The organism is Streptomyces sp. NPDC001678 (assembly GCF_042892945.1).
In the GTDB taxonomy this organism is placed as follows: domain Bacteria; phylum Actinomycetota; class Actinomycetes; order Streptomycetales; family Streptomycetaceae; genus Streptomyces.
This window is the reverse complement of sequence record NZ_JBIAUP010000013.1, coordinates 168,176-225,846: the sequence shown is the minus strand read 5'-3', so window position 1 is coordinate 225,846 and position 57,671 is coordinate 168,176. Positions and strand designations below refer to the sequence as shown.

The 57,671-nt window shown below is 71.4% G+C and carries 45 protein-coding genes and 2 pseudogenes (2 of these 47 running past the window's edge); 20 read left to right on the top strand and 27 right to left on the bottom strand.

The features are described from left to right. From ACFYZR_RS25700 to ACFYZR_RS25685, 4 genes are all read left to right on the top strand, one after another. Positions 1-349, top strand: the 3' portion of a protein-coding gene (locus tag ACFYZR_RS25700; protein ID WP_391914159.1) for a DUF3592 domain-containing protein. The gene continues 74 nt to the left of window position 1, outside the view; only the last 349 of its 423 coding nucleotides appear in the window; its start codon lies off the left edge, out of view; its stop codon occupies positions 347-349. 498 nt (positions 350-847) lie between these two features. Beyond that, the gene (locus ACFYZR_RS25695; RefSeq protein WP_391914157.1) at positions 848-1,753 is read left to right on the top strand and encodes a Dyp-type peroxidase; all 906 of its coding nucleotides are present in this window, start codon (positions 848-850) and stop codon (positions 1,751-1,753) included. 151 nt (positions 1,754-1,904) lie between these two features. Next, on the top strand, positions 1,905-8,891 hold the full coding sequence (locus ACFYZR_RS25690) for an RHS repeat-associated core domain-containing protein (RefSeq protein WP_391914181.1): 6,987 nt from the start codon (positions 1,905-1,907) through the stop codon (positions 8,889-8,891). Then, a complete protein-coding gene (locus tag ACFYZR_RS25685) occupies positions 8,860-9,348 on the top strand; it encodes a hypothetical protein (RefSeq protein ID WP_391914155.1) in 489 nt (162 codons plus the stop codon). The genes ACFYZR_RS25690 and ACFYZR_RS25685 overlap by 32 nt, the downstream gene beginning before the upstream one ends. Positions 9,349-9,434: 86 nt before the next feature. Here the strand turns inward: ACFYZR_RS25685 and ACFYZR_RS25680 are convergent. From ACFYZR_RS25680 to ACFYZR_RS25655, 6 genes and pseudogenes are all read right to left on the bottom strand, one after another. After that, positions 9,435-9,710: pseudogene (locus tag ACFYZR_RS25680) on the bottom strand (tyrosine-type recombinase/integrase); the annotation flags it as partial. 65 nt (positions 9,711-9,775) lie between these two features. Beyond that, a complete protein-coding gene (locus ACFYZR_RS25675) occupies positions 9,776-10,207 on the bottom strand; it encodes a hypothetical protein (protein WP_391914153.1) in 432 nt (143 codons plus the stop codon). A gap of 615 nt (positions 10,208-10,822) precedes the next feature. After that, positions 10,823-11,923: an alpha/beta hydrolase gene (locus tag ACFYZR_RS25670; RefSeq protein ID WP_391914151.1), complete on the bottom strand. Its 1,101-nt coding sequence runs from the start codon at positions 11,921-11,923 to the stop codon at positions 10,823-10,825. Between the two features lie 298 nt (positions 11,924-12,221). After that, the gene (locus ACFYZR_RS25665) at positions 12,222-12,737 is read right to left on the bottom strand and encodes a GNAT family N-acetyltransferase (RefSeq protein WP_391914149.1); all 516 of its coding nucleotides are present in this window, start codon (positions 12,735-12,737) and stop codon (positions 12,222-12,224) included. Positions 12,738-12,975: 238 nt separating this feature from the next. Beyond that, positions 12,976-14,277: a class I SAM-dependent methyltransferase gene (locus ACFYZR_RS25660; protein WP_391914147.1), complete on the bottom strand. Its 1,302-nt coding sequence runs from the start codon at positions 14,275-14,277 to the stop codon at positions 12,976-12,978. 118 nt (positions 14,278-14,395) lie between these two features. Continuing rightward, a complete protein-coding gene (locus ACFYZR_RS25655) occupies positions 14,396-15,547 on the bottom strand; it encodes a DUF3443 family protein (protein ID WP_391914145.1) in 1,152 nt (383 codons plus the stop codon). A gap of 217 nt (positions 15,548-15,764) precedes the next feature. Here ACFYZR_RS25655 and ACFYZR_RS25650 point away from each other — a divergent pair, with 217 nt between their 5' ends. Further along, entirely contained in the window at positions 15,765-17,111 is a 1,347-nt protein-coding gene (locus ACFYZR_RS25650) for a cytochrome P450 (RefSeq protein WP_391914143.1), read from the top strand. On the opposite strand, the gene ACFYZR_RS25645 is transcribed toward ACFYZR_RS25650, so the two are convergent. After that, positions 17,098-18,132, bottom strand: a complete 1,035-nt coding sequence (locus tag ACFYZR_RS25645) for a zinc-binding dehydrogenase (RefSeq protein WP_391914141.1) — start codon at positions 18,130-18,132, stop codon at positions 17,098-17,100. The two genes, ACFYZR_RS25650 and ACFYZR_RS25645, sit on opposite strands and share 14 nt — an antisense overlap. Before the next feature lie 205 nt (positions 18,133-18,337). Between ACFYZR_RS25645 and ACFYZR_RS25640 the strand changes: the two genes are divergently transcribed. Together ACFYZR_RS25640 and ACFYZR_RS25635 are read left to right on the top strand one after the other, a co-directional pair. Then, positions 18,338-19,255 (top strand): NAD(P)H-binding protein, encoded by a 918-nt coding sequence (locus ACFYZR_RS25640; RefSeq protein WP_391914139.1) that lies wholly within the window; start codon positions 18,338-18,340, stop codon positions 19,253-19,255. A 189-nt stretch (positions 19,256-19,444) separates the two neighbouring features. Further along, positions 19,445-20,452: a pentalenene synthase gene (locus ACFYZR_RS25635; protein ID WP_391914137.1), complete on the top strand. Its 1,008-nt coding sequence runs from the start codon at positions 19,445-19,447 to the stop codon at positions 20,450-20,452. A 61-nt stretch (positions 20,453-20,513) separates the two neighbouring features. On the opposite strand, the gene ACFYZR_RS25630 is transcribed toward ACFYZR_RS25635, so the two are convergent. Continuing rightward, positions 20,514-21,089 (bottom strand): HAD family acid phosphatase, encoded by a 576-nt coding sequence (locus tag ACFYZR_RS25630; protein WP_391914135.1) that lies wholly within the window; start codon positions 21,087-21,089, stop codon positions 20,514-20,516. A 127-nt stretch (positions 21,090-21,216) separates the two neighbouring features. Continuing rightward, complete coding sequence (locus tag ACFYZR_RS25625; protein ID WP_391914133.1) at positions 21,217-21,717, bottom strand: peptidylprolyl isomerase; 501 nt, start codon at positions 21,715-21,717, stop codon at positions 21,217-21,219. A 175-nt stretch (positions 21,718-21,892) separates the two neighbouring features. Between ACFYZR_RS25625 and ACFYZR_RS25620 the strand changes: the two genes are divergently transcribed. Further along, the gene (locus ACFYZR_RS25620) at positions 21,893-23,008 is read left to right on the top strand and encodes a DUF5954 family protein (protein WP_391914131.1); all 1,116 of its coding nucleotides are present in this window, start codon (positions 21,893-21,895) and stop codon (positions 23,006-23,008) included. Here the strand turns inward: ACFYZR_RS25620 and ACFYZR_RS25615 are convergent. Genes ACFYZR_RS25615 through ACFYZR_RS25590 form a run of 6 tightly spaced genes read right to left on the bottom strand, consistent with a single transcriptional unit; the run spans position 23,005 to position 29,097 of the window. Then, entirely contained in the window at positions 23,005-23,331 is a 327-nt protein-coding gene (locus tag ACFYZR_RS25615) for a DMT family transporter (RefSeq protein WP_391914129.1), read from the bottom strand. The genes ACFYZR_RS25620 and ACFYZR_RS25615 overlap by 4 nt on opposite strands. Further along, positions 23,328-25,124, bottom strand: coding sequence for an HAD-IA family hydrolase (locus ACFYZR_RS25610; protein ID WP_391914127.1), 1,797 nt, complete (start codon positions 25,122-25,124; stop codon positions 23,328-23,330). Before ACFYZR_RS25610 ends, ACFYZR_RS25615 begins: the two co-directional genes overlap by 4 nt. Positions 25,125-25,146: 22 nt before the next feature. Then, the gene (locus ACFYZR_RS25605; RefSeq protein WP_391914179.1) at positions 25,147-26,214 is read right to left on the bottom strand and encodes an ABC transporter ATP-binding protein; all 1,068 of its coding nucleotides are present in this window, start codon (positions 26,212-26,214) and stop codon (positions 25,147-25,149) included. A gap of 5 nt (positions 26,215-26,219) precedes the next feature. Then, on the bottom strand, positions 26,220-27,056 hold the full coding sequence (locus ACFYZR_RS25600) for an ABC transporter permease (protein WP_391914125.1): 837 nt from the start codon (positions 27,054-27,056) through the stop codon (positions 26,220-26,222). After that, entirely contained in the window at positions 27,044-27,955 is a 912-nt protein-coding gene (locus ACFYZR_RS25595; protein ID WP_391914123.1) for an ABC transporter permease, read from the bottom strand. The genes ACFYZR_RS25600 and ACFYZR_RS25595 overlap by 13 nt, the downstream gene beginning before the upstream one ends. Positions 27,956-27,963: 8 nt before the next feature. Then, a complete protein-coding gene (locus ACFYZR_RS25590) occupies positions 27,964-29,097 on the bottom strand; it encodes an ABC transporter substrate-binding protein (RefSeq protein ID WP_391914177.1) in 1,134 nt (377 codons plus the stop codon). 305 nt (positions 29,098-29,402) lie between these two features. Here ACFYZR_RS25590 and ACFYZR_RS25585 point away from each other — a divergent pair, with 305 nt between their 5' ends. Both ACFYZR_RS25585 and ACFYZR_RS25580 read left to right on the top strand, forming a co-directional pair. Further along, the gene (locus ACFYZR_RS25585; RefSeq protein WP_391914121.1) at positions 29,403-30,158 is read left to right on the top strand and encodes a GntR family transcriptional regulator; all 756 of its coding nucleotides are present in this window, start codon (positions 29,403-29,405) and stop codon (positions 30,156-30,158) included. Positions 30,159-30,301: 143 nt separating this feature from the next. Further along, a complete protein-coding gene (locus ACFYZR_RS25580; protein WP_391914119.1) occupies positions 30,302-31,183 on the top strand; it encodes an alkaline phosphatase family protein in 882 nt (293 codons plus the stop codon). 31 nt (positions 31,184-31,214) lie between these two features. Here ACFYZR_RS25580 and ACFYZR_RS25575 read toward each other — a convergent pair whose 3' ends face one another. Then, the gene (locus ACFYZR_RS25575; protein WP_391914117.1) at positions 31,215-32,252 is read right to left on the bottom strand and encodes a cytochrome c oxidase assembly protein; all 1,038 of its coding nucleotides are present in this window, start codon (positions 32,250-32,252) and stop codon (positions 31,215-31,217) included. Positions 32,253-32,597: 345 nt separating this feature from the next. Between ACFYZR_RS25575 and ACFYZR_RS25570 the strand changes: the two genes are divergently transcribed. Continuing rightward, entirely contained in the window at positions 32,598-33,176 is a 579-nt protein-coding gene (locus tag ACFYZR_RS25570; protein ID WP_391914115.1) for a 50S ribosomal protein L25/general stress protein Ctc, read from the top strand. A 59-nt stretch (positions 33,177-33,235) separates the two neighbouring features. Here the strand turns inward: ACFYZR_RS25570 and ACFYZR_RS25565 are convergent, their stop codons facing one another. Next, positions 33,236-35,128, bottom strand: coding sequence for an ABC transporter ATP-binding protein (locus ACFYZR_RS25565; protein ID WP_391914113.1), 1,893 nt, complete (start codon positions 35,126-35,128; stop codon positions 33,236-33,238). 253 nt (positions 35,129-35,381) lie between these two features. On the opposite strand from ACFYZR_RS25565, the gene ACFYZR_RS25560 reads away from it, so the two are divergent. Next, positions 35,382-36,218 carry an alpha/beta fold hydrolase gene (locus ACFYZR_RS25560; RefSeq protein WP_391914111.1) on the top strand — a complete coding sequence of 279 codons (837 nt, stop codon included), beginning with the start codon at positions 35,382-35,384 and terminating at the stop codon, positions 36,216-36,218. A gap of 43 nt (positions 36,219-36,261) precedes the next feature. Here ACFYZR_RS25560 and ACFYZR_RS25555 read toward each other — a convergent pair whose 3' ends face one another. From ACFYZR_RS25555 to ACFYZR_RS25530, 6 genes are all read right to left on the bottom strand, one after another. Then, positions 36,262-36,597 (bottom strand): hypothetical protein, encoded by a 336-nt coding sequence (locus tag ACFYZR_RS25555; RefSeq protein ID WP_391914109.1) that lies wholly within the window; start codon positions 36,595-36,597, stop codon positions 36,262-36,264. Positions 36,598-36,630: 33 nt separating this feature from the next. Next, positions 36,631-37,179 (bottom strand): LppP/LprE family lipoprotein, encoded by a 549-nt coding sequence (locus tag ACFYZR_RS25550; protein ID WP_391914107.1) that lies wholly within the window; start codon positions 37,177-37,179, stop codon positions 36,631-36,633. Then, positions 37,164-41,393 (bottom strand): hypothetical protein, encoded by a 4,230-nt coding sequence (locus tag ACFYZR_RS25545; protein ID WP_391914105.1) that lies wholly within the window; start codon positions 41,391-41,393, stop codon positions 37,164-37,166. The genes ACFYZR_RS25550 and ACFYZR_RS25545 overlap by 16 nt, the downstream gene beginning before the upstream one ends. 28 nt (positions 41,394-41,421) lie before the next feature. Beyond that, complete coding sequence (locus ACFYZR_RS25540) at positions 41,422-41,841, bottom strand: CU044_2847 family protein (protein ID WP_391914103.1); 420 nt, start codon at positions 41,839-41,841, stop codon at positions 41,422-41,424. A 107-nt stretch (positions 41,842-41,948) separates the two neighbouring features. After that, positions 41,949-45,140: a patatin-like protein gene (locus ACFYZR_RS25535; RefSeq protein WP_391914101.1), complete on the bottom strand. Its 3,192-nt coding sequence runs from the start codon at positions 45,138-45,140 to the stop codon at positions 41,949-41,951. A 118-nt stretch (positions 45,141-45,258) separates the two neighbouring features. Further along, a complete protein-coding gene (locus ACFYZR_RS25530) occupies positions 45,259-46,623 on the bottom strand; it encodes an isocitrate lyase/phosphoenolpyruvate mutase family protein (protein ID WP_391914099.1) in 1,365 nt (454 codons plus the stop codon). Positions 46,624-46,688: 65 nt separating this feature from the next. Here ACFYZR_RS25530 and ACFYZR_RS25525 point away from each other — a divergent pair, with 65 nt between their 5' ends. Beyond that, entirely contained in the window at positions 46,689-47,381 is a 693-nt protein-coding gene (locus ACFYZR_RS25525; protein WP_391914097.1) for an ArsR/SmtB family transcription factor, read from the top strand. A 20-nt stretch (positions 47,382-47,401) separates the two neighbouring features. On the opposite strand, the gene ACFYZR_RS25520 is transcribed toward ACFYZR_RS25525, so the two are convergent. Next, the gene (locus ACFYZR_RS25520) at positions 47,402-48,172 is read right to left on the bottom strand and encodes a class I SAM-dependent methyltransferase (RefSeq protein WP_391914095.1); all 771 of its coding nucleotides are present in this window, start codon (positions 48,170-48,172) and stop codon (positions 47,402-47,404) included. Between the two features lie 123 nt (positions 48,173-48,295). Here ACFYZR_RS25520 and ACFYZR_RS25515 point away from each other — a divergent pair, with 123 nt between their 5' ends. Next, positions 48,296-48,892, top strand: coding sequence for a TetR/AcrR family transcriptional regulator (locus tag ACFYZR_RS25515; RefSeq protein ID WP_391914093.1), 597 nt, complete (start codon positions 48,296-48,298; stop codon positions 48,890-48,892). 69 nt (positions 48,893-48,961) lie between these two features. Here the strand turns inward: ACFYZR_RS25515 and ACFYZR_RS25510 are convergent, their stop codons facing one another. Beyond that, the gene (locus ACFYZR_RS25510) at positions 48,962-49,612 is read right to left on the bottom strand and encodes a DUF5701 family protein (RefSeq protein ID WP_391914091.1); all 651 of its coding nucleotides are present in this window, start codon (positions 49,610-49,612) and stop codon (positions 48,962-48,964) included. 87 nt (positions 49,613-49,699) lie between these two features. Next, positions 49,700-50,539: a class I SAM-dependent methyltransferase gene (locus ACFYZR_RS25505; RefSeq protein ID WP_391914089.1), complete on the bottom strand. Its 840-nt coding sequence runs from the start codon at positions 50,537-50,539 to the stop codon at positions 49,700-49,702. A gap of 320 nt (positions 50,540-50,859) precedes the next feature. Between ACFYZR_RS25505 and ACFYZR_RS25500 the strand changes: the two genes are divergently transcribed. Further along, positions 50,860-52,233, top strand: a complete 1,374-nt coding sequence (locus ACFYZR_RS25500) for an erythromycin esterase family protein (RefSeq protein WP_391914087.1) — start codon at positions 50,860-50,862, stop codon at positions 52,231-52,233. A gap of 91 nt (positions 52,234-52,324) precedes the next feature. Here the strand turns inward: ACFYZR_RS25500 and ACFYZR_RS25495 are convergent, their stop codons facing one another. Next, positions 52,325-53,269, bottom strand: a complete 945-nt coding sequence (locus tag ACFYZR_RS25495; RefSeq protein WP_391914085.1) for an oxidoreductase — start codon at positions 53,267-53,269, stop codon at positions 52,325-52,327. A gap of 57 nt (positions 53,270-53,326) precedes the next feature. Between ACFYZR_RS25495 and ACFYZR_RS25490 the strand changes: the two genes are divergently transcribed. From ACFYZR_RS25490 to ACFYZR_RS25470, 5 genes and pseudogenes are all read left to right on the top strand, one after another. Further along, positions 53,327-53,971: a TetR family transcriptional regulator gene (locus ACFYZR_RS25490; protein ID WP_391914083.1), complete on the top strand. Its 645-nt coding sequence runs from the start codon at positions 53,327-53,329 to the stop codon at positions 53,969-53,971. A gap of 96 nt (positions 53,972-54,067) precedes the next feature. Continuing rightward, the gene (locus tag ACFYZR_RS25485) at positions 54,068-54,736 is read left to right on the top strand and encodes an ArsR/SmtB family transcription factor (RefSeq protein ID WP_391914081.1); all 669 of its coding nucleotides are present in this window, start codon (positions 54,068-54,070) and stop codon (positions 54,734-54,736) included. Next, positions 54,733-56,034: an MFS transporter gene (locus ACFYZR_RS25480; RefSeq protein ID WP_391914079.1), complete on the top strand. Its 1,302-nt coding sequence runs from the start codon at positions 54,733-54,735 to the stop codon at positions 56,032-56,034. The genes ACFYZR_RS25485 and ACFYZR_RS25480 overlap by 4 nt, the downstream gene beginning before the upstream one ends. Before the next feature lie 127 nt (positions 56,035-56,161). Continuing rightward, entirely contained in the window at positions 56,162-56,785 is a 624-nt protein-coding gene (locus ACFYZR_RS25475; protein WP_391914077.1) for a GPP34 family phosphoprotein, read from the top strand. Between the two features lie 104 nt (positions 56,786-56,889). Next, positions 56,890-57,671: pseudogene (locus ACFYZR_RS25470) on the top strand (alcohol dehydrogenase catalytic domain-containing protein); it runs 24 nt beyond the window's last position.

Genomic DNA, 57,671 nt, shown 5'->3' with positions numbered 1-57,671 from the left:
GCTGGTCAGCCGCCTACGCTCCCTGGCCAGCGGTATAGCGGCGGAGGGCCGCTGCGTACGTTGCTACTCGACCGAGAACACCGATAGAGAAACGGTGTGGCATCACGTCTACGGCTTTACGACGCGGGAGGGGCAGTACGTGGAGTTCGAAGAGGACGCCATGCTCATGGAAGTAGGCCAAGTCGTGACCATCCACTATCGGTCCGCGAATCCTGCGAGTTCAGCCACGACCGTTGGGATCGAAGGAACCTGGTCACCGCTGATTATCAACATCTTTTCCATCCTCATTCTGGGATTTTTCGCTCTGATGGGCGTGATGATGGTCTGGGATGGGATCTCCAACCTGTAGTTGGTGGTCAGATGAGGCCGCCGAAACCGGCCGGCGCTACGGGGCTGGGATCGGCGCGGCGGCCCGCATTCGCGCTATGAATGCCACGGGCGGTGAGGAAGCGGCATGGCTGGCGTTCCGCTGGTATGGCTCATTCCTCGGGTTATCCCGGCCACATTCACTTGTGACGCCGCAGCAGATGCCAGGTGCTCTTGCCTGTTCGGCTGCGCGGGTGGCAGCGCCAGGGTCATGGACCTGCTGGATGTGAGGAGACTCCAACGCCCGCAAGACCCGCGCACGCCGCTGGCGGGCGGCGGCTCCGGTACGGAGGTGGCGGAGGTGAAAGCGGTGGAACGAAGAACCGTGCTGGGCATCGGGGGTGCCGTGGTCATCGGAGGATCCCTCACGCGTTCGCAATCGGGCGTGTCCGGTACCGCTGGCAGCTGTGCAGGGGGAGCTCCGGCGATGGTGCCTCCGGCCCAGCTGCGCGGGGAGCTGCCCGGACCGTATGCACGGGTTGTGGCACTGGACCTCGCTGCTACGCGAAGCCAGCAATGGTCGCATATCCGGCAGTTGGCGCTGATGGCTGCATCGCAGAACGAACATGGCACAACGGCTGGCATAGCCCTGGGAGTGGGGCTGTTCGACCGGGCAGAACTCAGGCCTCGGCAGCTGCGGGTGATGCCGGTGTTCCCCGGCGACCTCCTGGACGCCCATACCTCGAACGGTGAGGTTCTCGTTCAGATCGCGGGACGTTCCCGGGAGGCCGTGGCCCAAGCGGCCGGGCGCCTGCTGGAGGGGGCTTCGGCCTGGCGGAAGCGCTGGCAGATCGACGGGTTCCGCGCCGGCAACCGAGTGGTAGGAAACAGGGGGCTGGCGCGCAATCCTTTCCACTTCACCGAAGGGTTCGGCAACCCGGCGGGTGAGAGGGAAACGCTGGATCGCGCACTGGTCCGGGCCGGGCAGGGCGAGCCCGACTGGGCCGTGGGCGGGAGCTACCAGGTGCTGCGCATCGTCCGTTGCGCCACGGACCTGTGGGACGCCGAGGCGCCGGAGGAACAGGAGCGCGTCATCGGCCGCCGGAAGGACGGCCAGTGGCTGGACGGATCACCGGCCGGCGAGGAGCCGGGCTTCGCTGCCGACCCCCGGGGGAAGATCACCCCGTTGGACTCCCACGTGCGGCTGGCCGCTCCCGACCGGCGTCGGCCGCCGCCGCTGGTGCGGCGCAGCTACAGCTACGACCGCGGTGACGGCGACACCGGGCTGATCTTCTCCTGCTTCCAGAGAGACCTCGCTCAAGGCTTCGAGGCGGTGCAGCGGCGGCTGGCGGGCGACGCCTTGGCCAAGTACGTCCTCACCGTGGGCGGGGGCTACTTCTTCGTGCCACCCAACGGCCACGCATGGACCGATGTGCTGGCACGGTGAACCGCGGCTGCGCGCGGTAGAGCGTGATTGCGGCTGGATCAGGCCCTGTACGTGCGTCCTGTGGCCGGTAGCTTGTGTCCAGTCTGTATGAGGTGCATGAGGCGCACGAGCGGCCCAGCCCGGTTGGGGTGCGGGAGAGGGCGTGGTGCACATGTCCGGCAAACACCTGCGTTTACGGTTCTCCGCGCGCTGGCGGGTCTGGGCCGTGGGCATCGCGGCTCTTCCCCTGACGGTCAGCCTGGCGCCCCCGCCGCCGGTTCACGTGCTGTCGGCACCCAATCCCCCCGCCACCTCCTCGCACCCGCGGCCCGAGGCTCCTCAGCCCAAATCCGCTTCCGCTCGGCCGGCTTCAGCTTCGGCGACCGACTCAGCGGTCTACGCCTATGACGCGGCCGGCCGGCTGGTCGGGATCACCGACCCCAAGGGGGAGACCGCACGGTACCGCTACGACGCGGCAGGTAACCGGCTGGGTATCGACCGCTACCCCTCGGCCAGGCTATCGGTGCTGTCGCTGGTCCCGGTGCGAGCGGCGGCCGGGGCGAAGGTGACCTTGTCCGGCACCGGCTTCGCCACGACGACCGCGGGGAATGCCGTGAGCTTCGGCGGCAGGACAGCGCAGGTTTTATCGGCCTCCCCGACCCGGCTGGTAGTGACCGTTCCCGAGGGCGCGCCGGGCGGCCGGATCTCGGTCGCGTCCGGCGGGACAAGTGCGGAGTCGCCGGAGAGCTTCACCCTTGCTTCCGGCGGGCCGAAGATCACGGGCATGAATCCGGCTGTCGGCCCGCCCGGTATCCAGGTGACGCTTGGGGGTGCGCAGTTCGCCACGGCGGTCACGGACAATGTGGTGCGCTTCAACGGCCTGGTCGCCGAGGTGGTCTCCCGTTCGGAATCATCACTCACCGTCAAGGTGCCGGACGGAGCGACGACGGGGCCGGTGGAGGTGGAGACGCCTGACGGGCGGAGAACGGCGCCAGGTGATTTCACTGTTCCGCTCAGCGACCAGGCGGGCTCCATTGAAACGACGGTGCGCACGTCCGTCACGGACACGAGTCCGCGCTCCGTCGCGGTGACCCAGCCGGGCAAGAGGGCTGTGGTCCTCTTCGATGCGGATCGGGGAAGATCTGTCAGCGCCAGGTTTACCGAGTCGACGTTCAAAGACGTTGTCAGGTTCAAGCTGATCAGTCCACAGGGGTTCCAGGTGGGCGACGAGGAAGGCTGGGCGGCCTGGGCGGGCCCGGATACCTGGCGCTCGGCGGAGTTACCGCTCTCGGGCACGTACATGCTGATCGTGGATCCGGGCAAGGACAACATCGGCGCGGCGAAGGTGCTCCTGTCCCAAGCCATTGAGCGGGAGCTGTCCTTCACCGGTGAGGCCGGGGTTGCCGAGATCACCCGGGCTGGGCAGAGCACTCGGTGGACGTTCTCTGCTCAGGCAGGCGAATCCCTGTCCCTTGGGATCGATGCCTCGCGCATGCCGGATTACGTGCATGGCGACCTGTACGGGCCCGACGGCAAGAAGCTGGACTTTTTCGGCATTCCGAACAGCGTCGACGGAGTCACCTCGATCGACAAACTTCCGCAGAGCGGCCGCTACCTCTTCATCGTCGATCCGACGAGCGAGGGCACCGGAACGGTGCGGGTCATCGTCTCGCACTATCTGAACTTCGGCACGCTGGACGACTCCGCCCCGGGAACGGACCTGGCGATCAACCGGATCGGCCAGAGAGCTGTGGGCACGTTCCGGGCAGCCAGAGGCGACCGGGTGAGCCTGGGCTTCCCCGGCTTCACCTTTGACCCGTTCATCAATATGAAGATCTTCGCCCCGAGCGGTGCCGAGACCGTCTCCAAGGCGGTGAGCCAGACCTGGGACAGCGAGGCGTTACCCGAGGACGGCACCTACACCGTCCGCTTCGACCCGCTGAGCGGAAAGCCGGGCCGGACGGGAATCGTGTTGTCACGCCCGCTTGCTCTGCCCAGGCTCACCGCGGACGGCAGCCCGGTGAGCGTGGCCATCGGCCGGTTCGGACAGCGGGCCGAATCGTCCTTCACCGCCCAGTCCGGCCAGTCTTTGGCCCTGGGGTTCGTGAAGAACGCCTTTACCAAACTTCTGGAAGTGAGCGTCGTCGCGCCCTCCGGCGCAAAGATGCTGGACAAGGCATCGGTGTCAGCCGGGCAGGACGCTTCCCTGCCGATACCGAAGCTCTCCGAGTCCGGCACCTACCAAGTGACGATGGATGTGTGGCAAGGAGGGACAGGGTCCGTGGACCTCTTCCTCGCCCAAGCAGGATCAGCGCTGGCCCGGTCCCTGGCATCCAGCATGCATACGCCGTGCTACTCGGTCATCTGGCACATGGCCTGCCCACCATCCACCGGGACAGAACGCGCCCACCAGCCCGCGAGGCCATCCGCCGCAGCACCCGCCCCAGTTCATCGCGCGACGCCGTCACCCCCACCAGCGCAGCACAAACCGGACGTCCGGCCCGCGTCCGCGGAGGTGGGGATCGTCCCCAGCGGGCCTGATGCCTGGCAGCCGGATCCCTCGCATCTGGCTGGCCGGGACTGGACAACGCGGCGCGGCAGCGGCCCCAAGGCGCCCACTGGTGTGCGTGCGCTGCCCGGCACGACCGCTGTCACCGGGCATGTGCTGAAGCTGGACGGCACGCCCCTGGCGAAGGTGCGGGTCTCGGTCGGTAGGGCCAGTGCGCTGACCGATGACCGCGGCCGGTTCCTGCTGCCGGGCATTGATACGGGCGCCACCACTCTCCTCGTCGAGGGCGGCACTGCTGATGCCGGGGACCGGCACTACGGCGTCTTCCGCATCCGCATCCGTCCCAAGGCCGGTGAGACCACCGATCTGGGCTTCCCGGTCTGGATGACACCGCTGGACACCCGGCACACTCTGACGTTCGAGGCTCCGGCTCAGCAGGACATCGTGCTGACGACTCCCCAGATACCGGGGCTCGAGGTGCGGATCCCCAAGGGCTCCGTGGTCCGGGACGAGCGAGGCAATCCCGTCACGCGGCTCGGGATCACCGCGATCCCGATCGACCGCCCACCCTTCCCTCTGCCGAAGAACCGTGTGGTGCCGGTCTTCTTCACCGTGCAGCCGGGTGGCACGTATGTGTTCCCCAAGGGTGCCCAGATCGTCTACCCCAACTACACCCATGAACCGCCCGGCACGGTCGTGGAGTTCATGGACTACGACCCGAAGGGACGAGGCTGGTACGTCTATGGCCACGGCGCCGTCACCGCCGACGGGCGCCAGGTCGTACCGGATGCCAAGACGCGGATCTGGGCCTTCAACGGTGCGATGTTCAATGTGTCGGACCTGATCCCCTGGGACCTGTCCCGGATCAGCGATGTGATCGACTGGCTCTCCGGCGACCCGGTCGACCTCGGCACGGGCATGCTCACCGACTCCCGCACGGACCTGGCCGTCGCCGACCCCCTGGGCTCCGCCGAAGTCAACCGAACCTACTGGCAGGGCGATACACAGACTCGGGCGTTCGGCATCGGACGCGACCTGTCCTACAACGTCTTCCTGCATTCCCAGGAGCAGTACAAGGAAGTCGACCTGTACCTGCCCGGCGGCCAGCGTGTGCACTACGTGCGGACCTCACCCGGGAGCAGCTACTCCGATGCCGTCTTCGAGCCGGCCGGCACACCGGGCGGCTTCCGGGGCACGAAGATCGCCTGGAACAACAACGCCGGCTGGGACCTGACCTTCCGCGACGGCAGCGTATGGGTCTTCCCGCAGTACGCGCCCCTGAAGGAAATCCGGGACCGGCACGGCAACACAGTGCGGCTGACACGGCTGAACGACACCAAGGGCCAAGTCACCCGGATCACCACACCGGACGGACGATGGATCACCCTGTCCTACGACGGCCAGCACCGCGTGAGCACGGCGCGGGACAACACCGGCCGCACGACAACCTACAGCTACGACAGCGCAGGCCGCCTGCAGACCGTGACCGACCCGGCCGGCAAGACCAGTCGGTACACCTACGACGGCACCAGCAACCGCATCGCCAGTGCGCAGGACGCCCGCGGCATCGTCTACATGACGAACTCCTACGACGCGGACGGCCGTCTGAAGAAGCAGACGCTGGCGGAAGGCGCCACGTACTCCTTCGACTACGCCAAGAACCCTGCCGGGAAGATCACGGCAACCGACGTCAAGCAGCCCAGCGGCGCGGTGCGCCGCGTCACCTTCGACAGTGACGGCTTCGGCACCTCGGATACGGCAGCCTACGGCTCGCCTCTCGCGCGCAAGACGGTCTTCGAGCGCGGGCCCAACCATCGCGTCGATGCGGTCGTGGATCCCTTCGGGCGGCGCACGGAGCTGCACTACGACGCGGCCGGTCATGTGACGTCGTCCACCGAACTCGCGGGGACTCCGAAGGCCCGTGAGAGCGGCAAGGTCGCCTACGAAGGCCCGTACGACCAGATCTCCCAGGCCACGGACCGGCTGGGCAACACCACGATGTTCCGCTACGACACCGGCAACGATCTGCAGACCGTCGTTGACCCGGAAGGCCGCACGACCACGCTCACCCACACCAGCGAAGGGCTCGTTCGCTCCGTCACAGACGCGGCAGGGGCAGTAACCGAGTACACCTACCGTCACGGTGAGCGGGTAACGGTCAAGGACGCCGAAGGCCGCGTGTCCGCCCAGTTCACCGACGCCGCCGGCCGCCCCACCGCGCTGTCCGACACGGCCGGCGCGGTAAGCACCATCACCTACGACAGACTCAACCAAACCACGGGAACCTCCGACCGGTTGGGCAATACCGTCCGCTTCAGCTATGACGACAACGGCAACCTGACCTCGCTGAGTGACGCACGCGGCAAGATCTCCACGTGGGCCTACGACCAAGCCGACCGGCCCACGAGCGCCACCGACCCGGCAGGCGTTGCAGCCACCTTCACCTACGACGCCGCCGACCGCCTCACCCGGTCTATCAGCCGCTCCGGCCAGGTCGCGACGGCCGAATACGACCTGCTCGGACGGACCACGAAGACCATGTACGGGGTCGACACCGGGGGTAAGGCCGAATCCACGGCGTCCTACACCTACGACCGTGTGGATCTCCTCCAGCAGATCACGGACTCGGCCTCGGGGAACCAGTCGTTCACCTACGACGAGTACGACCGCACTACCGCAGTCACCGGCCCGACCGGCACAGTGTCGTACGGCTACGACGCAGCGGGCCGGCGCACGCAGATGAACGCGACCGGCGTCACCACCGGCTACAGCTACGACAAGTCCGGCGCCCTGACCTCACTGACCTCCGGTAAGGACACCATCACGTTCGCGCTCGACAAGGCGGGACGGGAGAAGACGGCGTCACTGCCGGGAGGCTGGAGCCGGACCACTGATCTGGACGCCACCGGACTGGTCAAGGCCATCACCTACTCCCGGTCAGGCGCAGCCGTCGGGGATCTGACCTACGCGCGCGATGAGCGGGGTCTCCAGACCGGGCTGACCGGGAAGCTGGTCAAGGTCGCGCTCCCCGCCGCGGAGAGCGGCGCAGCCTTCGACGACACCAACCGACTGACCCAGCTGGCCGGGCGTTCCTTCACCTACGACAAGGACGGCCGCCTCACATCCGATGGCGAACGAGGCTACTCCTGGAACGCGCGAGGCCAACTGACCGGCCTGACCCGGGGCGGCAACACCGCGACCTTCGGCTACGACCCACTGGGCGGACGGACATCGAAGCAGGCAGGCGGCACATCCACCCGCTTCCTGACCGACGGCACCAACCCGCTCGCCGAGCTCGACAGCTCCGGCAAGCCGACCGCGACGGTCGCCGCCTCCGGCCTGGACCGCTTCCTCACCCGCACCACAAGCGGGAAGACCCAGATCTACTTGACCGATGCACTCGGATCCGTGGTCGGCCTGGCCGACGACGACGGCACCATCGCCACCACCTACACCTACGACCCCAACGGCCGACCCATCCCCGACGGCGCACCAACCTCCAACCCCTACACCTTCACCGGCCGCGAAGACGACGGCACCGGCCTGCTCTACCTCCGCAACCGCTACTACGACCCGGCCACTGGCCGCTTCATCTCCCAGGACCCCATCGGCCACGCCGCTGGCCCCAACCTCTACCAGTACGCCCTGTCCTCACCCACCACCTACACCGACCCTTCCGGCAACAACCCCATGATCGCCGGATGCGTGGCCGGAGGACTGATGGACGGCGGCATCGACTGGCTCGGCCAACGCCTGTCCGGCCGCAAAGTCAACTGGGGCCAGGTCATCACCTCCGCAGCAAGCGGATGCGCAATGGGCATGCTCGGCAACGGACTCGGGGAATTCCTCGACGGATGGGGAGCCAGCCGCGCCGCACGCTGCCTGACCAACAGCTTCACCCCCGAGACCCCCGTACTGATGGCCGACGGCACACAGAAGCCAATCAAAGATGTCAAGATCGGCGATCAGGTCGTGGCCACCGACCCAGAGACCGGAGAAACCGCACCGCGCAAGGTCACCACCCTGATCCAAGGCGACGGGCAGAAACAACTCGTCGACCTCACCACCAAGAGCTCCACCGGCACCGGCCACCTCACCGCCACCGACGGCCACCCCTTCTGGGTCCCCGCACTCCACATCTGGACCCCGGCCGCGCAGTTGAAACCCGGACAGTGGCTGCAGACCAGCACCGGCACATGGGTCCAAGTCACCGCTGTGCAGCACCGCACCACAGCCGCGGTCGTACACAACCTCACCGTCGACGGCCTCCACACGTACTATGTGCTGGCGGGCGAGACCCCGGTACTCGTTCACAACAGCAACTGTGACCTTCCGGAGGGGTATACCTCTTCCCCTGCACTCAAGGGTGACCCCTACCACCCGGACTCGGTGGCTGAGCGCAGTCGGCAGAATCGAGAGCTATACGCCGGGACCGTGGCAGATCGGGCAGGCGCACTTGGGTACAGAACAAGAATTCCCACGCAGAAGGCACCGTTCAATTCGCATGGCCAGGTCGTCTTTTCCAACGGAAAGAACTACATTACGCCTGATGTTGATGGCCATAACGTGACGGACGGCTGGAAGATGTTCAACCGCAGAGGGCAACGGATCGGAACCTATGACCCAGATCTCAACTACCTCAAGGAATGATGGATTCTCAATCGAGGTGATCAACGATCCGGTTTCGGAGGGTGCGACCCCGTCATCCTCCGATGCTGTCGCCAGGATCAGAGTCGGCAGCTTCGCGGAGACGTTCCGGATGGATCTGAGCTTCTGGTCGGTGGATGAATACCGCCGAAGCTGGGAGAGTGCCCTGAGGGAAATTGAGTGCTCCGAGAAGGTGACCTCTTGTCTCATTGCTTCGATCACTGATCCGGAAGCAAGTAACTTCATCTCATGCTGGCCTATGTATCGAGACGGCGATGTGATCCACGTCCAGAATTCGCTCATCTTCCTGGATGAGCTCGACGAACCGTTCGACCCGCAAGAGCCGTGGCGGTACGTAGAGCCTCACCGTGAAGTCGACGAGGACGGGAATCGCATCTCCGAGTGGGTGACGAGCGCGTCCGAAGTGCGGCAGTTCCGCGAGTCTGCCTGGGGCTTGTGAGAGCACGCAACCGCAAATATGAAGCCCCGCCAGATCGTTTCTGGCGGGGCTTCTGCACGTCGTGACGGCAGTAGTTGACGGCAACGTCAGTGGACGGTGGCTCCGCACGGCGGCGGGTCATCGCCGTCGTCGCGGGTCGACTCGTCGTTGGCGGGGTCGTCAAGGGCGGTGCTGAGGGTGTTGATGGCGTCTCGCTGGAGGCGGAGTCGGACGTGGGCGTAGACGCCGGCGGTGACGCCGATGTGGGCGTGGCCGAGGAGTTCCTTGATCACGACGAGGTCGATGCCCTGTTCCAGGAGCAGGGTCGCGGTCGAGTGTCGAAGGTCGTGGAAGCGGATGCGGCGCAGCCCTGCGCGGTCGAGGTGCTGCCGTGCGCCGCTGTTCAGGTCGCGCAGGTGGACGCCGGAGATGCGCTCGGGTGTCCCGGTCAGGCCGTCGGCCACGTGGCGCTCGTGCACGATGATCGTGCGTGGCTGAGGACCCGGCGGCGGATGGCCGTCTCGACGAGGGGGCGGCTGGCGGTGCAGGAGCGCAGGCAGGAGGGAACGCGCGGAAGCCAGCCGGCGGGGGTGCGCAGGGCGATGTCGGCGGCGAAGTCCACGAGACCGGCGCCGTGCTGGAGTAGGTCGGTGGTGAAGCCAGGCACGAGGTGTTCGATGTCGCGCAGACCGCGGTCGAGGAGGCCGTGGACGTGCCGGGACTGAGGCACACCCGGGCGGTGGACGGGGGCATCGGGCAACAGGTCACGTTCGACGAGCACTACGTGGTCGTAGGCGCGGGTCAGGACGTGAGCGCACAGGAGTCCGGCGATCCCGGCGCCCTCGGCCAGCAGCCTCCAGCGGCGGCCAAGCTCCTGCACGGGTACATGGACCGGCTCATGCTCACCGCAACAGGGCGCGCCGCCACCTGTCAGGCTCTCTTCGACGTCCTGACTCTTTCCGCCTCCTTGACCAGGCTTGTCTCACCGACGATAGCCATTGGGGTGCTGCGCGGCCCCGGGAAACCGCCACTTGCGGAGCCTCCGCTCAGCGGCCGAGCACGGACCACCGCGTAGCCACTGAGACTCCCCCGTCCAGCAGCTGGTGATCAGAACTGCGGGCTAGGGCTACTACTCCCGCCGAAGGTAGTAAGCCAGGCTTCCAACTTGGCTGTCGAGGCCTCCGGGCTCTCGGCATGCGGCTTCGGCGGGGACGGGCCGAGCTCGGATCGCATTCCTATCCCAACCTCCCAAGTTGGTGATCCGAGCTCGGCCCTTTCTCATGCCCACGGGTGGGAAATGAGTGGGAAATGATCAAGGCAGGCCGCTGCATCGAGCTACGCGAATCCGCAAGAAAGTACGAGATCCATGCACAGTTCCGCATGATCGGCGCGGTCATCACTACTTCCCCGTTGAGGCCCCCACAGGGGGTATGACCTGTGCAAAGCGCCACTGCGCCTGGTCAGGGACCATGGACCTACGTCAGGAATGCGCCGGTCAGGTCGTGGGACCCTGCATGTGCTCGCTGATCCACTGGATCAGGCCGCCGGCTTCCATGTTGGGGACGTAGGAGGCCGCGTTGTGCTCGCCGCCGACGTTGATCCGGTACTTGGTCTTGATCGGGCCCTTGTTGCCGTACTTGGCGAGGAAGCGGTCGATCGGGGGCTTGACCGGTTCGTTGGAGCCGACCTGGAAGGCGAGGTAGACGTCGGGGCCCTTCTTGGCGATCAGGCGCTGGGCGAGGACGTCGGAGTTGTTGTCGGCCTTCTCCTTGTCGTGACCGGCCCACAGACGCGAGTCCGGGACGATGTCGGGGCCGGAGGCGATGACCGCCTTGAACTGGTCGGGCTTCTGGAGGACCGACTTCAGGCCCGCGGAGGCACCGGTGGAGGAGCCCATGAACGCCCAGCCGTCACGGGACTTGATGGTGCGGAAGTTCTCCTTGATGAGCTGGGGAACGTCCTCGGTGAGCCAGGTGCCCATCTTGGGCTGGCCGGGGATGTCGCTGCCGTCCCAGTAGAGCCCGGCCTTGGGGTCCTTGGGGTCCTTGTCGTGGTTCTCGGGGTTGAGGACCGGCATGGCGATGATGAAGGGGAGGCTCTTGCCTTCCGCGGCCCACTTGGAGATGGACGCCTCAAGTTTGAGGTCGGTGCCCATCCAGTAGTTGCTGGGGTATCCGGAGCCGCCGGGGAGGGCGATGAGGACGGGGAAGCCGCTCTTGGCGTACTTCGGGTCGTCGTACTCCTTGGGAGCCCAGACCCAGACCTTGCCTTCGAAGCCGGACTTCTTGCCCTTGTAGGTGGTGACAGCGATCTTGGTGCCGTCCTCGGGGACGGTGCCGGAGATCTTGAAGCCGGCGTTCGGGCCGAGGGGCATCTGGGCCTTGGAGCCCGCTGCCTGGTCACCGTTCTTGCCGTCGCCCGAGCCGCCGAAGGAGATCGCGTCGCCCTTGTCCGTGAACGGGGGTATCTCGTAGTAGGACATGACGGGCCAGGCGATGAGGCCGAGAGTCACGACCGATGCCGCGGCGATCACCCAGCGTTTGGCGCGGGAGGGGCGGCGCCGGGCCTGGTAGGTGGTGGGTGACTGGTACGACATCGGAAATCCTTACTGCGGTGACGACAGGGGCGCGGGTATTGCTGGTTTGCTGTGACGTCTATAAGACAGGGCCCGTCGGGCAGCGGGTTCCGGCTGTCACAGAATGATGATGTTTCCCCCGGCCCGACGCGTGGCGCGGGCCGCGTGGGGCGGCCGTCACAGGGGGCACGGGGGCTGCGAGCGGAACCGGCCCCTTCTTCGAGGGTAGACCGGGTGGACCGGCGGCTGTGCGGGGTGCCGGAGCACCCCGCACAGCCCTGCCGGGCCCTTGAGGCCCTTGGATTCCGAAGAGCGACCGCTAGATCCCGAAGGGCACCGCGTAGCGGACGGTGCCCGCGGGCAGCGGGTGGGTGTCGTCCAGGGCGAGGGCCATCAGCGCCTCGTCCGGGACGTCGATGGTCAGGCCGATACCGTGGGCGGAGGCCCGCCCGAAGCCGAAGCGCGGGTAGTACGCCGGATGCCCGAGGACGACGACGTAGCGCTCTCCCATGTCCCCGGCGGCCCGCAGCGCGGCGCGGACGGCCGCCGATCCGGCGCCGCTCCTCTGGAGCCCGGGCCGTACGGCGACGGGGGCCAGGCACAGAGCGGGGGTGTCGCCGATGTGGCAGCGCGTCAGCAGCGCGTGACCGACGGGTTCGCCGTCCTCGTCGGTGACGACGATGGACAGGCCGTCGATCCAGGAGGGATCGGCGCGCAGGGCGTCGACGAGGTCGGCCTCGTGCGGGGTGCCGAACGCGGTGAGGTTGATCTCGCGGATGGCGGGAATGTCGGCGCCGGTCTCGGCGCGGGTGTTCCACTGGTCGTGGGTACGCATGACGGAACGAGGATCCGTTTCGTGTGGGAGTTCGTACGGTCGGACGGCCTCGCGAGCTCACGCTCCCGGCGAGGCGGGTGGCCGGGTCAGGCCGTCGCCCGGGACGTGAGGGTGGTCCGGGCGCTGCGCTGCGCAGTGGCCGTGAGCACGGTCATCAACCCCACCTCCCTTTCATCCTCACACTTGATCAGCGGAAACGTTTCGAACCTAACATATGCCGCCGGATCCGTCCTTCGAATTAGCGAATGGTTCCGGCCGGGCGGACGCCCGTCGTGCGGACGGCCGTCGTGCGGACGGCCGTCGTATGGACGGCTCCGAGCCAGTTCCGGTCGCAGGCCATCGCTCCGCCGACCAGGTAGAGCCGCCAGGCGCGGGCGCGTTCCGGGCCGACGTCGGCCACCGCCCGGTCCCAGCCCGCTTCGAGGTTGGCCAGCCAGGCGCGGAAGGTGAGCGCGAAGTGGTGCCGCAGGTTCTCCACCTCCAGCACTTCGAGGCCGGCGGCCTCCAGGCACGCCACGCCCTCGCCGAGCGTGGGCACGTTCAGCCGGGGGAAGACGTAGCGGCGCAGGAACGGCTCGTGCTGCCAGGGCCCGGCCTGCGGCGTCATGTACAGGTCGTGGGCCAGCAGCCGCCCGCCGGGGGTCAGGAGGCGGTGCAGATGCCGGGCGTAGGAGCGCAGTTCACGGCGGGCGAGGTGCTGGGTGACCTCGATGCTGGAGACGGCGTCGTAAGGGCCGTCGGTGACCTCGCGGTAGTCGCACAGCCGTACGTCGATCCGGTCGCCGAGGCCGGAGCGGGCGATGCGCTGCCGGGCGTAGGCGGCCTGTTCCCGGGCGAGGGTCACCCCGACGCCGTGGACGCCGTGGTGCTCGGCCGCGTGGAGGAGCAGCGAGCCCCAGCCGCAGCCGACGTCCAGGAGCCTCATGCCCGGGCGCAGGCGCAGTTTGCGGCAGACGCGGTCGAGCTTCGCGCGCTGGGCCGTTTCCAGGCCCTCCCAGGCCTCCAGGTCCTTCGGGGCGGCCGTCGCTTCCGGCCAGTAGGCGCAGGAATACACCATGGAGGGGCCCAGGAGGGTCTCGTAGAGGCCGTTGCCCGCGTTGTAGTGGTGTTCCACGGCGCCGTTCCGTCCCGGCCGGGCGCGCAGTTCCGCGTGGGAGCGTGACGGAGTGGCCTTCAGCGCGCCCGAGCGCAGCGCGAAGTCCAGAAGGCCGAGGGTGCCCATCGTCGCCTCCGACGGGCGGTGGAGCTGGGCGCGCGGGGTGGCGGCCCGGGTCATGAGGACGATGCCGTCGAGGAGCTCCACCAGATCGCCCTCGACCCGTACCTCCCCGGCGATGAGCGCGCGGGCGAGTGCCAGGCGGCCCGGGCGGAGCAGGTAGCGGCGCAGGGCGCGGGGGGAGGTGATCTCGGCGAGTGGGGGCCGGTCCGGGCCCGCCGTGCTGCCGTCCCAGAGGCGGATGCCGAAGGGCAGGGTCTCGCCCGTCGCCCGCTCCAGCAGGGAGGCCAGCCGGGCCGCCGGCGTAGGTGACGCGGTGCTCATGCGGCGCCCTCCCCGCCTTGGGGTCATACCCTGTGGAGCAGCATCCGGGGTCACCGTGGTAATCACCGTCGACAGTCGGATAGTTCACTCAAAAAAGTGAATGTCTCCTGCCGGGTTCTCACCGGGGTGCCAGGCCGGTCCGGCCGCCGTGCAGGTCGTAGAACACGTCGACCTTGGTGAAGGCGGGCAGTCCGGCGATGATCACCGCCTGTGTCTGTCTGCCGTAGCTGAGCAGTGGGGTGCTCAGCGCGTTCATCGGCTGGGTGAGGGCCTCCCTGGAGGGCATCCGGTAGGTCCAGTTCCAGTCGGCCGACGCGACGGTGAGCGCGACCTGACGGCCGTAGGTGTCCACGACGCCGCCCGGGAGCAGCGCGCCGAGGGCGGGCCCGGCCGGGCCGGGGGCCTCCAGGGCGAGGGTGGGGGTGCCGGTGTCGAAGACGACGGGGGCGCACTCGTGGTCCAGGACGGCGGTCACGGTCAGACACGCCTCCATGGGGGCGGGGTCCCAGGAGGTCAGCGTGGTCGGGGTGGCACCGGGCCGGGCCGGCGCGGTGACCGTCCGTTTCAGGCTGACGGTCCTGAACCGTTCCACGGTCCTGGGCGGGGGGTTGAGCCGCAGCTGAGGGTGTTCCTCGTCGAAGTGGACGATGAAGGACCCGTCGCCGGTGAGACCGGACATGGGGTTGGCGCAGCAGCCCTTGACGCCCTCGTCCCGTTCGGCCATGCCGATGCCGAGGATGCCGTCGAAGACGCCGCCGAACTCCTCCGGTGTGCCGCCGTGCGCCGCCGCGCAGTCGCCGGCCCGGTCGACGCATCCGAGGGAGTCGACAAGCAGGATGGTCTGGTCGCCGGCGGTGGCGGCGCCGAGCCGGAGGGTGGCCCGGGCCTCCCGGCCGCTGATCTTCAGCCCGCTGAGGAAGCTGCTGCTGCCGGTGGCGCCGGTGGGGGTCGCGTCGTCCCCGACGGCGGAGGCGAGCACTTTCAGTCCGGTGGAGCCCGTGTCCACCAGCAGGTTCACCAGCCGTGAGCCGATGCGGACGGTGGCCTGGAGCCGGGGCGCGCTCAGTCTGCCGCCCGCGCTGCCCGCCGGCAGGTAGGTCAGGGGCACGCTCGCCGCCCGTGAGGTGCCGCCGCCCGCCGTCGACGCGCCCGGTTCGGGGCCAGTGCCGCAGGCCGTCAGCAGCAGTGCGGCGAGTGTTGCCGCTGCCGCTGCGGCCAGGTGACGGAACCGGCGGCGCGGTGGGCGGGGCGGATGCGGGGAGAGCGGCACGGCGGCTCCGGCTTCTGGCTGCGGCGGGGGCTCCTGCCGCAAGGATCAGCGGTGTCCCGGCCCGGCGCCCCGTGACGGCGTCCATTCAGGTGCGACGGAAGTGGAAGACCGACCCCCGCGGTCGGCGCCTGCGCCTCATGACCGGTCGTGGTCTTGCGGATTCCGCTCGATCCCCTGTGAATCGGTCTGATCGGCCTGTCGGACGAAAGGATTGGTCATGCGCATCCCTGGTCCCGAGCCCCGGGCGGACGGTGGCGTCGGCGCCGTGGCGGCAGCGGGCGGACTGCACACCTATCAGTTGCGGCTGCACGCCGAGTACGGGCCCGTCGTACGGTTCCAGCTCCCCGGCGCGGAGACGGCCGTGTCGGTCGCCGACCCCGTACTGCTGGAGGCCACGGCTCATCTGGACAAGCGTCCCGAGCGGTTGTTCGACTTCCTTGCCCCGTTGTGCGAGGCGGGGAATCTCCAGGTGATGCCGGCCGACGAGCACACGCCGTGGCGGCGTCTGCTGTTGTCGGTGCTGGCCGGGCGGCCTTCCCACGAGCGGCACTTCGCGCGGTTCACCGCGCTGACGACGGCGGTCGCCGACGACTGGGCCGAGCGGGCCGGCCATGAGCCCGTCGAGTTGCAGAGGGACCTCACCGCGCTGTCGCTGCGGATGATCTGCTCGTACGCGCTGGGCGGCGACGTCGAGGACCCCGACCGTGTCGTCACCGCCTTCGAGGAGGTGCTCACCGAGTATCTGGGGCGGCTCTACCGGGCACCGGCCGCGGAGGACGCGGAGGAGCGTGCCGGGCGGGCGGAGGAGGCTCTCGCCTACCTGCGCGCGGTCGTCGACCGGGTGGTCGCGGCGCATCGCGCGGACGGCCGCGCGGACCGGAGCGATCTGGTCGGGGCGCTCGTCGACGCCGGTGAGAGCCCCGCGCGGATCCGCGACACCGTCATGATGACGATGCTCGCGGCCCATCACACGACCGGGGTGGCCGTGTCGTGGACGCTGCATCTGCTGGGCCGGCACCCGGAGGCGGCCGAACGCGTCGCCGGGGAGCTCGATCGCGTCCTCGGCGACCGCGCGGCGCCCGGGTTCGCCGACCTGCGGCGGCTCACCTACCTGGAGATGGTCCTCAAGGAGGCGATGCGGCTCTATCCGCCGGGCCCGTACGGCGCGCGGGAGACCACCGAGGCCCTGGCCCTGGGCGAGTACGAGATCCCGGCCGGGGCGACGGTCTTCTATCCGTTCTGGGCCGTCCACATGAACGCCGACTACTGGCCGGAGCCCGGGAAGTTCGTGCCCGAGCGGTTCACGCCGGAGGAGGTGGCCAAGCGGCCGCGGCTCGCCTACATCCCGTTCGGGCTCGGGCCGCGCGGTTGCGAGGGCGCGGGCCTGGCCATGGTCGAGGCCGAGCTGGTCCTGGCCGTGCTGCTCAAGCGCTTCCGGTTCCGGCCGGTGCCGGGACACGAGGTGACCCCGGTCGAACGGTTCGTGCTCTGGGCGGCCGACGACATCCGTATGTTCGCGAGCCCACGGATTCCGGGGCAGACAGTCCGGTTCAGGGGGCGATGAGCACCTTCAGGGCCTGGCGGTCCGCCATGGCGCGGTAGCCGTCCGGGACGCCGTCCAGGTCCACGGTGCGGTCGAAGACCCTGCCCGGCTCGATCCTGCCGTCGAGGACGTCGGGGAGCAGTTCCTCGATGTAGGCGCGGGCGGGGGCGACACCGCCGGTGAGGGTGACGTTGCGGCTGAACATCTCGTGCCCGACCGGCCCCTCCTCGTACTGCGGTACGCCGACCCTGCTGACCACGCCGCCGTCGCGCACCACCGCGAGGGCCGTGGCCAGCGCGGGCTTGGTGCCGACGCACTCCAGCACGGCGCGGGTGCCCTCGCCGCCGGTCAACTCCCTTACGCGCGCGACGCCTTCGTCGCCGCGCTCGGGGATCACGTCGGTGGCCCCGAAGTCGCGCCCGAGGGCGGTGCGGTCCTCGTGACGTCCCATCAGCAGGATCCGCTCGGCACCGAGCCGTCCGGAGGCCAGCACCGCCGACAGCCCGACGGCGCCGTCGCCGATGACGGTCACCGTCGTACGGGCGTCGACCCCGGCCGTGACGGCGCAGTGGTGGCCGGTGCAGAAGACGTCGGAGAGGGTGAGCAGCGACGGCAGCAGGGCGGAGTCCTCGCCGACGGGCAGCTTCACCAGGGTGCCCTGTGCCCAGGGGCTGCGCACGGCTTCGCCCTGGCCGCCGTCCACGCCGTCCTGGCCCCAGTAACCACCGTGCGGACAGGAGGTGTGCAGGCCCTCGGCGCAGAACCGGCAGGTGTTGTCGGCGTAGGCGAAGGGCGCGACCACGAGGTCGCCGGCCTTCAGCCCGGTGGCCTCCGGGCCGGTCTCCTCCACCACGCCGAGGAATTCGTGGCCGATGCGCTCGCCCTCCTCCGTGGCCGGTCTCGATCCGTAGGGCCACAGATCGCTGCCGCAGATGCACGAGCGGACGACCCGCACCACGGCGTCCGTGGGGTCCTTGATACGGGGGTCGGGTACGTTCTCCACCCGGATGTCACCGGCGCCGTAGATCAATGTCGCTCGCATGGGTCTTCCCGATCATGTCGTTTCGCCGTGGGTCTCCTTTTCAGCGTGCGCCTGTCTTCGGTGGCTGTCGCGCCGGAAGCCCGGCCGGCCCGCACGCCTCCCAAGGACCATGTCATGTGGTGGGTGGCCGGCGCATGCGCTACGACTTCGTCTGGGCCACGGGAGTGGCATGACGTATCCGTGTCGGTGTGCAGGAGGCGATCCCATGAACGTCCAGCCCGTGCTGGTCACCGGTGTCGGCGGAGGAGTCGGAGGGGTCGGCGGAACGGTCGTCGACCGTCTGCGTGCCGCGGGAGTGCCGGTCCGGGCGCTGGTGCACCACGACGACGAACGGGCCGCGCCGCTGCGGGCCATGAAGGACGTGGACGTGATCGTCGGCGACCTCACCCGGGGCCCGGACGTCGTGAGGGCCCTGGAGGGGTGCCGTCGGGCGTATTTCGGGATGAGCGTGTCGCCCGCGTACCTGGAGGCGGCGACGACGGTCGCCGCGGCCGCCCGCCGCGAGGGCGGGCTGGAGCTCCTGGTGAACATGTCACAGATGACGGTCTCTCAGATGGACCTGACCGGTGAGGAGGAATCGCGCCAGCAGCGCATGCACTGGCTCGCCGAGCAGGTCCTCGACTGGTCGGGGGTCCCGGTCGTCCATGTCCGGCCCACGGTCTTCATGGAGAACCCGCTGTTCGCCCGGATCGCCGTCGCCTCGATCCTGCGGGACGGCACGATCCGCCTGCCGTTCGGCTCCGCCCGTACCTCCCCGGTCTCCGCGCGCGATGTGGCGGACGTCGTCGCCTGCCTCCTGCTCGACCCGGTCCCGCGCACGGGCCGGGTCTACGAGTTGACCGGGGAGCGCTCGCGCGACATGGCCGCCGTCGCGGCGGAGTTCTCCGCCGCGCTCGGCCGCCCGGTGACCTATGTCGACGTGCCGTACGAGGAGTGGCTGGAGCGCGACCTCAAGGGGCTGGACCTGCCGCCCCATGTGTTCGACCACATCGCCACGATGGCCCGGCTGCACGGCCGGAACCGGTACGACCGGGTCACCGACGATGTGGCCGGCCTGCTCGGGCGGCCCCCTCGGGGGTTCGACAGCCTCGTCGAGGACACCCCCGCCCTGCGGGCCGGGTGACGGCCCGGCTGAGGCGGCCGTCCTGACCAGGCCCTATATCACAGGCTGAGCCGACGGAACAGAAGACTTGTCACGTGGGCCCCGGCCTGGTGATCGTTGGATCTCCACAGGGGCGTGCGTCGCGCGTCGGCAGGCGGACGCCCCGGAATTCAGCGAAGAGGGGGATCAGGCATGCCACAGAATGTTCCGTTGGACATTCCCTTCGAGGTGCGGATCAGTCCGGATGTAGCCGCCGCGAACGCCCGCCATATGAAGTGGCTGAGGGCGGAAGGTTTCGTCACCACCTCGCCCAATGCCGAACGGTATCTGACATGGGCGGTGGGAGAGCTCGCCGGCCGTTTCCACCCCGACGCGTTCGGGGACGATCTGGAGCTGGGAATCCAGGGGCAGACGTTCTACTTCTTCTTCGACGACCTCTTCGACAGTCCCCTGGGCAGGGATCCGCTGGCCGCCTACGAGCTCTGCCAGGAGCTGGCCGCGCTCGCCCGGCAGAGCCCGGACTCCTCCCTGGTCAGACCGACGTTTCCGCTCGCCCGTCTGTGGCTCGACCACTGGGAGCGGCTGCGGCACGGCATGTCGAGGGCCTGGCGGGAGCGCGCGGCGCGCCATTGGGAGCAGTATTTCCTCACCTATGTCACCGAGGCGGTCAATCGCAGGGCCGGCCTCGTCCTGGACATGGACCGGTACATGGCGTTACGCCGGCTGGCGATCGGCGTGGAGGGCGTACTGGACACCGCCGAACGCTGTGGGGGTTTCGAAGCTCCCCCGGAGGTTCACGAGAGCACTCTTATCCAGGAGATCCGCGAGATCACCGCGGAGGTGGTCATCCTGACCAACGACCTCCACTCGCTGGAGAAGGACGAGGCCAACGGGGAAGCGGACAACGCGGTCCTGCTCCTCCGCCGCGAGCGCGACTGCTCGCAGGAGGACGCCATCGGCCTGTTACGGGACATGGTCCACCAGCGGATCGACCGCTTCCAGCGACTCACCGCCAGGACCCACGAGTTGTGCGCCGCCCTGGGGCTCTCCCCACGGCAACGGGAGAGCACGCACCGCTTCCTGGGCGCGAACCGGGCCCTGATGCGCGGGAACTACGACTGGAGCCGGGCCACCGACCGCTACAGCCGGATCGGGGTCGACTACGTCCAGCGGTCCCCGCGCATCGAGGACACCATCACCGCTCACACGGACGCGTAGAGCGGACTGTCCGCCCTTCGCCGCCGGGGTTCGGGCCCCGGTGGCGAAGGGCGCGGCGGGGTCAGGAGAGGCGGCCGCCGTAGTCGGGCAGTTTGAAGCCCTTCTCGTAGTAGCCGCCCTCGAAGTCGGTGGGCCGGTTGCCGATGTTGGCGGTGATCGTGTAGCCGTCCCGGGTGAGTTCCTCCCGGCAGCGCTCCTTGCCCTCGCCCTTCTCCTCGCCGTGCTCACGCGTGCATATGGCGTCCACCGGGTAGCCGGCGTCCGCCAGCTGCTGCCGCGCGGACGACGAGGAGCTGCGGGCGGTGACGAACAGCACGGAGACGTTGTGCTCGTGCGCCCACTGGGCCACCTTGAGCACCGGCTTGTTGGCCTGTCCCTCGTGGTAGTAGGTCTCCAGCGAGGTGTTGTCGATGTCCAGCACGATGGCCGGGTTGTCGCCGCCCTTGGCGATGCGGTCCCTCAGCCACGGGATCGCGGGGGCGATCGCCTGGTTCACATCGTTCTGCCACGTCCGGTAGCCGGGTACGCCCCGGCCCGAGGCGGCGGCCGCCGTGGTGGCGGTGCCGAGCACTCCGGCCTGCAGTGCGACGGCGGCGAGCGCCGCGAGGGCGACGACACGGGACTTCCTGACGAACACGATGTTGTTCCTTCCGATGACCAAGACGGCCGGATGCGCCGGTCAGAAAGATCAACACCGTCGGAAGGCCCTCAGTCGACCGGGAGGTTTCGCGGGCATGAAGAGATCAGGACCCACGCCGTCCGGTTCAGGCCACGCGCTGCGCGCTCTCGATGATCACGTCGTCCTTCGGGACGTCCTGGTGGAAGCCGCGGGAGCCGGTCGGGACGGCCTTGATGGCGTCGACGACGGCCTGGCCCTCGACGACCTCACCGAAAACGGCGTAGCCCCAGCCGTTGGGGGACTTCGACGTGAAGTTCAGGAAGTCGTTGTCGTTGACGTTGATGAAGAACTGCGCGGTCGCCGAGTGCGGGTCGTTCGTACGGGCCATGGCGACGGTGTACATCGTGTTCTTCAGGCCGTTGTCCGCCTCGTTGTCGATGGGCGCGTTCGTCGGCTTCTGGTCCATGCCGGGAACGAAGCCGCCACCCTGGACCATGAAGCCGGGGATGACGCGGTGGAAGACCGTGCCGTTGTAGTGGCCGGCGTCGACGTAGGCGAGGAAGTTCTCGACGGTCTTGGGCGCCTTCTCCTCGTTGAGCTCCAGAACGATGTCACCGTGGTTGGTGGTCAGCCGGACCTTGGCCATGATGTGCTCCATATGTTCAGTGCGCTTGCTTACGCGTTTCAAACAGAAACGATCACAGTCTGTCACACCTGAGCTGTTGCGCCGCTGCGCTTCATGCGTTCGCTCGCGTGTCCACTGTTGATGGAGTGACTGTTTCGGCTGCGCGGCCCATCGTGCTCACGGCACCCTGGTGGGCATGGCAGAGCTGGACGGGGAGAACGTCCCCGCGTACCGCAAGATCCGGATCACCGTTCCGGAGGAGCCCGTCGCGTCGCTCGCGGACGTCGAGGCCTGGCGGGCCCGGGAGGCGTATCCGGACGTCCTCCTGGACGGGCACCCCGTCTTCGGTGTGGCGAGGGAACGGATGGAGGGCGGCTGGGAGCTGGTCTCCTCGCTCTCGTGCCTGGAGCCGCAGGAGGCCCGCGACTCCATGGGCTCGGTGTTCCGGCTGGCGGCGCGGACGGCCCGGGAGGCCGGTGACCCGGCCGGCCACGACGCGTATATGAACGCGGCGGAGCGCACGGACTGGGAGGCGGTCGACGAGCTGGCCGTGCGGGGCGTCCGCTACCGGGTGGTGCGGGCGGAGCGCTTCCTGCGCGGCGGGCCGCAGGGGCCCGAGCCGCCCCGGCCCACCGACCCGGACCCCATGGAGCCGGGCGATTCCCACCGGGCCCCGGACCCGGCGGACGGGTTCGTCATCGATCCGTTCACCGCGACCGGCATGTCGGAGGGCATCCTCAAGATGGAGCTGCTCTCCCTCGTCCGGAAGGAGGGCACGGTGCCCCGGGCCGTCCGTGACGACTCCGTGCGCGCCACGGAGACCCACCCGGGAGGCGTGCTGCTGCCCGCGGTCTTCGGGACGGCGGAGTACGCGGACGGACGCTGGCGGCCGGACTCCGCGGGCACGTCGACCACCCCGCAGGGCGCACGGGACTCCCTGGCCATAAAACTCCGCGTCATCATCCCCTGGCAGCAGGACCTCGCCCCCGCGGAACGCTCCCCCTATACGACGGCGGCGGACCGGCTGGACCGGGAGCGGTGCGACGAGCTGGCGGTCCTCTCCCTGCGGTTCAGGGTCGTGCGCATGGAACGCCTGGTGCGCATCGGCCCGGACGGCCCGGAGGGCCCGCGCCCCTCCGACCTGGACTCGACACCCCCCGTGAAGGTGCAGGACCAGCGGCTGCGCGCGCAGGGGATCGACACCGACGACGAGGACTCGCCCGTCGAGCTCGACGAGCACGCCCGGCGGCTGGCCGACCTCTTCCACGAGGAGGAGGCCCGCCGCAAGACCCGGCGCCCTCGCAATCGCTAGTGCGCCCGGCCCAGTTCGAGGGCGAGCACTCCCGCCACCACGAGCGCGATGCCGCCGATCTGGGTCCAGGTGAGCCGGTCGCCGAACCACACCGCGCCGATGACCGACACGAGCGTCACGCCGATCGCCGACCAGATGCCGTAGGCCACGCCCAGCGCGAGGCCCTGGGCGAGCACCCGTGACAACAGGAAGAACGCGGCGACGTATCCGGCGACGACCACGGCGGAGACGACGGGGCGGCTGAAGCCGTCCGAGGCGCGCAGGGCGACGGTGGCGGTGACCTCCGCGGCGATGGCTCCGGCGAGGAGCGGCCACACCGTCACCGGACGGCGAAGGTGGTGATGACGGCGGCGTGGTCCGAGGGCCATTCGTTGCCCGCGACGGCGGGGTACGGGCTCGGGCGGCCGGTGACGTGGGTGGTGGAGTCCAGGACCGTCAGGCCGTCGCCCGCGAACAGGACGTAGTCGATGCGGTCCTGGGGTTCGGCCCGCCCGCTGCCGTCCTCGTGGAGGAGGTGGAGCGGGGACCAGGTGGCGCCCGGCGCGCGTACCGGGTCGGGGTGGGCCACCCGGTAGGAGTCGCGCAGTCCGGCCTCCTCGGCGGCCTTGGTGACGGGCCAGGCGACGGGCCCGTACCCGCCGTGCAGCGGGGCGGCGGCCTCGGTCCAGTCGAGGTGCGAGGGAGCGTTGAAGTCGCCCACGAGGAGGACGGGGGTGGTGTCGCGCGCCGCGAGGCCGGGTGCCATCGCCCGCAGAACGTCCTGGATCTCGGCGACCCGTCCGGAGGCCGTCTCGTGCTCGATGAGCACGGGGACCGGTCGCCGGTCGAGGCACGCGTCGTACGGCCCGTACGGGGTGTAGTTCAGGTGGGCGTTCCAGACAGTGACGTCCTTGGTGTCGTCCAGGCGCACGGTGACGCCGGTGGCGCCGTAGCCGGAGGGCGCGGGCGCGCCGAAGCGGTCGGCGATGGGGTAGCGGCTGATGACGCCGAGGTTGTGGCCCGCCTGGTGGTGGTGCCAGCCGAGGGCCTCGGCCAGCTCCCGCGCGGAGGTTCCGGCGGTCTCCTGGAGGCCCACGATGTCCGCGTCCGTGTCCAGCAGGACCTTGAGCTGCTTGTGACGGTGGTCGTCCACCGGGCCGCCGCCGAGCCACAGGTTCCAGCTCATCACCTTCAGTTCGCGCACCAGCGGCTCGTCCGCCCCCACCACGGGGACGCGCGCGGTCACCCGGGAGCCGTCGCCGGTCGTGACGACGACCTCGTGGGTGCCCGCCTCGGTCGGCGTTCCGGAGAGCGTCCCGTCGGCGGCGACGTGGACCCAGTCCGAGCCGGACGCCTTGGTGAACGTGCTTCCGCCGCCCCGCAGCAGGCCGCGGACCGTGGCGTGGAACGGCTCGCCGACCCGGGCGTTGCGGGTGGTGAAGGCGGGAACCACGAAGCGGGCACCGGCCGCGATCGTCTCCAGCAGGGCGACGTCCGCCTGTTCCAGGCTGCCGAGCACGGTGCGTCCCGGGGCCTCCGGTATCGGGGTGAGGGAGGGGACGGCGAGGACGCGGCATCCCGCGGCCTCGGCGGAGGCGACGCCGGTCGGGGTGTCCTCGACCGCGACGCAGGCGGAGGGTGGCACGCCGAGGGCGCGGGCCGCCGCGAGGTAGGGGTCGGGGTCGGGCTTGGTGCGGGGGGTGTCGTCGGCGGTGACGGTGACCGTGAACCGGTCGGGGCCCAGGCCGGCCAGGACGGTGTCGGCCACCGCGCGCGGGGAGGCGGTGACCAGGGCGGTGGCGATGCCCTGCTCGTGGAGCCGGTCGAGGAGTTCGACGGCGCCGGGGCGCGGCACGATCCTGTTCGCGACGCGCGTCGCGAACTCCCGGTGCAGATCCGCGGTGAGCGTGGCGAGCGGGGTGCCGGTGCCGGTGGCCTTCAGCAGGTGGGCGGCGGTGTGCTCGACGGGGCGGCCCAGGATGTCGGGCAGGTCGCCGTCGCTGAGCGCGTACTCCAGCCCGTCCGCCACGTGCCGGACGGCCTGCCACCACAACTCCTCGGTGTCCACGAGGGTTCCGTCCATGTCGAAGAGGACGGCTCGCAGGGCGGGGGCGTCGTCGTTGCTGTCGTGGGACACGGTTTCTCTTCCGTAGGGGTGATCAGGGGCGGGCGGCGACGAGCACCGGGCGGTCGGGCAGGCTCAGGGTGACCGCGGCGCCCGGGGCGAGGGCGGCGGCGTCATGGGTCGGCAGGTCGGCCTTGACCTCGGTGCCGTCGGGCAGGGTCACGGTCAGCCGGGTGACGGCGCCGAGGAAGGACGTGGCGGTGACGCGGGCCCCGCTCTTCGCGTCGGCGGTCACACGGACCGCCTCGGGGCGGACCAGGACGTCGACCTCGGGGCCTTCGGGGGCCTCGCCGTCCACCGGCAGCCGGCGGCCCAGCACCTCGACGGTGCCGGTGCCCGCGGTGCGGGCGGGGACACGGCTCATCGTGCCGACGAACTCGGCGACGAAGGCGGTGGCCGGGCGCCCGTACAGCTCGGCGGGGGTGGCGCACTGCTCCATGCGGCCGCCGCGCATGACCGCGACCCGGTCCGCCATGGACAGCGCCTCCTCCTGGTCGTGGGTGACGAACACGGTGGTGATGCCCAGTTCCTGCTGGACGCGCCGGATCTCCTCGCGGAGGGTGAGGCGCACCTTGGCGTCCAGCGCGGACAGCGGCTCGTCGAGCAGCAGCACCCGGGGGCGCAGGGCGAGGGCCCTGGCGAGGGCGATGCGCTGCTGCTGGCCGCCGGAGAGCTGGTGGGGGTAGCGGTCGCCCTTGTCGGGCAGGCCCACCAGTTCCAGGAGCTCGGCGGCGCGGGCGCGCCGCAGGTCGGCGGGCACCTTGCGCATGCGCATGCCGAAGGCCACGTTGTCCAGGGCGTTGAGGTGGGGGAAGAGGCTGTAGGACTGGAAGACCATCCCGGCGTCGCGGCGGTGCGCGGGAACGGCGGTGATGTCCTGCCCGTCGACGAGGATCTGTCCGGAGTCGGGGGTTTCGAAGCCGGCCAGCATGCGCAGCGCGGTGGTCTTGCCGCAGCCGGACGGGCCGAGCAGGGCGAGGAGTTCGCCGGGGCGCGCGGTCAGGTCGAGGCCGTCGAGGGCGAGGGTGGTGCCGAACGTCCGGCGCAGGTCGCGGAGTTCGACGGAGGCGGCGGCCACTGCGGTGGGAGCGTCGACGGTCATGGTGGTCATCGGGCGGAGCCCTTCCGGTCGGTGGTGGACGTGGTGGCGCGGCGCCCGCCGAGGAAGGCCAGGGCCAGCAGCAGCGCCCAGGTGATCAGCAGGCTGAGCACGGAGACCGCGACGGTCAGCTGGGCCTGGGAGCCGCTCGCCGCGACGATCCAGACGGCGAACGGCTGGAAGCCGAGCACCCGGGCCACGGTGAACTCGCCCAGGACCAGGGCGAGGGTGAGGAACGAGGCATTGAGGAGCGCCCCGCGCAGATTGGGCAGGACGGCGCCGGCGACCGCGCGGGGCCAGCTCGCTCCGCAGCTGCGGGCCGCTTCGACGAGGGTGCGCACGTCCACGGCCCGCAGGCCCGCGTCCAGGGCCCGGTGGACGAAGGGCAGGGCCATCACGGCGTAGGCGATGACGAGCACCAGCGGGAAGGAGGGGTTCTGGAGCGCGGTGAACGTCTGGAAGAAGGGGGTGTCGGCGAGGTGCTCCGGTCCCCAGCGCAGCACCGTGCCGATGCCGGCGACGAGCGCGATGGGCGGGACCACGAGCGGCAGGGAGCAGATGATCTCCAGAGCCGGGCGCAACCGGGGCGCGCCCAGCCGGACGGCGAGCGCGGCGGGTACGACCAGCAGGAGGACGAGGGCCACGGTCGCGGCGGCGAGGGCGAGGGAGAGCAGCAGGCTGGGCAGGAAGCCCTCGGCGCCGAGGAGTTGTCCGTAGGCGTCCGTGGTGAATCCCCGGCCGGGGACGTCGACGGTGAAGACCGCGGAGGCGGCCAGGGGGAGCAGGAAGTACAGGCCGGCGAGGGTGAGTGTCGCCGTGCCGCGGCGTGGCGTCAGACGAACCATCGGGCGCTCCGTCGTTGCAGGGGAAGGTGCACGGCCATCACGAGGCCGGCGACGACGACCATGTCGAGGCTGAGGGCGAGGGCCACGTTCTCCTGGCCGACGAGCACGTTGCCGGAGATGGCGTCGGCGATCTGGAGGGTGATCAGCGGGACGGAGCTGCCCACCATGGCGGCGGCGGTGGCGTAGGCGGCGAAGGCGCTGCCGAACAGCAGGACCAGGCCGCCGAGGAGGGAGGGCGCGAGGACGGGGAGGGCGACGTGGCGCCAGTACTGGGCCTTGGTGGCGCCGTTGTTCTGGGCGGCCTCGCGCCACTGGACGCGCAGGCCCTCCAGGGCTGGGGTGATGGTGAGGACCATGAGGGGGATGAGGAAGTACAGGTAGGTGAGGGTCAGGCCCCAGAAGCTGTAGAGGCTCCAGCCGGCGTCGGTCAGGCCGAGGCGGCGGGTGAGGACGCCCGAGTTGCCGAGGGTGGCGACGAAGGCGAACGCGAGGGGGACGCCGCCGAAGTTGGCGAGGACCCCGGAGCCGGTGAGGACCGCTTCGCGCAGGGTGCGGGAGCCGAAGGAGACGACGGCCTGGGCGAGCAGCAGGCCGAGGACGGCGGCGATGCCTGCCGAGACGGCGGAGAGCTTGACGCTGCCGAGCAGCGCGGTCAGGTAGGGGCCGTGGAGGGAGGTGGTGAGGTTCGCGGTGGAGAAGGACTCGGCGCCGGTGGCCGGGTCCTTGACGGTGAACGCCCCGGTGAGCATGGCCAGGGCCGGGGTGCCGAAGCCGACGGCCGCGAAGGCGAACAGGGGCAGGGCGGCGAGCCAGGCGCGGGAGCGCTTGCGGCGCGCGGGGGCGGCGGGGACCGCGGGGGCCCGGTCGCGGGCCCCGGGGGCGAGGAGGGCGGAGGTCATGGCGGGTGTCACCCGGAGACGGCCTGGCCCCAGCCCTGGGCCAGCGTCTGCTTGGCCTTGGCCTGCTGGGCCTCGCTCGGGAAGGACGGGGTGCCGGAGACCGGCGGGAGCTTGCCGGCGGCGTCCTTGTCGAGGGTGCCGTCCTTGGCCATGGCGGTCATCAGCACGGGCCGGGCGTGGCCCTTGAGGTAGAGGTTCTGCCCCTCGGCGCTGTAGACGTATTCCTGCCACAGCCGGGCGGCGGCGGGGTGCGGCGCGTCCTTGTTGACCGCCTGCGAGTAGTACTGGGAGAACCTGCCGTCCTCGGGGACGGAGACCTGCCAGTCCACGCCCTTGGACTTGAACTCCTCGGCGTAGCCGGCGTTGAGGTAGTCCCAGTCGACGCTGATGGGCGTCTCGCCCTTCTCGATGGTGGCGGGGGTGGCCTCGACGGGGGTGTAGTTGCCGTTCTTCTTCAGTTCGCCGAAGAAGTCGACGCCCGGCTTGATGTCGTCGAAGGAGCCGCCGCTGGCGAGGGAGGCCGCGTAGACGGCGGCGAAGGCGGCGCCGGCCTTGGTGGGGTTGCCGTTGAGGGCGACCTGGCCCTGGTACTCGGGCTTGCGCAGGTCGGCGAAGGTCTTCGGGCACTCCTTGACGCGCTTGGCGTCGCAGCCGATGGACACGTAGCCGCCGTAGTCGTTGTACCAGCGGGCCCGGTCGTCCTTCTGGGCCTGGGGTATGCCGTCGAAGGAGGCGACCCGGTAGGGGGCGAGCAGGCCCTGCTGGGCGGCGCTCAGGGCGAAGGAGCTGCCGAGGTCGACCACGTCGGGGGCGCGGTCCTGGCCCTTGCGGGAGGTGACGGCGCTGATCTCGTCCTGGCTGGAGCCGTTGGGGTTGTCGACGCTCACCTTGATGCCGTACTTGGCGGTGAAGCCGTCGATCAGGGCGCCGTAGTCGGCCCAGTCGCGCGGCAGGGCGATCGCGTTGAGCGTGCCCTCCTTCTTGGCCGCGGCCACCAGGGCGTCCATGCCGCCCAGGTCCTTGGCGGAGGTCGCGGTCGCCGCGGCCTTGCCGCCGGAGGTGTTCGCGGGAGCCGAGCCGCAGGCGCTGAGGACGAGCGCGGTGGCGGCGAGGCCGCAGGTGACGGCGGCCGCCTTGGGCAGGGCCTTGGCCGCCCACCGGTTCCGGATGGTGATCACGAATGTCTCCTCGACACGAGTCGTGGCGGGGGCGGGCCGAGCGACCCGCCGCCAACTTGTCTGGACAAGTTGGCCACAGTAGGCACGGCGTCGATGACCGGAAGGTGAACGGTAGGGGAACCCCGGCAGCCCCGGAATCGACGATTCCAACCACGCGGACCAGGCACTTTCCAAAAATCGGGGAACCATCCGATCAGTCGCGGACATACCGCGCGGAGCGCGTACGCTAGATGCACAGGACAAGGGATTGCGCACACCGGAGGAAAATCGTGGGGGCACGGTACGAGGAGATCGCCGACGAGCTGCGGCACGCGATCGACGCCGAGGAGTATCCGGTGGGGGCGCGGCTGCCGTCGGAATCCGAGCTCGCCGCCCGCTACGGGGTCTCGCGCGGCACCGTCCGGCAGGCGGTCGCGACCCTCACCTCGGAGGGGATGATCGGCTCCCGGCAGGGCGCGCGCCGCGTCGTGCTGGCCGGCCGGCGCAGCCAGAGCTTCGCCGAGCTGCGCAGCTTCGCCCAGTGGGCGCGGTCCATGGGGCACACCGCGACCGGCCTGGTGATCTCCGGGGGCCGCCGCCCGGCCACGGCGGAGGACGCCGTCCGGCTGCACGTGGCGGAGGGCTCGGAGGTCCTGGAGGTGCTGCGCGTCCGGGGGCTCAACGGCGAGCGGGTCCTGCTGGAGCGCACCGTCTACGCCGGCTGGGTCGCCGGGGACGTCGAACGCGTCGAGCCGGACTGCGAATCGGTCACCCAGCGGCTCTACGAGACCACGGGGCTCGTCTTCAGCTACGGGGAGCACCTCATCGACGCCGTGGCCGCCGGCACCGCCGACGCCGAACACCTCGGCGTCCGGCGCGGCAGCCCGCTGCTGCGGGTCCGGCGCGTCACCACCACTCCCTCGGGCCGCCCGGTGGAGTGGTCCGACGACCGTTACCGCTCCGACGCGGTCAACTTCAGCGTCCACAACTCCGTGGGCTCCAACCCGCTGGCCCGCCAGGCCGGCCCGGGCATCACGGGGAACTGACGCGGCGCCGTCCGGGGCGGAGCCGGAGCCCCGAAGCGCCACGGCGACGACACCTCGTGTTTCCCCGCGCGTCGCCGTCCGGTACCTGGCCCGCGCAGGGTGGTGCCCGCATCAGCACCACCGCCGAAGGGAACCACCGCCCCATGCCCGTCCGCCCCGCCAGCCCCGCACCCCGTGTCCTCGTCGTCGGCATCGACGGGGTCCGCTACGACCACCTGCGGGAACTGCCCACCCCGAACCTGGACTCGGTCGCGGCGTCCGGCTTCCTCGTGCCCGTCGGGATCGACCCCGGCACCCCCACGATGTCCGGGCCCTGCTGGGCCACGATCGTCACCGGCGTCGGCCCGGCCAAGCACGGCGTCTGGGGCAACAACCTCACGGGCAACCGTCTGGACGTCTTCCCGGACTTCGCCACCCGGCTGGCCCGGCAGGACGGGCGGCGCACCTTCGTGGCGGCGGGCTGGGACCCGCTGGTGGTCCAGCGGGACGGCGGGCCGCTGTTCCGGGCCCCGGCCCGGCTGTCCTTCGTGGCGCCCGCCGCGCACACCACCGAGGCCTGGGACGAGTGCGACGAGCAGGTGACGGCCGAGGCCGTGCACGTCCTGGCCACCGCCGACCCGGAGGTCTCGTTCGTCTACCTCGGCGCGGTGGACGAGACCGGCCACCTGGACGGCTGCGGCGAGACGTACCGCCAGGCGGTGATCCGCGCCGACGAGCGCCTCGGCCGGCTGCTCGCGGCGGTCCGCGGCCGCGCTTCGTACGCCGAGGAGGCGTGGACGGTCATGGTGGTCACCGACCACGGTCACGTCGACGCGGGCGGCCACGGGGGCGACACGCCTGAAGAGCGCACGGCCTGGCTCGCGGGCTGCGGCCCGCTCTTCCCGCCGGGGACGCCCGTCGGCACCGTCCGCCACCCGGACGTCGCCGCCCAGGTCTACGCCTCGCTCGGCCGGGCCATCGACCCGCACTGGACCCTGGACGGCCGCCCGTTCGGGCAGCCGGCCCCGGTGCCGGCCGGGGCGTAGCCGGGGTCCGGGCGGGGGCGACGGGCCTGCGTCACCGGGTACCCCGCCCCTGCCGGAAGCGCTCCCCCACGACCCCGGGGTCGGTCTCCCACCAGGGGCGGGTGACCTCGGGGACGGGTACGGGCCCGGGTACCGCGGCCTCCTGGGCCGGCGCCGGTTCCGGGGCGACCAGGGCCGCCTCCGCGTCGAGGCGCCGGTCGAGCTCGACGGTCCTGACGCGTTCCGCGCGCACCCACTCCACGAACACCGCGATCAGGAACGGCAGCCCCACGAGTTCGGCGATGGCGAGCATCAGCCCGCCGCCGAGCACCTGGTCCCGGTCCGGTCCGGGCCACCGGCCCGGCTGCCGGGCCGCGTACCAGCCGGCGGCGATCCGGGTGCCGCTGGTCATCACGAGGATGCCGGGAATCGCGTCCACGAGGCCGTCGACGAAGACGAACAGGGCCCGCAGCGGGTGGGTGCACCAGGCGGGCAGCAGGTCCTCGCGGCTGAGCATGGGCAGCACGAACAGGCACCCGGACAGCAGCAGCTGGAGGTACAGCAGGGAGTGCACCGCCCCGTCGCGCAGCGCCGTCTCGAAGTACGGGGTGAAGTAGATGGACAGCTCCGACGCGAGCACCAGGAGCGTGCTGATCACGGGGAACGTCAGGACGCGCAGCACCCGGCCGCGCAGGACCCGGCCCAGGCGGTCCGCGGCCCGCTCGGGCAGCGCCAGCCGCGCCAGCGCGAGCGGGTCGCCGAGCGCGAGGCCGAGCGGGGCGACGAGGTCGAGGAGGATGTTCTGCACGGCGGCCGGCCAGAACAGCACCCGGCCGTAGACGGCGAGCGAGGACATCGTGGCCACGGCGATCGTCCCCAGGCCGAGCACCGCGAAGGCGCCGGTACGGACGGCCGACCAGCGGTGCCCGCGCCGTCGCGCCCGGAGCACGCCCCAGCCGTAGAGCCCGCCCAGCAGCACGATGGCGGCGATGCCGAACGGGTCGGCCTGCCAGGTGCCGGCCATCCGGCCAGGGGTCGGTTCCGGCAGCGCGAGGGCTGTGGGACCGGTTGCGAGGAGACTGCTTGCCATTGCCACGAGGGGTCAGCGTAGGACCGGCCCGTAACCGATCTTCGGGCGGGTTCGGGGTATTTACTCCCCTTTGCGATTGGCGGAGGAGCGCTTTGCCTGCCCTTCGCCGGTTCGAGACACGGGCCGGCGAACGCATCAGGTCAACCGTTCGTCATCCCGCCCCACTTGCTGCGCGTGCGGGCACCGCCGGTTTACGCTCGTCGGGTTGCTCGGCGAGGGAGGCCGTACCGCGTGTTCCGGGTGCGGCGGCTCCGTGATCGGCGCGCGCTCTTCGCAGCGGTTCGTGGAGCTCCCGGGCCGGGTGACCAATGCCCAGCAGTCCACGAGTCGTACGAGGAGTGCACAATGGCTGAGGTGAAGCTGGCCGCGGAGCCGCGGACCGCTTTCGGCAAGGGTGCCGCCCGCCGGATCCGTCGCGAGAACAAGGTCCCGGGTGTCGTCTACGGTCACGGCGCGGAACCCAAACACGTGACGGTCGACGGCCACGCGCTGATGATGGCCTTGAAAACCCCGAACGTCCTGATAAACCTGGAAATCGACGGGAAGCGCGAGCTGGTCATTCCCAAGGCCGTGGACCGCGATCCCCTCAAGGGGTTCCTCGTGCACATCGACCTGCTGGCGGTGCGCAGGGGCGAGCGGGTCACCGTCGAGCTGCCGATCCACACCGAGGGCGCCCTGGCCCCGGGCGGCAATCTGCTGGAGCACCTGCTGAACGCCCTGCCGGTGGAGGCCGAGGCCACCCACATACCCGAGTCGGTCACGGTGTCCGTGGCGGGCCTGGAGGCGGGGCACACCGTGCACGCCCGTGACATCACGCTGCCGGCGGGCGTGTCGCTGGCGATCGACGAGGACGCGGCGGTGCTCCAGGTCGTGGCGACGCAGGTGGAGGAGCCCGGCGAGGACGACGAGGACGCGGAGCTGTAGGGCGTTCCCGGCCTCCGGCCGTCGTCCCGTTCCCTCCCGGAACGGGACGACGGCCGCGGTCAGGCCTGCTGACCGAGCTCGTACCACCGCTGGAACCGGCCGCCGGCCGTCACCAGCTCGCCGAAGGTCCCCTGCTCGACGATGTGGCCCTGGTCCATCACGACGATCAGGTCCGCGACCCGCGCGTTGGCCGGGCGGTGCGTCACCACGACCGTGATCCGGTCCGGGGCGATGGTCCGTACGAGCCGGAACATGTCGTGCTCGCCCTGGGCGTCCATCTGCGAGGTCGGCTCGTCGAGTACGACGACGTCGGGCTCGCGGTAGAGCACCCGGCCGCAGGCGACCCGTTGCCACTGACCGCCCGAGAGGGAGACGCCGCCCCACAGCTCGCGGGCCAGCAGCGTGTCGAGGCCGTCGGGCAGCTCCTCGGCCGCTTCGCGCATGCCGACCTCGTCGATGACCCGCCACACCCGTTCGTCGCCGGACGTGACCGGCTGGCCGAGGGTGATGTTCTCCCGCGCGGACAGCGGCCAGTACCCGAACTGCTGGGTGACCACCCCCGTGTGCTCCCAGACCCGGCGCAGGTCCATCTCCGCCAGGTCCGCCCCGTCCCAGAGCACCCGGCCCTTGTCGGCGGTGTACAGGCCGCACAGCAGCCGGGTCAGTGTCGACTTGCCCGAGCCGTTCTCCCCGAGGACGGCCACGACCTGCCCCCGCCGCAGGGTCAGCGACACTCCGTCGACGGCGGGCCGGGTCTTGTTGGGGTAGGTGAACGACACGTCCTCGACCCGGATGGTCTCCGGCCGGTCGGGCACCACGACCGTGCCGTGGGCCGGGTAGTGCGCGCGGCTGGAGGTGATGAACCGCTTCCAGTCGCCGAGGAAGAGGCTGGAGTGGAAGAGGGACGCGGCGTAGTGCACGGCGTTGGTGAGGTTGCCCAGCGCCGCGCGCACGGCGAGGACGGCCGTCGCGGCGATCGCGAGGGACATCCGCCCGGTGATCGTCAGCCAGGCCAGCGTGGCCCACGCCAGGGTCAGGCACACACCGCCGGCGCACGCCGAGACCAGGTTGATCCGCAGCGCGCGGGCGGCCCCGGCCAGCGACCGGGCGTCCATCCGGCCGGTGATCGCGCGGTACCAGAACATCAGGTACGGGGCCATGCTGTTGCCGCGCACCTCGTCCGCCAGCTGAGTGGTGGTCAGATGCCAGCGCATCATGCCCTTGACGTTGCGGCCCGTGCTGTTGGCGTGGTGCGTCAGGTGCTCGATCCTCGCCTCGGCCATCGCCCCCGTGCCCGACGGGGCCACGGCGAGCACGAGGACCGGCAGCATCAGCGGGTGCAGGACCGTGAGCACGCCGAAGGCCGCCACGAGCTTGATCAGCGCCGACATGAACGACTGCACGTCGTAGATCAGGCGGTCGCAGCGCAGCGAACCCGCCTCCGCCGCCTCGTGCTCCTCGGCGAACCCCGGCTCGTTGAAGGCGGCGAGCCCCACGGACACCATCGCGTCGACGACGGCGATGTCGGCGGCGGTCATGAGCCGTGGTCTGAGGCGGCCCACCGACCAGGACGCCAGCCCGTGGGCGAGGCGGCCGGTGCCGGCGGCGACCGCGATGGCCAGCAGCGCGGGCAGCGCGGCGTGGACGCGGTCGGCGACCGTGCCGGAGCCGAGGATGTGCACCATCGCCCTGGACGTGGCCGTCAGGGCCACGGCCGAGCAGACGCCGTAGGTGAGCTGCGCGCCCACCATGACGGTCACGTCACGGCGGTCGATGCGCCAGGCCATACGGAACACCTGTGCGAGGACCGCCGGGATGGACGCCGACAGCCGCCATACGCCGGCGTGGTCGAACGCCGATGTCGTCCACTGCGCCTTGCGTCGGGGTTCCACCGGCTCGGGGAACGGTAGCCTGTGAGCCTGAGCCTGTTTATGGTCTCCCGGACTCTCCATGAGGGTTTCCCTCCCTTGGTTGGTAAAGGGCGCCGGGTTCGAGGCACCCAGTGCTCAACCGGCGTGCCGGGAAAGGGGTTCGGCTCGCTTCGCCCGTGAACGGTGGAAGTCAGGGGCGCCCGGATGGCCGAAACAGCGCGTGGAGTGCGCGATGGGCGCCTCGTTACCGGCTGGTCGCCCGCCGGCCGGCGCTGTCAGACTGGCTCCTGGTTCACGGTGACTGGACGATCGACCGTTCACTGGGGAGGCTGCCGTGCGCGAAGTCAGGGTGTCCGCCGGAGTCGTCGAGTACGAGGAGGCCGGGGCGGGTCCACCGGTCGTCCTGCTCCACGGGCTGCTGATGGACCACACGGTCTGGGACCGGGTCATGCCGCTCCTGCCCGAGGGGTTCAGATATCTGCGCCCCCTCCTGCCGCTGGGGTCCCATCGCCGGCCGATGGACGCGGGCGCAGATCTCACACTGCGCGGACAGGTCCGCCTGCTCGCGGACTTCATGGACGCGCTCGACCTCGACGCGGTCACACTGGTGCACGCCGACTGGGGCGGGTCGCTGTTCCTCACCGCCCACGGCCTGGACCGGCGCGTCGCACGGAAGGTGATCCTCCCGTGCGAGGCGTTCGACAACTTCCCGCCCGGGCTGCCCGGCAAAATGCTCACGGTCGCCAAGCACGTGCCCAGCGGAATGAAGCTGGCGGCCCGTCAGATGCGGATCGCTCCGCTGCGCCGGTTGATGTACGGGCAGATGGTCCGGCGGCCGCTGCCGGACGCCCTCGTCCGGCCCTGGATGGAACCGATCCTCACCGACCCGGCCATCGAACGCGACCTGCTCGCGTACTGCCGCAGCCCGTTCGACAAGCAGGAACTCATCCGTGACACCGAGGCGTTGCGCCGTTTCACCGGCGACGTGCTCGTCCTGTGGTCGCCCGACAACCGCGTGATGCCCGCCGAGCACGGCCGCCGCCTCACGGAACTCCTGCCCGCGGCGCACTACGCCGAGGTGCCGGGCGCGTATGTGCTGTCCATGCTGGACGAGCCGGAGACGGTGGCACGCGAGATCGGCCGCTTCCTCACCTCCCCCGCCGGCTGGTAGGCGCGGCCGACCGGCGAGGCGGGAGCGGGTTCCGGGGCGCCGGTCAGGAGGCCGGACGGCTGTTCCGGCCGGTGGTCAGGGCCGCGCAGGCCACCGCCGTCACCACCCCGGCGGCCAGGACGCCCCGGTGGGACCGCGAGGACATCACGGACCACCGTGACCGCGAGGACAACATGGACCACCCTGACCGCGAGGACAGCAGGGAGCCGGTGCTCAGCCAGGAGCCGACCGAGGCGACCGACAGGGCGCTGCCGACCGAGCCGACGGACAGGAACGATCCCGCCGAGCCGATCGAGAGCACCGAGCCCACCGAACCGATCGACAGTACCGAATCCCGTGACCACAGGGACCATCGTGAGTTTGCGTCATGTTTGGACATCCACCGATGGTAAGGCGCCCGCCTCGACCGGCGTTATGTATTGGGGCCGTTGGGGTTGGCCGGCAGCGGGGGCGTGAAGGCCACCTTGCCGTCCTTGAAGGCCGCCCGGATCTCACGTTTGCCTCCCGACGGGCAGCACATGGGATCCGAGGTCGTGAAGACGGGATAGGAGATGGTGACCGTCTTCCCGTCCTGCTTCACGATCGTGGATTCCGCGGTTCCGGCGGTGTCGTACCCCACGTAGTCGTTCCCCTGGAAGAAGAAGACGCTGACGCAGCGGCCGTCGACGCTTCCCGTACAGGTGCCGTGAATGGCGCGGAAGGGCCCGCGGAGGTTCTTCAGCGCGCCGGGCTCGTCATCGGCCGTGTAGCCCAGGCGCTTGACGCGCAGCGTCGCGGCGGCCGCGTCGAACGGCCCGTCGGCGGCCGCCGTCGGTGAGGGGCGCCCGGCCTGGGGGTCCCACAGGACGACCGACCGGCTCGGGCCCGGTGAACCGGCCGGGTTCCCCGACGACGAGCACGAGGTGGCCGTGGCCACCAGGAGGAGGCACATGGCCGCCACGGCGCCTACCCGCGAGCGCATGCCGTCACCCCCAGCAGGTTGCGCTCCAGGAAGCCGTAGCGCACCGTTCCCATGTCGCCGAGCGCGATGTCGCGCGTGACGCGCGAGCACAGGCTCGTGGCCCAGGCGTCCGGGGACGCCTGTTCGAGGCGGAATCTCACGTCGAGGTCCTTGCCGGTGGTCAGGAGCATTCGCTCGCCGTCGGGTGAAGGGACGACCGCCCGTACCTGGGCGGCCGCGGGGGTGCGGGTCCGGGTGATCAGGCCCTCGGGGCCCCACAGTTCGAAGGCTCCCTCCCGTGTGCTGACCACCCGGGTGGAACGGTCCAGAAAGGCCGTGGTGCGGGAGGGGGCGGCGGGGATGCCGATCAGTTTCCGTCCGGTCGCCACGTCGCGGACCTCCGTCTCCCCGTCCTGGCTGACCAGCATGAGGCGTGTGCCGTCGGCGCTGTACCGCACCGCCCGGTGCCAGTCGAGCAGTGGTGCCGTGAAGCCTGGGACGATCACTTTGACGCGATGTCGTTTCTCCAGGTCCCAGATCTCGACGCCCCGGCGGTCGGGGGTGGTCACAGCGGCCTGTCCGGAGCGGGGGTGCACGGCCAAAGTCGTCGAGTAGTCGCGCCGGTCGACGGGGGCGTTGCCCGTGAAGAGCAGCGGACGCCCGATCTCCGCGCCGGTCGTGGTGTCCCAGCGGGAGACCACGCCACCCGCCAGCGCCGTCAGACGGCCCCGCACGTCGAATCCCATGCCCGAGATCTCCACCGCGCGCGGTGGAGGATCGGCGGGCACGTCGACGCGCAGCTGACGGAGCACATGGAGTCCCGGCACGCTGTAGAGCGTCACCGTCGGATCCTCCACGTCGCTCACGGCGAGGACCTTCTCCGCGGGATCGAAGACCGCGTATCCCGGAACTCCGCCCTTCGACGCGCCGCCCGTGGCGATGCGGCGCCCGGTCGCCGGATCCCACAGCGTGACCGCGCCGCCGTCCAAGCCCTCCGTGACCAGATAGCGGCCCGTCGGGGAGAACTGGACCGCTTCCGCGTCGCCCTGCTTGCCCTCGGGGTGCGAACCGCTGGTCCAGTCGACCGTGCCGAGGGAGTCCGGCGCCGGGGCGGTCATGACCAGGGTCTCCGTGCCCCGGGCGCGGACGATCCTCCGGCTGCCGTTGGACAGGACGTACCGGGTGTAGCGGCCGCCCGAGGCCCCGTCCTCGTCGAACCGCGTCAACTCGCGGCCGGTGCGGGCGTCGTGGACGGTGACCGTGCCGTTCCGCCGTACCAGCACCACCTGGTCGGACACGCCGGCCGGCTCGCTGGTGGTGTCGCACGGGATGGTGCGGGCGAGGCGCGGGTCGGTCGTGCCGTCGGCCGGGTCCGTCAGGTGCCATCGGCCGTCCACGCACTGGGCGACGACCGGGTGGAGGCCGCTGAGGAAGGACACCACGGGGGACCCCGGCCCCTCGGCCGGACCCTTCTTCGGCACGACGCGGCCGCTGCGCGCGTCCCACACGTGGTAGCCGTCCCCGATATGGGAGGCCACGACGTGCTCACCGCTCGCGTCGAAGGCGAACTCCCTGGCCTCCCCGTAGGTCCCGGTGGGCGCCCGCAGCGTCACCGCGGGTGCCGTGGGTCGGTCGAGGTCCCACACCTGGGCCGTGTCGTCCGCCGGCGGGTGCGACACGAGCCGGTGGCCCGTGCGGTCGAAGCGCAACTGGTCGGGTCGTTGGTCCGTGCTGGAGGTACTCGCGGCGCCGCGCAGGGTCAGCAGCGTCCTGCGCTCGCGGACGTCCCACACCCCGATGTGATTGCCGTCGCCCCCGAGCGCGAGCCGTGTGCCGTCGGGGCTCACCGCCACGGCCGAGACGTTGTCCATGTCCACCAGCCGCGAGATGCCGCCCGATGCCGCCACGCGCCAGACGGTGAGCCGGCCGGCGCCGGTGCGTACGGCGATGACCTGCCCCGAGTCGTCGAGCGCCGTCTCGGCGACCGTCCCGGTCGCGGGCAGCACCGCGTCGTAGCGGGCGTCGGACAGATAGCGGTCGAAGAGGTTGTCGCGGGCCTGCTGGGTGGTGGCCGTTCGCCAGGCGGCGACGGACAGCAGGGCCGAGGTCTCCAGCCGGGGGCCGGCCTGGCGTTGCGCCTCCTGTACGAGCCCGGCCGAGAGTTCGGCCGCTTTGCTGTCGCGTACGGAGACGAGCCCGGCGCCGGTGAGGCCCGCCATCGCCGTGAGGACGGCCGTCCCCGCGAGGGCCGCGCGGAACCGGCGGCGGCGCCGCCATTCCGCGCCCGCCCGGATGTACGCGCGCTCGGCCTCGGGGACGTCGTCCTGCCGGTCGTGCAGACGCCGTTGGGCCTCGCTCAGCTCCGAGCCGCGCATCAGCAGCGCCCGGTCGTGCCCGCTGAGCTCCCAGCGGCTCATCCGGGCCCGGAGGTGCTCCTGCCAGGTGCGGAAGTCCCGGTCGGCGTCGACCCAGTCCCGCAGGGTGGGCCAGTGCTCCAGGACCGCCTCGTGGGCGAGGGCGACCGTCTCCACACCGTCGGAGGCGTGGTCGAGGTGGACGAGCCGCTGGGTGGCCAGGAGCTGGGCGGCTTCCCAGCACGCGGGGGGCAGTTCGGGGCGGCGCGCGGCGCGGCCGGTGTCGACGGGGTTGTCGGCGCCGCCGTCGCCCGGGCGGACGAGCTGGACGAACAGCCGCCGCACCTCGTCCCGCAGGTCGCCCAGCCGCTCCTTGACGGCCCGTTCCGCGTGCGTGGCGAGGGCCCCGGCGACCCGGCCGGTCTCCTCGTAGGCCGCGTGGGTCAGCACCCCGTGGACCCGGCGCTCCCACAGGAGGGTGAGGGCGAACTCCAGGAGGGGCAGGGCCCCGGGGCTGCTCCCGGTGTCCGCCAGCAGGCGCTCCGCAAGCCGGTCCTCGAACCGCACGGCGCCGTGGAAGGAGTCGACCGGGGCCAGCACCACCTCGCGCAACTGCTCACCGGACAGCTTGTTGACGAAGAAGGCCGACATGTCGCACACGCGCTCGAGTACCGGGAACCGGCGCATGGCCTTGAGGAAGTCCAGCCGCAGGGTGAACACGAGGCGGACGAGCGGGCCGCCGTCCGCGGTGCGCCACTCGGTCATCCGGAGGGCGTGCTCGACCAGCGCGTCCGCCTCGTCCGAAGGGCAGCGGAAGAGCACTTCGAACTGGTCGATGAAGAGGAGGAGTTGTGACGTTCCTGAGCGGCCGACCGCCTCCGTGACCAGGGGGGCCGCCGCTCCGTCCCGTAACCGCCGCGCCAGCCGGTCCAGGCGCTCCCCCACGTCGCCCGGGGCCTTCTCCTCGCCGGGGAGGGCGTCGAGCAGCGGCAGCAGGGCCGAGGCCAGCATGTGCTCGGCGCGCACGGCCGGTTCGGGGACCAGCGTCACCGCGCTGTAGTCGCCGCGCCGGCGCAGCGCGGGCAGGATCCCGGCCTGGACGAGCGAGGACTTGCCGACCCCGGACACCCCGACCACCGGGACGACCCCGGACGTGGTGACCGCCTCGGTCAGCTCCTCGATCTGGAGGGAGCGCCCGAAGTAGTACGCCGCGTCCCGCTCCCGGAAGGGCATGAGTCCTCGGAAGGGAGAGTCCGGCGAGGCGTGGCGGGCGAGCTCCGGGTGGGCTTCGAGGAGCGTGTCGAGGGTGATGGCGTAGGCCGCCCGGCCCACGAACCGCCGGTCGGTGGCGACGACCATGCCGACCACGCCCTTGAGCCGGTCGTCCCACAGGGGCGTGCCGCTGAAGCCCTGGAGGATCTCGCAGGCGCCGGTGCTCTCGATCTGCACCCAGCCCCGGCCGCGCTCGTCGACGATCGTGCCGTGCGACCACACCCCTTCGTCGTCGCCGGCGGGAAAGCCGAAGGCCGCGAAGGGGTGGTCCCGCACCGTGTCGACGTCCAGCAGCCGCATGGGCTCCGCCCCGGCGGGCGGGTCCTCGGCGAGGGTCAGGACGGCGATGTCCCCGGTGCCGTCGTCGGCGACCGGGATGTGCCGCGCCAGGGACGCGGTCCGCCGGGGGACCGGCCGGCCGGCGAGCGGGAAGTCCAGCTCGACGGCGAGCCCCGGGGGCAGGGCCACGGACTCGGGCTCCCCCGCGATCGACGATATGACGTGTCCGCAGGTCAACACGGTGCGCGGGGCGGCCAGGAAGCCCGCGCCCAGCGGGGCGCCGTGCGACCACAGCCGGGCGATGCCGGGGTTCGGCACGGGTCCGGGCATGGGGTGGTTCTCTTTCTCCTCGCTCCGGTCAGCCGGCCACGGCCGCCGCGCCGTTGGCGGTCGTGCCGTTGGCGGCTGTTCCGTTGGCCGCCGCGCCGGTGGCGATCGTGCCGTTGGCGGTGACCGCCCTGGTGACCGGCGGTGCGTCAGGGCGTTGTCCGTCCCACTCCAGGGTGAGTGTCAAGGACGCCTCGCCCGCGGTCTTGGCGAGGAAGACGCCGGTCTCCCCCGAGAGCTTCAGCCCCAGCTCAAGGGTGATCTTGTTCGGCTGGCGGGGGAAGTCGGTGAGCCTGCCGACGACGGCGTGCGCGGCCTCCCGCACACTGTCCAGCCCCCGCTCCAGGGTCTCCGCGGCCTGCGCGACGGCCCCGCCGCGGGCGACCCTGACGACCGCCTGGGGATCCTCGTCGATCTCGACGAGCACGGATCCGCCGCTCTCGAGTGGCACTCTCAGTAAGTTGGGCACCGGCCGCTCCCCCTTCGTCGCTCCGCCGATCGGAACGTGCGGGCACTTTAGCGAGCGGCGGTGCGCGGGAGTTGGTGTTCGTCGAAGCCTCACCCGTCAGGGCGCTGCGAGTGGTAGGAGGTGCCGCGCGGCTCGCGCGTGCGGGCGAGGAAGATGCCGAGAAGGACGACGAGGAGGCCGATGCCCAGTTTGACCGCCACGCTCCACAGCGTCTCGCGCATGTGCGCGTCGTTCCGGTTCGCGTAGATGTAGCCGACGACCACGCCGAGGAGGACGAGCGCGACGGCGGCCAGCCTCAGGCCCAGCCGCCGCGCGTCCCGGGTCAGCAGCGCGGCCGCCGACCAGCCCGCCAGCAGGAGGAACACCCCGGCGAGGGCGAAGGCCACGGGAAGGCCGGGGACGAACAGGGACACGGCCAGCAGGACGCCGCCGGTGACCACCGCGAGGTCCACCGCGCGGCGGCCGAACCTGCCCGGACGGGTGAGGAAGCGGACCATGGCCCACACCGCGAGGGTGTAGCCGCGCAGGGCGCCGAGCACCGCGCCGACGGCCTTGGGGCGGGGCGCGCCGACGGCGCTCGCCGCGACGGCGGCGCTGTGCGCGGCGGTCTCGGCGAACAGGTCGCCGCCCGCCTCCTGGGTGATCCGCTGGCCGCCGATGGCCCGCGCGCTCTCCCACAGCCGCCACAGCGTCTCCGCCCGCATCGGCCGGCCTGCCTCGCCGGACGTCTCCGCGTCGTACTGGGCGAGCCATCGTGTGCTGTCCTCGGGACGGCCGTCGCCTTCCGTGCGGACCGCGTCCGCCAGCAGGTGGAGTTCCTGTCTGAGGATGCCCGTCTGGAGGGCGTGGGTGACCGCCTCCACGCAGAGGCCGAACCGGGGGTCGTCGGCGGGGCCGCGGCCGGCGGGTGTCGGCGCGGGACGGACGGGAACGATCTGTTCCGTCACCAGGCCCCGGCACGCGGAGTCGTAGCGCTCCTGCCAGGTCTGCTCCAGCCATGCCCGGTCGGCCGGGTCGCGCGCGTCGACGGCACAGTCGTGCAGCGCGTCCATGAGCCGGCGGGTCGCGTCGGCGGCGTCGGTGTCCGTCGCCCAGACCTGCCGCAGCCGCTCCGCCGACATCAGCGTGCGCGTCAGATGGACGGCACCGTCCATGCGTCCGTGGATCCAGTCGTTGACGCGCCAGGAGGCGCGGTAGAAAGCGCCGAAGTGGTGCAGTTGTCTGCCCGTGAGCAGGCCGGGGTCACGGGAGGAGACCTGGACCAGTTCGACTTCCTGCTCCACTTCGCGCTGGCTGCCGCCGTAGGCCTGTTGGACGACTTCCAGGCGGAGCATGCGCTCCAGGACGTCCTGGGTGGTGGAGTGGAGCAGGTAGTCGGTGAGCGCCTTGAGGTGGGTGCGTTCGGTTCCGTCGGGGTCGACGACGGACTCCTCGGCCGGGTCCCCGGGCCCGGCCTCGGATCCGGCCCCGGCCCCGGCTCCGGCTCCGGCGATGCGGGAGAGGGCGTCCTTGCAGCTCAGGAGAGCGTCGGCGAGGGCGGTCGCCTGGCCGTACCGCCGCGCGTGCTGTGCCGCGTAGTCCTCCGCGCCGGCGTCCGGCGGTCCGTCCCGTTCGGTGAGGGCCTGGTGGAGCCAGTCGTCGAGGCGGCGGGTGGCGGCCGCCGTCGCCTTGCCGAGCCCGTCGTACGTGCCGGGTGGCAGGTCGGCGCCGGCGCCGGTCCAGTGGTCGGCCAGTGTGCGCCAGTCCGCCTCGATCTCCTCGCAGACGGTGCTCGCCCGGCGGCGTGCCTCGATGACGGCGTGCCGTTCCCGCGAGCCCATGGGTGCCAGCCAGACGGCCCGTCTGAGGACGTCGACGACGATGTCGCGCAGTCCCTGGACGGTGCTCTGTCCCCAGTCCCAGTCGGCGCCGGTGCGGCCGGTGGCCTCGTCGACGGAGTCCCCCCGGGGAATGAACGACTCCGGTCGCGCGCGCCGGTCGCGCAGGACCGTGCGAAGGCGGTCGGCGATCTCCCGTTCGCTCCACCGGCCGGCCGTCCCGTCGGGCTGCCCGGCGGCCAGCCATCGGCCGATGGTGTCGGCGGCGTGCTGGATCCGTGTCTCCAGGTAGCCCTCCCATGCCGCTTCCGAGAGCTGTCGCGCCGCGCCGGTCAGGGCGTACGCGAACCGGGCCCGGGCCCGGCGCCGGTTCCGGGTGTCCTCGTTGCGGGCCTGGATCTCGGTCAGTTCGCGTGAGACCGAGTCGGTCGAGCGCAGCCGTGTCAGGACGCCGAGGAGGACGTCGGGGGCGCGCGGGGGCGGCATCACGGCGGGTGCGGCGGCGGGAGCCGCGGCGGGTGCCGGGGCGGGAGCGGGCGGTGGTGCTTCCGATGGGTCGGGCACGACGTAGGCGAGGAGCCGGCGGACCTGCGACTGCGCGGTCTGCCGGTAGACGGCCTCAAGGGCGGGGCGGATGGGTTTGTTGAGCAGGATCCCGCCGTCGACGACGTACTGCGGGACGCGGAAGTTCGCGCGCCCGGCCGTCGAGGGCCAGGGGCCCTCGGCCGCTCCCCCGTCGACGTCCACCCACTGCGGGGCGAACGCGGCGGGGAAGGAGGAGGTGCAGCGTGCCGCGACGGCGAGCCGGTCGACGACACCGTCGTCCTGGAGGCAGGCGACGGGGTCCGTGACTCCGGCTCGCGAGGTGAACCGGAAGCGGGCGTCGTGGTCGACTTCGGTGATGCGCACGCCCGTGTCGTCGCAGAAGGTGCTCTGCCGGCCGTGCCAGAGGGTGCCGGTGAGGATGAGCTCGACGGGCTGTCGCCCGGTCCCGCCGTCGTCGGCGCCGGCCTTGGGCGGAGAGGTGGCGACGTCGCGGAGGGCGTTGCGGAGCTCGTCGAGGAAGTAGTCCCCTCTGAGGAGGGAGGCGGGCCGCTGTCGGAGCGGGTTCTGCAGCAGTTTGCCGAGCGCGCCCTTGTCCCGCCACAGGCCGCACAGGGGCGTGATGTCCTTCTCACGGGCGAGGCCGAGTGCGAGGAAGGCGCCGTTGAGCCCACCGGCGGAGGTTCCGGCGATGACGTCCACGCGCGCGTCGGCGCACAGCAGGTCGAGCAGCGGCCGGTAGACCGGCTCGTCCCAGCGGCGGGCCATCGCGAGGTGGTGCAGCTCGACGGCGACCCCGCCGATCCAGACGGCCAGGCTCACCCCGCCGTTCATGACCACGGCCAGCCGGATGTCCTGCCGGTCGATGCCGTCGATGCCGTCGATGCCGTCGATCTCATCGATGCCGTCGGTATCCGCCACTTCCGTTCCGCTCCCTGCCGCTCGGTCGGCCGCCGCCTCCGTCAGCTGACCACGGCGCCTCGCGGATCGCCCGTACGTCGGCCGTGTCGCACAGGCACCGCACCCGCACGGCTGGTCGTCATACGGTTTCCGGCGTGCCCGGAGTGGGCGCCGCCAGCGCCTGGGCCTCCGCGTAGGACAAGGTGGTGAGGTCCGTGGGCCGGCCGTCGCGGATCGCGGTGGCGGTGGCCACGGCGGCCGTCAGGGCCCGGCGGTAGAGCAGCGAGCCCAGGCTGACCCTGCGCACGCCCAGCCCGGCCAGGTCGGCGAGCGTGGGGCCGGTGGGCGTGTAGAGGATGTTCAGCGGGACGGTCAGGGTCGCCGTCAGGGCGCCGATGCCGTCCGGGTCCGACAGTCCCGATACGAACACACCGTCGGCTCCGGCCTGTTCGTAGACCGCGAGGCGTGCCGCGGTCTCGTCCTCCTGGCGGCCGAGCCAGTGGGTGTCGGTGCGGGCGTTCACGAAGAGCGCGGGTGCGGCGGCCTTGACGGCGGCGATCTTCGCGGCGTGCAGCCCGGCGGGGGCGAGGGTGCCGTCCGGGCGGCCGTCCTCCAGGTTGATGCCCGCGGCTCCCACCGCGTACAGGGTCCGGGCCAGCTCGGCCACGTCCCGCGGGTCGTCGCTGAAGCCCCCTTCGGCGTCCACGGAGAGCAGGAAGGAGCCCTGTCCGAGCCGGAGGGCCAGCGCCAGGGTCGCTTCGGCGGTGGCGGCCGCCCCGTCCGGCAGGCCGGCGGCCGCTGCCACGCCGAGGCTGGTGGTGCCGATCGCCGGGAAGCCCTGCGCCGCCAGTGCGGCCGCGGAGGCGTGGTCCCAGGCGTTGGGCAACAGCAGCGGGGCCGGCTGGTGGTGCAGACGGGCGAAGGCGGTCAGCGGGCGCTCGCGCAGGCCGTCCACCAGGGCGGACGCCTGGAGCAGCAGTCCGATGCGGTCGGCGGCGGCTTCCATGCCTGCTTCGTCTGCATCATCTGCTTCATCCGCTGTGTTCGTCGCACCCGGCGCCGCCCGTGCCACCAGCCAGGCCACCGCCTGGTCGGCGGCCTCGTCGGCGGCCTCGTCCGCGGGCGCGCCGAAGTAGGGACCGGACACCGTGATCACCGCCTTCGCGACCGCATCGGGCTCCGGCATTCCCATGGCTTCGGCGAGGGTGCGCACCACCCGGGTCCGGAGGTCGCCGCCGGGCTCCGCCGCCACCGCCCGCCGTAGTGCGGCGGGCTCCAGCCGGGCCAGTTCGGCCTCCACCAGGGCCCGACGCCGGCGATGCGCACCACCGGAGCCGGAGCGGGCCACGGCGGCGCGCAGCCAGGCGACGCTCGACCCGGCCGGCCCGGTGTCGGCGGCCGGCGGCTCCGGGACGAGCGCCGGGTCGGCGAGGGCCACCCGGATGTCGGCGTAGCGGTCGAACGCATGCGTCGTCGTACGGGTCGGTCCCGTCGTATCGGTCATGGCCCCGACGCTAGGGCCGGAACGGTTCGGCGCCGCCCGAACCGTTCCTGCGGCATCCTGACGTCATGATCCCGCTCGCCGAGACCGCCGCTCTGTTCGCCGACCGCACCCGGGCCGCCTTCTGCCAGGCCCTTCTCGACGGCCGCGCCTGGACGGCGGGCGAACTCGCCACGTACGCGGGGGTGCGCCCCTCCACCGCCAGCGAGCAGATCTCCCGCCTCATCGCGGGCGGTGTGCTGACCGAGGAGCGCCAGGGCCGGCATCGCTACGTCCGCCTGTCCGGCCCGGAGACGGCCGGCCTGATCGAGGCCCTCAGCTCGTACGCGCCGGACGGCGGGGCCGTCCCGGGCGCCACCGGCCCGCGGAACCTGCGGGAGTCGGTGCGGCTGAGCGCCGAGGCCCGGGCCCGCACCTGTTACGACCATCTGGCGGGGCGGCTCGGTGTGGCCCTGGCGGACGCGATGGTCGCCCGGGGCCTGGTCACGGCCGGCTCCGGGGTCTCCGTCACCCCGGAGGGCCGGGCGTGGCTCGCCGACGCCCTGCGCTTCGAGCAGCCTTCGGGCACCCGGCGGCCCCTCGTGCGCAGTTGCCTTGACTGGACGGAGCGGCGCCCCCACCTCGCCGGAGCGCTGGGCGCGGCCCTGTGCGCCACCGCGCTGGAACGGCGGTGGGTGCGGCGGGTCGGCTCGGGGCGCGCCGTGAAGGTGACGCCGGAAGGGACGGATGCCTTCCGGGAGTTGCTGGGGGCGAGCGTCTAGCGTCGCACGCCGCCTTCCGGTCACGGCCCGGCTCCGGCTCGCCCGGCGACGACCGCCACGGTGGTGTAGCGCGTCGTGAAGCCGCCGCCCATCGCGTCGATCGCGGCCCCGACGGCCTCCAGCACCTCGGCCAGCTTGTCCGGCGGTAGCCGGGTGAAGGCGCCCTGAGTGGGCATCATGTCCAGCCAGGCGTCACGGGTGTAGGACCGCTCCCAGGCGAACCGCCACCGCTCCGGGGCACCGAACGCGCCGGTGTCCCGGATCGCGTCGGTGGCCCTGTCGAGAATCGGCTGATAGCCGCCACGGGCACTCCGCGCTCCTTGCCGGAAGTCGAACGGCGCGTCGGGCACGGCCCGTTGGGCGGCTTCCGCGATCGCTTCGGCGACGGCGGGCGGGAGCTCGGGAACGTTCCAGAACAGCGCCAGCCGGCCGCCGGGCCGCAGGACGCGCGCCGCCTTGGCCGCCCCCGCGACCGGGTCGATCCAGTGCCAGGTCTGGCCGGCGACGACCGCGTCGAACTCCCGGCCGGCGGGGTCCCAGTCCTCGAACGTCGCAACGTCGACCGCTCCCCCGAACCGCCGTGCCACGGCGGCCATGCGTGCGTCGGGTTCCACGCCGAGCACCGCGCAACCGGCCTCCTGGAACTGCCGGGCCACGATGCCGGTGCCGCAGCCGACGTCGAGGACATCGGGGCCGGGGCTCTCGGCGGCGATCCGCTCCACCATGGCCTGGGGATAGCGGGGCCGGGTGCGGTCGTAGCGTTCGGCGTCCGCGCCGAACGACTCGGCCATGAGCCGGTGTTGATGGGAGTCGCTCCCGGAAGAACGTATAGTGGGCATGCGCCCACTATGAGAGGGCACATGCCCACTCGTCAACGGACAGAGACAGACAACAGACAGAGGAGAACCCACGGCATGCCGACAGGGGTGGCCATACGCGACGCGCGACAACAGCTGTTCGACGCGGCCGAGCGCATCCTGCTGCGGGACGGGCCGAACGCGCTGACCAGCCGGGCGGTCACCGCCGAGGCCGGCTGCGCCAAGGGAGTCCTGCACCGGCACTTCGCCGACTTCGATGACTTCCTCGCGGAGCTCGTGCTCGACCGCATCGCCCGGATGGGCGGTCAGGCCGACGTCCTGCGCGCGTCCGCCGGAACGGGCACGGTCACCGGAAACCTCGCCGACGTGCTGACGGAGCTGTTCGAGTCGGTCGCGGTGGCGATCGTCGCCCTGGTCACCTTCCGGGACGAGCTGCGCGCCCGGCTGCGCCGGGCCGGATCGGCCGGTGTCCCGCTGCTCACGGAGGCCGTGGCCATGGTCGCCGCGTATCTGGAGGCCGAGCGCGAAGCGGGACGCGTCGCGGCCGACGCCGACGTCGGGACGCTCGCTCCCACGCTGATCGGCGCCGCGCACCTGCTGTTCGCGGACCGGGGCGGCGCACCGCCGGATCCGGAGGCCGTCCGCAGGACCGTGGCCGCGGTCGTGGCGGGCGCCGTACGGGAACCGCGATGACGAACGGGATGACGAACGGCCCGGCAGCGGTTTCCTGCCGGGCCGTCCCTCCCGCAAGTGGGCGGCGGGTCAGTTCACGGTGCGGGCGGCCGCCGAGCCGAAGCCGAGCCAGGTGTGCCGGTTGCCCGCCCAGCACCAGCCGGCCTTCGGCGCGTCGCGCCGCTCCCGGCCGTCCCGCCCGGTCCCGTTGCTGATCCACAGGGCGGGGGTGCGCGCGTCCAGCCGCCCGTCGGCCTTCCGCAGACGGGAGCCGATGGTCATGAAGCAGCGGCCCCGTTCCAGTGCCGCCGGCTGCTGGATCACCCAGTGGACGCCCTCCGCGAGGAGCAGAGGAGTGCGGTGTTCCTCGACGATGGCGGGCAGTGCCTCGTCGGGGCTCCAGTTCGCCATGTGGTCGCCGCGGTCGAGGCCCTCCAGTACGTAGACCGGTGCGTCGGGTACGTGAACGCCCTCGATGGGCGAGAAGAGATCGATGTCGGGCATGTCCTCCACGACGAAGCCGGGCTTCTCCTTGTGCCGGAGGAACGGCACCAGAGCCGATGCCGGGACCCGGTCCGGGTGGATCACGATCAGGCCTTCGCGGGCCGCCGCCGCGGCGGCCGTGGAGCGCAGCTCGTCGGCGTGGAATCCGGCGAGCCGGTGCACTCCGAGTTCGATCAGGCGCTCCGCCTGATCGTTGATGGAGGGCAGAGCGGGCAGAACGGGCAGGGCGGTTGTCATTCGACTCCCTGGGACAGCGAGAATCAGCAACGTATCGGCCCGGCAACGCGGCGAACCGGGGAATAATTCCCTACTCGTCACTGGTCCCTACTGCTCCGGCCGGTCCGCCGTGACGAGGTAGTAGTCGAGGACCCGCTGCTCGTAGGCCCGCAGGAAGTTCCGCGGCCAGGTCCCTTCGGCCCACTCCCTGCCCAGCCACAGGTCCCAGCCGGGCCAGACGTGCGGTCCGATGGACTCGGTGCGTACCCCCGTGAGCCCGGCCGTCGTGAACGCCTCCGCGAGGTCGGTCACCGGCCGCGCGATGTCCAGGCCGTTGGCGTAGGAGTCGAGCAGCCCCGCCAGCTCCCCGGGCCGTCCCGGCGCGTCGTCCACGGTGAAGAAGCTCGCCACGGCCACCCGGCCGCCCGGTCGCAGCACCCGTGCCGTCTCGGCCGCGAAGGCGGTGAGATCCGGGAAGTGCTGCGCGGCCTCCACGCTGACGACCGTGCCGAACTCGCCGTCCTCGAAGGGCATCCGCTCCGCGGCTCCTTGTACGAACCTCAGCCGTCCCGGCTCCCGTCCCAGCAGCTCGGCGTGCGCGCCGCGCGCCCGTTCCAGTTGCTGCGGGTGGATGTCCATGCCGGTGACGGCGGCCGGCCCGTATTCGCTCAGGGCCAGCGCGCACCCCATCCCCAGCCCGCAGCCCACTTCCAGGACGTCCAGGTCCCCCAGCGGCCCGGCGGAGTCCAGGACGTGCCGGTAGAGGTCCTCCTGGCTGCGGATCCGTTCCGTCACGCCGAGCGGTACGGCCAGGTCGATGCCGCGCCAGTAGCCGAAGTTGATGAACCCTCCGGCGAAGATCGTCTCCTTGCCGAGATCCGCGGGACCGTATGTCTCCCGCACCACGGAACGCATCATGGGACCGGACTGCTGAGAACCGTCTGCCACGTAGTGACACCTCCTGGAACCGCCCGCCGTCACACCGGCACCTCATGGCCCGGCACCATGGTGGCATTCCCGAGGGTGCTGCAGCAGACACATGTCTCCCCCGGGCCCGGAAAATCGCGATGCGTACGAAGACTTCCTTCGGTACGGTCACCGGCATGATCTTCAGTGCCGCCCAGAACTGGTTCCTCAAGCCCCGCAGCGCCGCCTAGCGGCGGGCTGTGACCCACATTCCGACAGCTTCGCCGCACTCCGGTTCCCCGCCGGTGCGGTGCTCGACGCTGCCCGGCTCCGACGACGACTCACACCGCGGAGCACGATTCATGAACGACCGGAACCATCACGAGGACCTGCGCGACCTCCTCCCTCCCGCCCGCCCGACCCTGGCGGCCGCCCCCGTCGAACTCACCCGGTGGGTCACCCGGCACGCCTCCCGGCTGGCCGGCCTCGGCCCCGGGGCGGACCCGGGGGCACCGCTCGACGACCTGGAGCCGCTGCGCGAACTCGTCGGCGACGCCCGTGTGGTGGCCCTGGGCGAGAGCTCCCACCAGATCCGCGAGTTCGGCCTGCTGCGCCACCGCGTCCTGCGCTTCCTCGTCGAGGAACTGGGCTTCACCGCCCACGCCATGGAGTACGGCGCCGCCGAGGGCCGCGCCGTGGACGCCTGGGTCCAGGGCGGGCCGGGTGACATCGACGACCTCCTGGCCCCCGGGGGCGGCGCGTGCCGGGGCCTCGGCATGCCCGTCGAGTGCCGCGACACTCTACGGTGGCTGCGCCACCACAACGCCGGTGCCGCGCGGCCGGTCCGCTTCGTCGGCTGCGACATCCCGACGGCGGGCGGATCGCTCGCGCCCGTACTGGAACCGGTGGCCGGCTACCTGACCACCGTGGACCCCGGTGCGCTGCGCTTCCTGCGCACCGCGCTGGAGATCTCCGAACCGATCGCGGGCGGCACGGTCATGGTGCCCGCCTACGCCAGGCTCGACCTGGCCCCGGCGGAGCAGGACCGGCTCACCACCGCGCTCGCCCGGCTGCTGGGCCGCTTCAGGGACCTGCGCGAGATCTACACCGAGCGCGGCGGCCGCGCGGCGTACGAGACCGCGCTGTCGGACGTCCGCGCGGCGGTGACGACCGACATGGCCCAGCGCGCCATGGCCGAGGCGCTCGCGGGCACCCCCGACGGCCTGTCCTTCGCCGTCCGGGAACGCTATCTGGCCGACACACTGCTCGAGTTCCTGGCCCGGTCGGAGCCCGGCGTCCGTGTCGTCCTCGCCGGACACAACGCGCACATCCAGCGTTCGGCCAACCCTGCCGACGGCCCCCTCGCGGTGACGACCATGGGCCACCTGCTCTCCAGGGCGCTCGGCGCGGACTACGTCCCCATCGCGCTGACCGGCAACGGCGGTGACACGGTGGAGAACGTGCCGGACCGCGACCACCCGCTCGGGATGCGCTGGGGCCGGGCCGCGACCCCGGAGGCCGCGCCGGACAGCGTCGAGGCCCTGTTCGCGGGCGTGCCCGGGGAACCGGCCCTGGTGGACGCGCGGGCGCTGCGCGCGTACGCGCGTCGCCACGGGCTGCCGGAGCCGGTCCGTACCCGGCTGGACACCGCGTACTTGGAGATGCCCGTCCTGGAGGCGTTCGACGGGATCGTCTGCGTCCCGGACACCGGGCTGAGCGCCGACACGCCGCAGTAGCAGCAGAGGAGGACGACGATGACGGGCGGGCGGGCACCACCCCCGTGGGAACCCGCCCGCCGCAGGACGTACGCGGGCCGGTCCGCGCGCTTCACACGGATGCCGGGAGCGCGAACCGCACGTCGGTCAGCCGCTCCGACAGCTCCCACAGCCGGCGGCCGGTGTCGGGATCGGCGGCGGCCGCGGACAGCCGTACGCTCGTCGGTTTGCCGCGCAGTTCGGCCGGACCGTCGGGGCCGATGAACTGCCCGCCCACCACGCTCGCGTCGGTCGCGGCGTACAGCTGCGGCAACGCGCCACGGGCGGGCCTCTGGGCGAGGAGCGGGTTGCCGATGCGGCCGAAGACCAGCCGCCACAGGCCGACGGGTGCGCTCATCTGCAGGTTGGTGGCCGTGTATCCGGGGTGCGCGAGCACACTGCGCACCGGGCTGCCGGCGGCGGTGAGCCGCTGGTGGAGCTCCCATCCGAAGACGGCGTTGGCGAACTTCGACTGGTTGTAGAAGCCCATGGGCGAGTAGCGGCGCTCGCCCGTGAGGTCGTCGAAGTACATACGGCCCTTGCGGTGGTTGACCGAGCTCACCGTGACCACACGGGGGGCGTCCCCGGCGGTCAGCAGGTCGAGGAGCAGTCCGGTGAGGGCGAAGTGGCCGAGATGGTTGCAGGCGAACTGGAGCTCGTGCCCCTGTGCGCTCAGCGTCCGGGGCGGTGCCATCACGCCGGCATTGTTGATGAGAACGTCGATTTTCGCGTGGTCGGCGTGCATACGGTCGGCGAAGGACCGGACGGAGTCGAGGTCGGCCAGGTCGAGATGGCGTACTTCCAGGCTGGCGTCCGGCTGTCCGGCCACGATGTCCTCGGCCGCGCGGCGGCCTCTGTCCTCGTCGCGGACGGCGAGGACGACGTGCGCGCCCTGGCGGGCGAGCGCCCGGGTGGTGGCCAGGCCGAGGCCGCTGTTGGCCCCGGTGACGACGAACACCCGCTGAGTGCGGTCCGGGACCGGGATCTGTTCGGTGGTCCAGTGCTGTAGCCCTGTCATGCGGCACACATTGCCCCTCGTGTCACCGAGTGTCAAGCAGGTACCCTGGTGCCACTCATGGCATGGCGCTACGATGACCCCGTGAGCTCCCGCCCCGAAGTCACCATGGCCCAGCGCAAACGCCAGCTCGTCGCCGACGAGCTGACCGAAGCGGCGCTCCAACTGCTCGCCCTCAAGGGCTTCGACACCGTCACCATCGACGAGATCGCGGCGACGGCCGGCGTCTCCAAGCGGACCTTCTTCCGGTACTTCGCCTCCAAGGAAGACGTCGTCGTCCAGTTCCTCGCCGACATGGGCACGGACATGCGCACGGAGCTCGCGGCCCGCCCCGCCGAGGAACCCCCGTCCGTGGCACTGCGGCACGCCGTCTGGGTCGCCATGGCGGCCTGCGCCGACGACGCCGACCACTCCGGCAGAGCGCTGCGCGTGGTCCAGCTGATCCTGCGCACCCCCGCCCTGTACGCACGCTTCCTGGAACGCCAGGCCCAGTGGCGCACCGACCTCGCCGCGGAACTGGCGCACCGCCGGCAGCTCTCCCCCGCGACCGGCCTCTACCCGCTCATGGCCGCCGGGATGGCGCTCACCGCCTTCGACGTCGTACTGCACCGGTGGAGCGACAGCGACGGCGCCGAGGACCCGGCGGGGCTGATCGACGAGGCCTTCGCCGCGATCGCCCCGGCGCTGGACGCGGGCGGTTCGTAGCCACGGAAGACACAGGAACCGCAAAGGGTTCTTCGCAAAGAACCCTTTGCGAAGAACCCTTTGCGAAGAACCCTTTGCGGTCTATCGTGGCGCGGTATGACCGACTCGAGCGAGCGACATGACCCGGGCAGCGAGGCGGCCGCAGCCGTCCTGGACGCGAAGGGCCTGCGCGCCATGGCCCATCCCGTACGGGTGCGGCTGGTCGGGCTGTTACGGAAGCACGGCCCCTCGACGGCGACGCGGCTCGCGGAGCGACTCGGCGTCAATTCCGGTACGGCCAGCTACCACCTGCGACAGCTCGGCGCGGCGGGTTTCGTGGAGGAGGACACCGAACGCGGGAACGCTCGGGAACGTTGGTGGCGTTCGGTGCATCACTCGACGTGGTTCAACGTATCGGAGTTGGTCGATCAGGAGCCCGAGGCCGCGCTGACCTACGTGCGGTCCGTGGCCGCCACGTACACCCATCGCGCCCAGCACGCGGTCAACGAGCTCGCCACGATGCCCCGTTCCTGGCGGGACGTCTTCGACATGAGTGACTGGACCCTGCGCCTCACGCCAGAAGAGGCCGCCGCCCTCAACGAGGAACTGAGGGCTGTCATCACCCGCTACCGGCAGGACGCGCCGGAGGGAGCGACCGAGCCGCCCGAGGGCGCCGGGCGGGTCTCCGTGATCATGCATGTCCTGCCCGATCCCGGCGAACCCGCGTCGGCCGAGCCCCGCACCGGGGCCCCCGCTCCTGAGGCGGCGGGGCCGGACGCGTCGTGACCGCGCATACCTCCACAGAGGCCTTAGCCGAGGGCCGCGCACCCGGCAGACGGTCCTTACGGCCGCTCGGCGGCGTGCTGGCGGCGATGGCGGTGTCGTCGACCGGCACCCGGATATCGGCCGTCGCGCTCCCCTGGTTCGTGCTCGTCACCACCGGCAGCACGACGCGCACGGGCCTGGTGGCCTTCTGCGAAATGGTCCCCTACGTCCTGGTCAAGGCCCTTACCGGGCCGCTGGTGGACCGTGCCGGTCCACGGTCCGTTTCCTGGGTGAGCGATGTGGTCAGCGCGATCGCCGTCGGCATGGTCCCGCTGCTCCATTCCCTCCACGCGCTTTCCTTCTGGCTCCTCCTCGTTCTCGTCGCCGTGGTCGGCACGGCCCGGGGGCCCGGTGACCTGGCCAAGGAGGTCATGGTTCCGGAGGCGGCCGAACGGGCTTCGATTCCGCTGGAACGGGCCGCCGGCCTGGCCGGTGTGACCGAACGACTCGCGTCCACGGTCGGTCCGGCGATCGGGAGTTCGGCTGTGGCGTTCTTCGGCCCGCTCACTGCCCTGACCGCCAACGCGCTGTGCTTCGTGCTCGGATCGGCCGTCGTCATGCTGACGCTGCCCCGGCGGGGTCACGCGTCCCCGGCACCTTCCCTTTCCGCCCGTCCGGCGGACTCCGGCTACTGGCGCCGGTTCGGCGACGGCTTCCGCTTCCTGCGCACGGAACCGCTGTTCCTCATCGTCGTCGTCACGATCTGCGTCACCAACTTCCTGGACGCGGCGCTCACCACGTTGCTCATACCCACATGGGCCAGGGAGTCCGGCAACGGTCCCTCGGCGATAGGCCTGACCAGCAGCGTGCTGGGGTTCGCGGCGGTGGGTGGAAGCCTGATCGCCGCGGCGGCGGTGCACCGGATGCGGCGCCGGGTGGTGTTCTTCGCCGGATTTCTGCTCGCCGGCGCACCGAGGTTTCTGGTCCTCGCGGCGGACGTGCCGATGTGGGCGGTGCCGACGGTGTTCGCCGTGAGCGGCTTCGGCGTGGGCTTCCTCAATCCGATCCTGGGCGCGATCACCTTCGAGCGAGTGCCGCGTCCACTGCTGGGCCGGGTCACCGCACTGGCCGACGCGCTGGCATGGGCCGGCATCCCCCTGGGCGGCCTCGTCGCCGGAGCGGCGGTGACGTCCTTCGGCCTCACGGCGGTACTGCTGGCAGGCGGAGCGGCGCACTTCCTCACGACGGCCCTGAGCGCACTGCGGCCGGAGTGGCGCGGCATGGACACCCCGCGAGGGCGAGAGGCCCTGAAGACTTGAGCCCCTCCCCCTCGCTCCTTACGCTCGTATACGGGAGCACTCGTCGGCAGCCCGGTCCCACCCGGCGCACGATGCCGCCCGACTGGCGCCTCCGTCGCTCGTCGATGCCTATGACGTGGGAGCTTCCATGACCACACCCCGGGACTTGTTGATCACTGCCATGGAGGTGGAGCCCAGCCGCCCCGTGGAGCGGGGCGAGATGTCGCTCGCGCTGGCGGGAGCCGAGTTGATCGACTTTCTGGCCGCCGGGGTCATCACCCTGGACGACGACCGGATCGTCCCCGGCGGTGGAGCGGCCGTGGCCGATCGCCTTCTGGACCAGGCCGTGGCGTCGCTCGTCCGCGAGGCGCCGTACGAGGCGGTGAGCGACTGGCTGTGGCGCCGGGGCCGCGAGCTGGCCCCGGCCTACCTGGCCGCCTTGGAGGCGGAGGGAGTGCTCACGCGGCAGCGAAGCCACTGGAAACCCTTCCAGGACGGCCAGAGGGTTCTGGCCGATTCACCCGACCGCCGCCGGGCGGAGGACCGCTGGGAATCGAACGAACCGGTCCTCGTCGCCCTCGCGACGGCCGTCGGGATCCGCGACCAGGAGACCGAAGACGCCCCGAACTCCCCGGGCGCGCCCGATGAGCCCGATGAGGCAGTGGAGACCGTGCTCGCCGCGGTCAACGACGCGTTGATCGAGCTGGAGTCCGTCAAACAGCGACGAGCCATCGAGCAGGCAGCCTTCGACAACATCTGGCGAGGTCAGTAGCGGCGTCAGGTCACATCCGATCACCGGCCGCTGCCGTGCGAACACGAAACGGCCGGGGCCAGTCCAGGCTGCGCCGGACGGGTGGGGACAACCACGGCGGCGCGCTGTGTGCCGTCCAGATCTCCGCTCCGGGTTCGGCGCCCGAGCTGGTCGAGGTCCCGCTCCGCGAGCCCGGCCCCGGGACGGTCCGCATCGCCGTCGAGGCGTGCGGCGTGTGCCACTCCGACCTGCTGATCGCCGGCGGCTTCCTGCCCGGCACCACGTTCCCCGTCACGCCGGGGCACGAGATCGCCGGCCGCATCGACGCCCTCGGCGAAGGGGTGGAGGGCCAGCAGGTCGGCGACCGGGTCGCGGTCGGCTGGTACGGCGGCAGTTGCGGGCGCTGCGACGCCTGCCGCGAGGGCGACGCCATCCACTGTCCCCAGCTGGCCATTCCCGGCGTGGCCTACTCCGGCGGATACGCCGACTCCGTGATCGTCCCGGCCGGCGCGCTCGCGGTCGTCCCCCAGGAGCTGACCGCCGCCGAGGCCGCGCCGCTGGCCTGCGCCGGTGTCACCGTCTTCAACGCCCTGCGCCGCAGTGCCGCCCGCCCCGGCGACACGGTCGCCGTCCTCGGCCTGGGCGGACTCGGCCACCTGGGTGTCCAGTTCGCCCACGCCATGGGCTTCCGCACGGTCGCCATCGCACCGTGGAGCGGAGAAGGAGCCGCTGGCGTTCCGGCTCGGCGCCGACCACTACGCCCACTCCTCCGGCGCCGCCGTCGACACCCAGGACACTCTGCGCTTCGCGGCCCGGACCGGCGTGCGGGCCTGGATCGAGGAGGTGCCCCCTCGAAAACACCGCCGCCGCCATCGACAAGATGACCAGCGGCCGGGCCCGCTTCCGC

What these genes read in the sequence shown, in the direction of transcription:
- ACFYZR_RS25550 (WP_391914107.1), bottom strand. Translation starts at nt 37,179, where the DNA reads ATGCGCTCGCGGGTAGGCGCCGTGGCGGCCATGTGCCTCCTCCTGGTG.
- ACFYZR_RS25685 (WP_391914155.1), top strand. Translation starts at nt 8,860, where the DNA reads ATGACCCAGATCTCAACTACCTCAAGGAATGATGGATTCTCAATCGAG.
- ACFYZR_RS25525 (WP_391914097.1), top strand. Translation starts at nt 46,689, where the DNA reads ATGATCCCGCTCGCCGAGACCGCCGCTCTGTTCGCCGACCGCACCCGG.
- ACFYZR_RS25645 (WP_391914141.1), bottom strand. Translation starts at nt 18,132, where the DNA reads ATGCGAGCGACATTGATCTACGGCGCCGGTGACATCCGGGTGGAGAAC.
- ACFYZR_RS25555 (WP_391914109.1), bottom strand. Translation starts at nt 36,597, where the DNA reads ATGTCCAAACATGACGCAAACTCACGATGGTCCCTGTGGTCACGGGAT.
- ACFYZR_RS25690 (WP_391914181.1), top strand. Translation starts at nt 1,905, where the DNA reads ATGTCCGGCAAACACCTGCGTTTACGGTTCTCCGCGCGCTGGCGGGTC.
- ACFYZR_RS25605 (WP_391914179.1), bottom strand. Translation starts at nt 26,214, where the DNA reads ATGACCGTCGACGCTCCCACCGCAGTGGCCGCCGCCTCCGTCGAACTC.
- ACFYZR_RS25650 (WP_391914143.1), top strand. Translation starts at nt 15,765, where the DNA reads ATGCGCATCCCTGGTCCCGAGCCCCGGGCGGACGGTGGCGTCGGCGCC.
- ACFYZR_RS25665 (WP_391914149.1), bottom strand. Translation starts at nt 12,737, where the DNA reads ATGCGTACCCACGACCAGTGGAACACCCGCGCCGAGACCGGCGCCGAC.
- ACFYZR_RS25625 (WP_391914133.1), bottom strand. Translation starts at nt 21,717, where the DNA reads ATGGCCAAGGTCCGGCTGACCACCAACCACGGTGACATCGTTCTGGAG.
- ACFYZR_RS25475 (WP_391914077.1), top strand. Translation starts at nt 56,162, where the DNA reads ATGACCACACCCCGGGACTTGTTGATCACTGCCATGGAGGTGGAGCCC.
- ACFYZR_RS25640 (WP_391914139.1), top strand. Translation starts at nt 18,338, where the DNA reads ATGAACGTCCAGCCCGTGCTGGTCACCGGTGTCGGCGGAGGAGTCGGA.
- ACFYZR_RS25580 (WP_391914119.1), top strand. Translation starts at nt 30,302, where the DNA reads ATGCCCGTCCGCCCCGCCAGCCCCGCACCCCGTGTCCTCGTCGTCGGC.
- ACFYZR_RS25575 (WP_391914117.1), bottom strand. Translation starts at nt 32,252, where the DNA reads ATGGCAAGCAGTCTCCTCGCAACCGGTCCCACAGCCCTCGCGCTGCCG.
- ACFYZR_RS25520 (WP_391914095.1), bottom strand. Translation starts at nt 48,172, where the DNA reads ATGGCCGAGTCGTTCGGCGCGGACGCCGAACGCTACGACCGCACCCGG.
- ACFYZR_RS25495 (WP_391914085.1), bottom strand. Translation starts at nt 53,269, where the DNA reads ATGACAGGGCTACAGCACTGGACCACCGAACAGATCCCGGTCCCGGAC.
- ACFYZR_RS25660 (WP_391914147.1), bottom strand. Translation starts at nt 14,277, where the DNA reads ATGAGCACCGCGTCACCTACGCCGGCGGCCCGGCTGGCCTCCCTGCTG.
- ACFYZR_RS25545 (WP_391914105.1), bottom strand. Translation starts at nt 41,393, where the DNA reads ATGCCCGGACCCGTGCCGAACCCCGGCATCGCCCGGCTGTGGTCGCAC.
- ACFYZR_RS25570 (WP_391914115.1), top strand. Translation starts at nt 32,598, where the DNA reads ATGGCTGAGGTGAAGCTGGCCGCGGAGCCGCGGACCGCTTTCGGCAAG.
- ACFYZR_RS25490 (WP_391914083.1), top strand. Translation starts at nt 53,327, where the DNA reads ATGGCATGGCGCTACGATGACCCCGTGAGCTCCCGCCCCGAAGTCACC.
- ACFYZR_RS25620 (WP_391914131.1), top strand. Translation starts at nt 21,893, where the DNA reads ATGGCAGAGCTGGACGGGGAGAACGTCCCCGCGTACCGCAAGATCCGG.
- ACFYZR_RS25485 (WP_391914081.1), top strand. Translation starts at nt 54,068, where the DNA reads ATGACCGACTCGAGCGAGCGACATGACCCGGGCAGCGAGGCGGCCGCA.
- ACFYZR_RS25510 (WP_391914091.1), bottom strand. Translation starts at nt 49,612, where the DNA reads ATGACAACCGCCCTGCCCGTTCTGCCCGCTCTGCCCTCCATCAACGAT.
- ACFYZR_RS25595 (WP_391914123.1), bottom strand. Translation starts at nt 27,955, where the DNA reads ATGACCTCCGCCCTCCTCGCCCCCGGGGCCCGCGACCGGGCCCCCGCG.
- ACFYZR_RS25500 (WP_391914087.1), top strand. Translation starts at nt 50,860, where the DNA reads ATGAACGACCGGAACCATCACGAGGACCTGCGCGACCTCCTCCCTCCC.
- ACFYZR_RS25515 (WP_391914093.1), top strand. Translation starts at nt 48,296, where the DNA reads ATGCCGACAGGGGTGGCCATACGCGACGCGCGACAACAGCTGTTCGAC.
- ACFYZR_RS25600 (WP_391914125.1), bottom strand. Translation starts at nt 27,056, where the DNA reads ATGGTTCGTCTGACGCCACGCCGCGGCACGGCGACACTCACCCTCGCC.
- ACFYZR_RS25530 (WP_391914099.1), bottom strand. Translation starts at nt 46,623, where the DNA reads ATGACCGATACGACGGGACCGACCCGTACGACGACGCATGCGTTCGAC.
- ACFYZR_RS25670 (WP_391914151.1), bottom strand. Translation starts at nt 11,923, where the DNA reads ATGTCGTACCAGTCACCCACCACCTACCAGGCCCGGCGCCGCCCCTCC.
- ACFYZR_RS25565 (WP_391914113.1), bottom strand. Translation starts at nt 35,128, where the DNA reads ATGGAGAGTCCGGGAGACCATAAACAGGCTCAGGCTCACAGGCTACCG.